Annotated in this window: 43 protein-coding genes and 2 pseudogenes; 28 read left to right on the top strand and 17 right to left on the bottom strand. The window is 45.9% G+C overall.

Going from position 1 to position 55,913, the window contains the following annotated elements; all coding sequences use genetic code 11:
* The first annotated feature begins 143 nt into the window (after positions 1-143).
* Positions 144-995, top strand: coding sequence for a M48 family metallopeptidase (locus QZW47_RS16835; protein ID WP_293128833.1), 852 nt, complete (start codon positions 144-146; stop codon positions 993-995).
* 238 nt (positions 996-1,233) lie between these two features.
* Here QZW47_RS16835 and QZW47_RS16830 read toward each other — a convergent pair whose 3' ends face one another.
* From QZW47_RS16830 to rfbF, 5 genes are all read right to left on the bottom strand, one after another.
* Positions 1,234-2,007, bottom strand: a complete 774-nt coding sequence (locus QZW47_RS16830) for a metallophosphoesterase family protein (RefSeq protein WP_293128831.1) — start codon at positions 2,005-2,007, stop codon at positions 1,234-1,236.
* 248 nt (positions 2,008-2,255) lie between these two features.
* Positions 2,256-3,002 carry a DUF1995 family protein gene (locus QZW47_RS16825; protein WP_293128829.1) on the bottom strand — a complete coding sequence of 249 codons (747 nt, stop codon included), beginning with the start codon at positions 3,000-3,002 and terminating at the stop codon, positions 2,256-2,258.
* Positions 3,003-3,151: 149 nt separating this feature from the next.
* Positions 3,152-3,883 carry a cyclase family protein gene (locus QZW47_RS16820; protein WP_293128827.1) on the bottom strand — a complete coding sequence of 244 codons (732 nt, stop codon included), beginning with the start codon at positions 3,881-3,883 and terminating at the stop codon, positions 3,152-3,154.
* Between the two features lie 643 nt (positions 3,884-4,526).
* Positions 4,527-5,702: an acyl-CoA dehydrogenase family protein gene (locus QZW47_RS16815; protein WP_293128825.1), complete on the bottom strand. Its 1,176-nt coding sequence runs from the start codon at positions 5,700-5,702 to the stop codon at positions 4,527-4,529.
* A gap of 204 nt (positions 5,703-5,906) precedes the next feature.
* Positions 5,907-6,683, bottom strand: coding sequence for a glucose-1-phosphate cytidylyltransferase (rfbF, locus tag QZW47_RS16810; RefSeq protein ID WP_293128823.1), 777 nt, complete (start codon positions 6,681-6,683; stop codon positions 5,907-5,909).
* 247 nt (positions 6,684-6,930) lie between these two features.
* Between rfbF and QZW47_RS16805 the strand changes: the two genes are divergently transcribed.
* Positions 6,931-7,467: an RNase A-like domain-containing protein gene (locus QZW47_RS16805; protein ID WP_293128821.1), complete on the top strand. Its 537-nt coding sequence runs from the start codon at positions 6,931-6,933 to the stop codon at positions 7,465-7,467.
* A complete protein-coding gene (locus QZW47_RS16800) occupies positions 7,464-7,763 on the top strand; it encodes a contact-dependent growth inhibition system immunity protein (protein WP_293128819.1) in 300 nt (99 codons plus the stop codon). Before QZW47_RS16805 ends, QZW47_RS16800 begins: the two co-directional genes overlap by 4 nt.
* Before the next feature lie 234 nt (positions 7,764-7,997).
* Here the strand turns inward: QZW47_RS16800 and QZW47_RS16795 are convergent, their stop codons facing one another.
* Positions 7,998-9,326, bottom strand: a complete 1,329-nt coding sequence (locus tag QZW47_RS16795) for a beta-xylosidase (RefSeq protein ID WP_293128817.1) — start codon at positions 9,324-9,326, stop codon at positions 7,998-8,000.
* 370 nt (positions 9,327-9,696) lie between these two features.
* Positions 9,697-13,203 (bottom strand): glycosyltransferase, encoded by a 3,507-nt coding sequence (locus tag QZW47_RS16790; RefSeq protein ID WP_293128815.1) that lies wholly within the window; start codon positions 13,201-13,203, stop codon positions 9,697-9,699.
* Here QZW47_RS16790 and QZW47_RS16785 point away from each other — a divergent pair.
* From QZW47_RS16785 to QZW47_RS16770, 4 genes are all read left to right on the top strand, one after another.
* Entirely contained in the window at positions 13,179-13,346 is a 168-nt protein-coding gene (locus QZW47_RS16785; protein ID WP_293128813.1) for a hypothetical protein, read from the top strand. The genes QZW47_RS16790 and QZW47_RS16785 overlap by 25 nt on opposite strands.
* 290 nt (positions 13,347-13,636) lie before the next feature.
* Positions 13,637-15,955 carry a tetratricopeptide repeat protein gene (locus QZW47_RS16780; RefSeq protein WP_293128811.1) on the top strand — a complete coding sequence of 773 codons (2,319 nt, stop codon included), beginning with the start codon at positions 13,637-13,639 and terminating at the stop codon, positions 15,953-15,955.
* Positions 15,956-16,215: 260 nt separating this feature from the next.
* Entirely contained in the window at positions 16,216-17,508 is a 1,293-nt protein-coding gene (locus QZW47_RS16775) for an ATP-binding protein (RefSeq protein WP_293128809.1), read from the top strand.
* Positions 17,509-18,075: 567 nt separating this feature from the next.
* Positions 18,076-23,271, top strand: coding sequence for a PAS domain S-box protein (locus QZW47_RS16770; RefSeq protein ID WP_293128807.1), 5,196 nt, complete (start codon positions 18,076-18,078; stop codon positions 23,269-23,271).
* A 112-nt stretch (positions 23,272-23,383) separates the two neighbouring features.
* Here QZW47_RS16770 and QZW47_RS16765 read toward each other — a convergent pair whose 3' ends face one another.
* Positions 23,384-24,070: a GUN4 domain-containing protein gene (locus tag QZW47_RS16765; RefSeq protein ID WP_293128805.1), complete on the bottom strand. Its 687-nt coding sequence runs from the start codon at positions 24,068-24,070 to the stop codon at positions 23,384-23,386.
* A 592-nt stretch (positions 24,071-24,662) separates the two neighbouring features.
* On the opposite strand from QZW47_RS16765, the gene QZW47_RS16760 reads away from it, so the two are divergent.
* Positions 24,663-26,027, top strand: a complete 1,365-nt coding sequence (locus tag QZW47_RS16760) for a lipid-A-disaccharide synthase-related protein (RefSeq protein WP_293128803.1) — start codon at positions 24,663-24,665, stop codon at positions 26,025-26,027.
* A gap of 867 nt (positions 26,028-26,894) precedes the next feature.
* Here QZW47_RS16760 and QZW47_RS16755 read toward each other — a convergent pair.
* The gene (locus QZW47_RS16755) at positions 26,895-27,644 is read right to left on the bottom strand and encodes a 2-phosphosulfolactate phosphatase family protein (RefSeq protein ID WP_293128801.1); all 750 of its coding nucleotides are present in this window, start codon (positions 27,642-27,644) and stop codon (positions 26,895-26,897) included.
* A 67-nt stretch (positions 27,645-27,711) separates the two neighbouring features.
* On the opposite strand from QZW47_RS16755, the gene QZW47_RS16750 reads away from it, so the two are divergent.
* Positions 27,712-28,605, top strand: a complete 894-nt coding sequence (locus QZW47_RS16750; protein WP_293128799.1) for an EI24 domain-containing protein — start codon at positions 27,712-27,714, stop codon at positions 28,603-28,605.
* 3 nt (positions 28,606-28,608) lie between these two features.
* Here QZW47_RS16750 and QZW47_RS16745 read toward each other — a convergent pair whose 3' ends face one another.
* Positions 28,609-28,884 carry a hypothetical protein gene (locus tag QZW47_RS16745; RefSeq protein ID WP_293128797.1) on the bottom strand — a complete coding sequence of 92 codons (276 nt, stop codon included), beginning with the start codon at positions 28,882-28,884 and terminating at the stop codon, positions 28,609-28,611.
* A 400-nt stretch (positions 28,885-29,284) separates the two neighbouring features.
* Here QZW47_RS16745 and QZW47_RS16740 point away from each other — a divergent pair, with 400 nt between their 5' ends.
* The gene (locus tag QZW47_RS16740; RefSeq protein WP_293128795.1) at positions 29,285-30,016 is read left to right on the top strand and encodes a hypothetical protein; all 732 of its coding nucleotides are present in this window, start codon (positions 29,285-29,287) and stop codon (positions 30,014-30,016) included.
* Between the two features lie 640 nt (positions 30,017-30,656).
* A complete protein-coding gene (locus QZW47_RS16735) occupies positions 30,657-31,574 on the top strand; it encodes a serine/threonine-protein kinase (RefSeq protein ID WP_293128793.1) in 918 nt (305 codons plus the stop codon).
* 64 nt (positions 31,575-31,638) lie between these two features.
* Here the strand turns inward: QZW47_RS16735 and QZW47_RS16730 are convergent, their stop codons facing one another.
* The 3 genes from QZW47_RS16730 to QZW47_RS16720 form a co-directional block, all read right to left on the bottom strand.
* A complete protein-coding gene (locus tag QZW47_RS16730) occupies positions 31,639-32,265 on the bottom strand; it encodes a J domain-containing protein (protein WP_293128791.1) in 627 nt (208 codons plus the stop codon).
* A gap of 247 nt (positions 32,266-32,512) precedes the next feature.
* Entirely contained in the window at positions 32,513-33,106 is a 594-nt protein-coding gene (locus QZW47_RS16725; protein WP_193971784.1) for an ATP-dependent Clp protease proteolytic subunit, read from the bottom strand.
* A 240-nt stretch (positions 33,107-33,346) separates the two neighbouring features.
* Positions 33,347-34,006 carry an ATP-dependent Clp protease proteolytic subunit gene (locus tag QZW47_RS16720; RefSeq protein WP_293128787.1) on the bottom strand — a complete coding sequence of 220 codons (660 nt, stop codon included), beginning with the start codon at positions 34,004-34,006 and terminating at the stop codon, positions 33,347-33,349.
* Between the two features lie 519 nt (positions 34,007-34,525).
* Between QZW47_RS16720 and QZW47_RS16715 the strand changes: the two genes are divergently transcribed.
* Positions 34,526-35,761, top strand: coding sequence for a VWA domain-containing protein (locus tag QZW47_RS16715; RefSeq protein WP_293128785.1), 1,236 nt, complete (start codon positions 34,526-34,528; stop codon positions 35,759-35,761).
* Positions 35,762-35,961: 200 nt separating this feature from the next.
* Here QZW47_RS16715 and QZW47_RS16710 read toward each other — a convergent pair.
* The 3 genes and pseudogenes from QZW47_RS16710 to QZW47_RS16700 all read right to left on the bottom strand — a co-directional run.
* Positions 35,962-36,405 (bottom strand): annotated as a pseudogene (locus QZW47_RS16710) (transposase); the annotation flags it as partial.
* An 84-nt stretch (positions 36,406-36,489) separates the two neighbouring features.
* Positions 36,490-37,920 carry a reverse transcriptase domain-containing protein gene (locus QZW47_RS16705; protein WP_366930891.1) on the bottom strand — a complete coding sequence of 477 codons (1,431 nt, stop codon included), beginning with the start codon at positions 37,918-37,920 and terminating at the stop codon, positions 36,490-36,492.
* Positions 37,921-38,563: 643 nt separating this feature from the next.
* Positions 38,564-39,310 (bottom strand): annotated as a pseudogene (locus QZW47_RS16700) (transposase); the annotation flags it as partial.
* Between the two features lie 58 nt (positions 39,311-39,368).
* Here QZW47_RS16700 and QZW47_RS16695 point away from each other — a divergent pair.
* The 16 genes from QZW47_RS16695 (at position 39,369) to QZW47_RS16620 (ending at position 55,471) form a co-directional block, all read left to right on the top strand.
* Positions 39,369-39,977 (top strand): Uma2 family endonuclease, encoded by a 609-nt coding sequence (locus tag QZW47_RS16695; protein WP_293128849.1) that lies wholly within the window; start codon positions 39,369-39,371, stop codon positions 39,975-39,977.
* Positions 39,978-39,981: 4 nt separating this feature from the next.
* Positions 39,982-40,458 (top strand): tetratricopeptide repeat protein, encoded by a 477-nt coding sequence (locus QZW47_RS16690; protein WP_293128781.1) that lies wholly within the window; start codon positions 39,982-39,984, stop codon positions 40,456-40,458.
* Positions 40,459-40,557: 99 nt separating this feature from the next.
* A complete protein-coding gene (thrB, locus tag QZW47_RS16685) occupies positions 40,558-41,535 on the top strand; it encodes a homoserine kinase (RefSeq protein WP_293128779.1) in 978 nt (325 codons plus the stop codon).
* Between the two features lie 278 nt (positions 41,536-41,813).
* Positions 41,814-42,887, top strand: a complete 1,074-nt coding sequence (fbp, locus tag QZW47_RS16680; RefSeq protein ID WP_293128777.1) for a class 1 fructose-bisphosphatase — start codon at positions 41,814-41,816, stop codon at positions 42,885-42,887.
* A 158-nt stretch (positions 42,888-43,045) separates the two neighbouring features.
* A complete protein-coding gene (gene tal / locus QZW47_RS16675) occupies positions 43,046-44,200 on the top strand; it encodes a transaldolase (RefSeq protein ID WP_293128775.1) in 1,155 nt (384 codons plus the stop codon).
* Between the two features lie 209 nt (positions 44,201-44,409).
* Positions 44,410-45,219, top strand: a complete 810-nt coding sequence (locus QZW47_RS16670) for a hypothetical protein (RefSeq protein WP_293128773.1) — start codon at positions 44,410-44,412, stop codon at positions 45,217-45,219.
* Positions 45,220-46,749 (top strand): glucose-6-phosphate dehydrogenase, encoded by a 1,530-nt coding sequence (gene zwf, locus QZW47_RS16665; RefSeq protein WP_293128771.1) that lies wholly within the window; start codon positions 45,220-45,222, stop codon positions 46,747-46,749. It begins immediately after the preceding gene.
* Between the two features lie 352 nt (positions 46,750-47,101).
* A complete protein-coding gene (gene opcA / locus QZW47_RS16660; RefSeq protein ID WP_293128769.1) occupies positions 47,102-48,466 on the top strand; it encodes a glucose-6-phosphate dehydrogenase assembly protein OpcA in 1,365 nt (454 codons plus the stop codon).
* 243 nt (positions 48,467-48,709) lie between these two features.
* The gene (locus tag QZW47_RS16655; RefSeq protein ID WP_293128767.1) at positions 48,710-50,215 is read left to right on the top strand and encodes a cobyrinate a,c-diamide synthase; all 1,506 of its coding nucleotides are present in this window, start codon (positions 48,710-48,712) and stop codon (positions 50,213-50,215) included.
* 135 nt (positions 50,216-50,350) lie between these two features.
* Entirely contained in the window at positions 50,351-50,842 is a 492-nt protein-coding gene (locus tag QZW47_RS16650) for an ureidoglycolate lyase (protein ID WP_293128765.1), read from the top strand.
* A gap of 107 nt (positions 50,843-50,949) precedes the next feature.
* A complete protein-coding gene (gene codA, locus QZW47_RS16645; RefSeq protein WP_366930890.1) occupies positions 50,950-52,239 on the top strand; it encodes a cytosine deaminase in 1,290 nt (429 codons plus the stop codon).
* 26 nt (positions 52,240-52,265) lie between these two features.
* The gene (locus QZW47_RS16640) at positions 52,266-52,574 is read left to right on the top strand and encodes a hypothetical protein (RefSeq protein WP_293128763.1); all 309 of its coding nucleotides are present in this window, start codon (positions 52,266-52,268) and stop codon (positions 52,572-52,574) included.
* Positions 52,575-52,585: 11 nt separating this feature from the next.
* Positions 52,586-53,038: a hypothetical protein gene (locus QZW47_RS16635; protein WP_293128761.1), complete on the top strand. Its 453-nt coding sequence runs from the start codon at positions 52,586-52,588 to the stop codon at positions 53,036-53,038.
* A 167-nt stretch (positions 53,039-53,205) separates the two neighbouring features.
* Positions 53,206-53,694, top strand: coding sequence for a KGK domain-containing protein (locus QZW47_RS16630; protein ID WP_293128759.1), 489 nt, complete (start codon positions 53,206-53,208; stop codon positions 53,692-53,694).
* A gap of 122 nt (positions 53,695-53,816) precedes the next feature.
* Positions 53,817-53,993 carry a DUF4089 domain-containing protein gene (locus tag QZW47_RS16625; protein ID WP_293128845.1) on the top strand — a complete coding sequence of 59 codons (177 nt, stop codon included), beginning with the start codon at positions 53,817-53,819 and terminating at the stop codon, positions 53,991-53,993.
* Positions 53,994-54,007: 14 nt separating this feature from the next.
* Positions 54,008-55,471 (top strand): AtzE family amidohydrolase, encoded by a 1,464-nt coding sequence (locus tag QZW47_RS16620; protein ID WP_293128757.1) that lies wholly within the window; start codon positions 54,008-54,010, stop codon positions 55,469-55,471.
* 8 nt (positions 55,472-55,479) lie between these two features.
* Here the strand turns inward: QZW47_RS16620 and rpsU are convergent, their stop codons facing one another.
* Positions 55,480-55,674, bottom strand: coding sequence for a 30S ribosomal protein S21 (rpsU, locus tag QZW47_RS16615; protein ID WP_006632476.1), 195 nt, complete (start codon positions 55,672-55,674; stop codon positions 55,480-55,482).
* Between the last annotated feature and the right edge of the window lie 239 nt (positions 55,675-55,913).

The following is a 55,913-nucleotide window of genomic DNA, read 5'->3' as shown; positions in this document are numbered from 1 at the left end:
TCCTTCTTCCTTCTTCCTTCTTCCTTCTTCCTTCTTCCTTCTTCCTTCTTCCTTCTTCCTTCTTCCTTCTTCCTTCTTCCTTCTTCCTTCTTCCTTCTTCCTTCTTCCTTCTTCCTTCTTCCTTCTTTTAGCACATATCAATCATGTTAAAAAAAATCTGGTTAACTTGTCGGCGCAGTTGTGGCCGGGGGATTTATTTGTTGCTGTCGGTGATTGTGGCTGCGGGTATCTGCGTGATTTCGCCAGAACCTACTCAAGCATTTTCGTTACCGGAATTGATTTTTCGGGGGATTCAAGTTATTCAACTGTCGAATTTGTCCGATCGCCAAGAGGTGACAGTTGGCCGACAAATCAACCAGCAGTTGACACGCCAGGAAGTGAAAATTTACGGCGATCGCGCTGCTACAGTATATATCAACCGCATCGGTCAGCGGCTGGCCGGGGAAAGCGATCGCCCGAATATTCCTTATACTTTTCAGGTGATTGACAACGACGATATTAATGCTTTTGCGACGATGGGCGGTTTTGTTTATGTAAATAAGGGTTTGATGGCGGCGGCGGATAACGAGGCGCAATTAGCAAGCGTCATCGCCCACGAAATCGGACATATTAGCGCCCGCCACTCGATTAAACAAATGCGTCAAATGGCGATCGCCTCTGGTGTAGCTTCAGCGGCTGGGCTCGATGGTTCTCGGGCGGTGCAGATTGGGGTGGAATTGGCTTTGCGCCGCCCCCACAGCCGCCAAGCTGAATATGAGGCCGATCAGTTGGGTTTGCAAACAATGGGGCGATCGGGCTACGCTCAATCTGGGATGGTTGATTTTATGAAAAAGTTGCTGAGTCAGCCTTCAGTGCCGAGCATTTTGAGCACTCACCCAGCTACTAGCGATCGAATTGCTGCGATTTCCCAGGCTGTAGATCCGGATCTAGCAAGCGGCGAAGGTTTGAACGATCGCGATTATCAGCTAGAAATGCGCCGGCTGTTGCGATCGTAACTCCGGCGGTTAGCCGCTATTCTCTTCTCTTTTCTTACTTCGCGCATGAAAGCGTCTTCGCGGTTCATTTAAAAATAAATCAGGTTGATAGGGTGCGTTAGCGGTGGTTGAGTTGCATTCAAGGGCGAACTCAAGCTGACGCATCCCCAACCCGTAAAGCAGTCGATCGATATGAAGCATACCCCGCCTAGGACGCGGCAATGCCGTTTCCTTGCAGTATTTCATCGATTTAAAACTGCTACATAGAAGCTTCCTGTTGAACAACAGAGCCGATCTGAGGTTTCGGAGGAGGAATTTGCGGCTTCACTTGTCTGACAACTTCATCAAACGGCAAAATTCGCACTTGATTGTTAAACACATTTACTTGATAAACTCTGCGATAACTGAGGTCAAATCCAGTCAGCCAGCCGCTTTTTGGATGATAAGCGCCCGTGTCAATATCCAACCACCCTTGGCCCCTGACTAATTCACCAGGCCTCACGCCCTCAAAGGTAAAGGTGATCGTGTGGCCGGTGATAATTAATTTATTGGGAAAATACGGTTTTGGTATTGTGTGAAATTCCTTGCGAATCCAGCACAATTGTTCGATCGACTGTTCGTTAATTGGCATTGTGGGATGGACGCCCGCGTGCACCAGCCAGATATCCCCTAAGTCTAAGTACGTAGGGAGCGATCGCAGCCAATCTAAGTGTTTGTACGGCATCATCCCTGTATCCCTGTAGCTGGCGACAGTCGCATCCCCACCGCTGTACAGCCAAGATTGCCACGCCCGCATATCCACCTGCGGCCCCGACAAAGCTTCTAACATCAGTTGTTCGTGGTTTCCCAGCAAAGTTTGGTAGGGGCTTTGCTGCACAAAATCTAATACCTGGGCGCTTTTGGGCCCGCGATCGATTAAATCTCCCAAAAAATAGACGCGATCGTCCGAGCTCGGGGCTAGTGCCTCTAGCAAAAGCATTAACCCGTCGTAATGTCCGTGTACGTCCCCGATAACAATGCGCCGGTGATCCACTGTATTTATCCGCTTCCCTGGCTCAAAACTTTAATTACTAGCTGAGAGCATATGATTTTCCTGCTATTCTCTCCCTTCTTTTGCAGAGGAGGGGTGTCACCCATTATACTGCTTTAGATAAAGATTCAGTAAAGCTCGCCAATATCTATTTGCCTAGCTACAGATAGCAACACAGGCAAGCTGTTAAGCGAGATTCTGCAACTGCTGTTACTGATGCACCCTAAAGTACGATCGCGCCTTAACTGCTGTCACTGAGTCAAAGCTTTCAAGAATGTCTGGAGCTCTGCCAAAAAACCTTTCTTTTTTAGCGGTTTTGTAGGTGCGGTGGAGTCTGGATCTGCGCTTCCCATAGCTTTAGCTAAAATCCGCTCTAAATCGTCTCCGACGGGTTTTTGGGCAGTTTCCGAAATCAATTCGTATTCGTCGTTTGTTTCCAGCCAGACTTGCCACGGTTGCGGGTAGCAGCGGAATAAAGCAGCACTGTCTAGGGGTCTGATGTAGTAGCAGGATTCGATTTTGCTCAGGAATCGATCGCGCAATTGACGACCTGCATAACCTATACCTATGGTAGCAACATCTTCGAGGCGCGGGTTGAGCAGGATCACAGGGCGGCCTGCCGCAGCTATGTAAAGTTTTTCAACTTGCGCCACTTCTACGGCTGCGGGATTGATCAGCAAAAACAGGTTATCTTCCGGTGCTATTTTATCTTCAACAGGAGTGCGGCTGCTGCCCAAATCAGTCACTTTAAACGGTGTTTCTCCCCAGTCGCGGCGGGCGAGGGCGGCCGCACCGGTATCTGGAAAAAAGACTTTAATTCCCGAAAAGTTTGCCTCTAATTCTGGGATAAACTGTTGGGTAATCGACTGTGCTTGCAGTGCGATTTCGGGAAATACTAATTCGACTTGCAGCAGATTTTTGCCATCCGAGAGGGCGGCGGCGGTTGCAATGCGAGATTGGGCGATCGCATCGTTGATATCCTTGGGCAGTTGTGTCATTATTATGATTATTTTACTCGACTTCTCTCAATCGAATTTTACCGTAATAAGCTCGATCGGCACTGACATTATCTGTTAAGAAATAATCAAATTATGATTTGGGTGATGCTCAGGGTTCGCCCCAAAATCCAATTTAAATGTGCCGCCGCTTAAGTTACAAAAGCTAACACAGACACGGGTGAGCCGGAACCTCCCAAAAGGCGCAATATGCCGATCGCCAAAGTGAAGTCAGCCGCAGGTAACAAATGCAGATTTGCCAGATTTTCCAGCACAATTCGCTGCTGTTGCAATATTAGTTTGTTAACGGCAAAACTTTCATCTTGTCCCGGATCGACTCCGTGGGTGTCGGTTCCAATTCCGCCAATCGAGCGCTCTTCTAGCAAAAATTGAGTTGCTGCTCTGCCAAATCCGGGAAAGTGGCAAATCCCGCGTTCGTCGGGATTGAAGAATGCTTGTGGGTCATCCCATTTTGCTTGCCAGCCAGTATACAATAAAACGAGATTTCCGGGTTCTATAAGTTGGTGCTGCTGTTCCCAATTTAATATATCATCTATAGTTAAACTGTAGTCGGGATTGGCAAGAGATTGCGATCGAATGTCGATCGCAATTGCGGGCGAAACTAGCGACTGTGGCGCACGAGAGTCAACACTCGCCCCTGCGGGATCGAAGCTGTTGGGTGCGTTGATGTGAGTGCCGCTGTGTTCTCCCATTGAGAATTTTCGCAGGAAATAGCCGTTTTTTTCTATTTGAGATACGGTTTCAAATTCTGGGGCTGGATCTCCGGGCCAGATGGGAATGTTTGGATGAATTGCATGGCTTAAGTCTATAATGTCGCGGTAGGCGATCGTTTTTAAATTGTTTGATTTGAAGTTGTTGGTCATCGACACAAAAATTCATGTTATTTTAATGATACGGTGCGTCAGCGATTAGTCGATCGCTCGACTCGAAAATTATTCGAGCTGACGCACCCTACAATAGTCGCGTTGTTTTAATAATGATACGGTGCGTCAGCCATTAGTCTAGCGCTCGACTCGAAAATTATTCGAGCTGAGGCACCCTACAATAGTCGCGTTGTTTTAATAATGATACGGTGCGTCAGCCATTAGTCTAGCGCTCGTATCGAAAATTATTCGAGCTGAGGCACCCTACAATAGTCGCGTTGTTTTAATAATGATACGGTGCGTCAGCCATTAGTCTAGCGCTCGTATCGAAAATTATTCGAGCTGACGCACCCTACAATAGTCGCGTTGTTTTAATAATGATACGGTGCGTCAGCCATTAGTCTAGCGCTCGTATCGAAAATTATTCGAGCTGACGCACCCTACAATAGTCGCGTTGTTTTAATGGTAGGGTGCGTCAGCCATTAGTCTAGCGCTCGTATCGAAAATTATTCGAGCTGACGCACCCTACAATAGTCGCGTTGTTTTAATAATGATACGGTGCGTCAGCCATTAGTCTAGCGCTCGACTCGAAAATTATTCGAGCTGACGCACCCTACAATCTACAATCCGAGCAATCTAAAATCTAAAATCTAAAATCTAAAATCGATTCATTGGTAATCCGATCGAGCGTAGAGAGCATCACGTCCTTTGTTTGCCCGGAAACACTATACACCAAAGCCTCTCGATAAACTCTGCCGGCCGGGTGCAGGGTACCGTTAGCCGCACCGCTGGAAACTACAACAGCAGCGTGCCCGCAGCGCACTGCTAAATCAATAGCTTCGGCTCTGAGGGCTAATTGTTCGGCTTTTGAGCTATGTTGAGATTGTAGGAAGTGCTGTTTTAGCCGATCGAGCTTTTGTTCTAATTTTTGGCAAGCCGCCGCAATCACAGGCGAGTTTTTAGCAGCCACCGTTGCTGCGATTGCATCCAATCCCGCTCGAATACAACCAAAAGTAGCCGGCACAAAGTTTAAGATATTTTTGCTATCATTTTCAGCTATCCATCCAACAGGTTTAATCGAAATTATTTCCGATTCCTGCAACAACCAATTATCGAGAGTTGCTGTCACAGTATTAGTCGAGTTCATTGCGATTAATTGCATAACTTCGCTAACAGCTATTTTGCCGGATAGCAACTCTAAATCAGTTGTGGGATGGGCATCTTGCCCGTCCTCTATTCTAGCCTGAACCACATTCATAACTGATTTATTGTCACCGTATTCTTGTTGAATATTGCTCAAAGGTAACAAACCAAAAACAGCGCGATTGTCGGGAAGTACAGCAGCGACAACAAACTTTTCAAACAAGCCAAAACCTGTGATCCAAGGAACATTACCCGACAGTAAATAGCCATCTTTTGCCGGAGTTGCGGTGACAGCCGGATTGCCCGATCGCCTTAAATGCGAAAACCCAACACCCAAGCGTAACTCTTTTTGGGCGATCGCGCGCAGGTATCTGGTTTTTAGCATTTCATTGTCGCTGCTAGCCAGCATCGCTGTTGCGCTGTGGTGCTGAGTTTGCAGGAAACACAAAGCGCCGGAATATCGCGCCGTCAATTCCTGATATTCGTGATAAAACTGCGGTGGAATGTCGGCGCCGCCCCAGTTTTGGGGAACTCGCAGCGCTAAGAGCGATCGATTTTCCAATCCTGTAAGTGCTATTTTCAGCGCTTCCGAGTCGCTATCAATAATTTCCGCGCGGGGTGCGACGCACTCTTTTAGATAAGTTTCTGTGCTCTCCAAAACATCTTGAAAACTCATTTTTTATGATGATTTTATAGAATACTGGGCGGTTGAAACCGCGTCTATACAAACACTCACGCACCTCCGTGGGTTGAAGACAAGACGATTAAAATTACTTTATTTTATTCAGTCTGCGGAGGCAGACTTCGTTTTTGTAGACGCGGTTTCAACCGCCGTCTTGTCTTTGGGAATGCGGGCAGAAAAACCCGCCCCAAAACCAACTTATTCCCAGACTTTCCAAGGAGCCTTTCCTTCATCCCAAAGTTCGTTTAAATACTTATATTCCCGATAAGTATCCATCGCAAAAAAGAAGCCATCATGACGGTAAGCCATCAACTGTCCGTCTGCTGCCAAACGCTGCATCGGCTCCTGTTCTAAAACACAGTCATCTCCATCCAAATACTCAAATATCTTGCGGTTGAATATGATATATCCAACACTAATCCAGCCGTCTATTTGAGGTTTTTCGGCAAATTCTCGTACTTGACCCTCGTTGTCTACATCCAAAATTCCAAAACGAGAAATCGGGCGAAAAGTAGTAACAGTTGCCAGCTTACCGTGGGACTTGTGAAACTCGATCAATTCCTGAATATTGACATCAGCTACTCCATCGCCGTAAGTGACCATGAAATTATCGTTATCGATATATTTTTCGATGCGTTTTACCCGCCCTCCCGTCAAGCTTTCGGCGCCAGTTTCAGCCAAAGTTACATGAAAATCTTGCTCGCGATGTTCCTGGTGATAGGTAATGCTATTTTTGCGCCCCAGACAGATAGTAAAGTCATTGTTCATGGCTTCATAATTCAGGAAATACTCTTTGATCATGTTGCCGCGATAGCCCAAGCACACAATGAAGTTTGAGAAGCCATAGTGGGCATAGGTTTTCATGATGTGCCAAAGAATCGGACGCCCGCCGACATCAACTAGAGGTTTGGGGCGAAATTCTGTTTCTTCTCTGAGACGAGTACCAAGACCGCCAGCCAGGATAACTACTTGCATTTTTTCAAATTTCTCAAGATTATCAATTAATCTATCATCAATTCTCGGGAATTTGTTCAAAGAATTATTAACTAAATTTAATATTAAGTGAAGCTTTGTAAAGTGTCAAACTCGTAGATTTTTATCAATAAATATGACCTGGCACTGTGCGTCGCATAGGGGAAACCGCGCAATTCTTAAATAACTAATGCTAAAGTAGGAAACAGACAAAAATAGCAGACAACTATACTGAAGACAAGAAATAGCAATGAAAACTCAAGTCGATCGCCTAAAAAAATTTTTAGCCGTCCTGTGCGCGATCGCCTCAATAACAATCTTATTCCACTCCGCAATACCGGGTGTTTACGCTGTTGTTGCGGGCAAATCGTCAAATATACCACAAAGCACAGTAGCTTTTGTGCCTAGGATACCGGGCGGCGGATTGGACGTTCACGAAGCCGCAGGAGGGCACACTTTAGAAAGACACGTTGGTAAAACAGAAGCAGAACTAGCACAGCGACTCGCCAAGGACAAGAGAATTTCTGCCGCATCTTCGTTTACTGACCGTTCCCTGGCTGAAGCGGCGATTTCCGAAGCCATGAGTCAAAAACAAAGTGCGATCGACTCCTGGGTTAAAAGAGGAGGCAATCGTTATACGATCGACTACAACACCAACCGCACAATTGGGATTAGTCTGCGCCGCCGCGAATCCAAAGCAACTTCAGCATCTCGGCTGAAAATTATCCTCCAGCGCAGCCCCAAATTACCTCCCGGATACTTTATTCTCACCGCTTATCCCCAATGATCGATCGATTTCCTCATTTAACCCAATTTTTGGGCTCTTACTTTCACCAAGATTGGCCGCTAGAAGCTGACACTCCCAGCGATGCAGTCAACAACTACCTCAACAGCGAACCACCCGAAAGTATTGAAGCTGCATCGCAAGAACTTCGCAAATTGCTAGAAATGCCGATCGCCCCAGCCGACTTAGAAACATTCGTCCTCGATGAATTAGGCTGTTACTATGACCCAACATCGGACAATCAAACCGTCAGAGAGTGGCTGGAATCAGTACAACAATCTTTGAATAATCCCAGCTAAACTTTCAGGACTTACGCAAAGAAACCGGGTTTCTCTGAAAAATATTGGTTGATCAACTAGAAATCTACGAGAAACCCGGTTTCTGGCCTTGGTGTGCGTAAGTCCTGACTTTGTAGATTTTTACACAATAGAGAAATCTCGCTTTTGAGCGAAACACGATCAGGGGATCGTCGTGGATTAGCGGTTGACTTCTAGCGGTATTGTCCCCCTTTTTTTTAGGGTACTAAGGGAAATCTACGGCTTAATCGTCAGCAAATAACCTTCATGAACTTTGAAATTAGGAATAACATAAGTCAAATTATTTCCCACAACCGAAATACTTTCTTCTTTCACCACAACCAGCTTTTGCACGGGGGCTTCTAGATTGTTGGGAATCTTCTCTAATTTCAGAGTAACTTTTTGACCGCTTGGAATACCTAGGTACTGCAAATTTGCCAGATTCAAAGTAACTGTTGTTGCTGAGGAATAATTGCTATCGAAATAACCCAGCAGCACCTGTGCTTTACCTTCAGGATTTGACTTGCTGGCTAAAGCAACTAGGCGATCGTTATCCGATCGGCTCAGCACCCGCGAATTTACTCCGTCAGCATAAGCCTTGTAAGCCCACCAAGCAGCCCTCGGCTCAAAAGTATTAGGCGCAACCATCCCTGTCAGCGTGTTGTTGAAGCAATTGGTAACTTTTGGAGCTGCTGTTGTATCCCAACAAGCTCTGCAAGCACCATCAGCTTTTGCATACTCCAAGTTAGACAAATAACCTAAAATTTCCCCCGGCTGGTACTGTGCTAATTCCCCAACAATTTCGTTGACATAAATTTTTTGCAGTTTCAGTTCCCGATAAAAAGGACTTTGCTGAAAATTGCGTTTTGCATCGATTACGTGGTCGTCAATAAATAATATTATTGTATCATTGAGTTCGTGCCAAGCTAGGAAATTTACTTCTAGTTTGTTCGCTTTGCAGTAATCCAAAAATTCCGTAAGGTATTCTTTGTTGTAAGTGCTGATACTCGGCCCGCCAATCATGGCTGACGGCCCCAATTCTTCCCGCAAGATTCTGTAAGCTCTTTTGTAGGTTTCAAAGAATTGTTGTCTGCTTCCCTTCCAAAACGGATTTTTTAAATCTGGTTCGTTCCAGATATCCCAAATAATTTTTTTGCCTTTGTTTTGCTGGGCTAATTGTCGGATGAAGGCTTCCCACTCGGGATAATTTTGATAGGGCCAGCCTTTGGGATTGCTGCCGTAGCCCCACAAGTCGCTAACTAATAGTTGAAATTCGGCTCCGCTGGCGATTACTCGATCGTAAACATCGAGTCTTCCCGCGCGCCACAGCTTCGGCTGCAAGGGTTTGATCGAGCTATCCGGGGGCTTTGTGGGGTCGATGCCGTGCAAGATGCCGCTCATGGACGTGACAGCGGTGGCTGGCTGTCGAAAATCGACTATCACGTTCGATCGCAATTGGGCGATCGCCCTTGGCTGCCCAAAATACGCGATTAACAGCACAGTTACCGCAGCCAAGCAAATTGGCAGCAGCTTATGAATAGGTTTGAACTTGAATGTGAATTGCATATTGTATTTCTTGGCTAAGGTTTGTAGTGAGGACTTCAGTCCGCTCCCAAATATTTATTGCAGATTGTATTTCTGGCTAAGGTTCGTAGTGAGGACTTCAGTCCGCTCCCAAATATTTATTGTAGATTGTATTTCTGGGCTAAGGTTCGTAGTGAGGACTTCAGTCCGCTTCCAAATATTAGACAAGATTGCAAAAATAGCTAGGAACAGGCTCTCCGGCCTGTTCCACAATTTTTTTTATGTGAAACAGGCCGGAGAGCCTGTTCCAAAATTTGATTAAAAGGACTTTTGCAATCTTGTCTATTGTAGGAAATCCGGACTAAAGTCCGCAGGATCAAACCGATTTGTAGGAAGCTAAAATCCAATAAATCTAACAAACAGACAAAGCAAATTCCAAACCCTGAATCGAGGCGATTAATTCTTGCCACTCGGCGGAATGAGTGAGCGAGTAAGTATCAAGTTTAACGCCCTTTTCTGATGATAGCATCACAAAATTTGTGACCCAACTCAAAATAGTTTCCGTTGTAAACAGCGGCGTGCATTTCCAAGATAACTGCAACTTATCCACCATCCCAGCCATATCTCCGCGATCGAAAGCTTGCCACGCCTGCCATACTAGATAGTAGTAGTAGAGCATACTGTCAACTTGCTGGAGCAGCTTTTGGGCTTTCGGGGCGATCGCAAATTTATCTCGATTGCTGCTCACAGATAACACTTGTGCGATGACTTCTGCATATTCCCCAAGCATCCGTTCTTCCTTGAACATTTCTGCCGCCCGCTGTTTGCAAGCTTGTCCTGCAAGTCTCCGCAATTCTGGATTTTGCGCCCACAGCTCCACAGTTTCTGCTAACTCCCGTGCTGTTTGTTGGGGGTAAACTTTGGGATCGGCGATTAACTTTCCGGTGTCTCCCAACTCCTCGGGAATGCCGCTGACTGCTGTAGCAATTACGGGCAATTCTTTCGCCATTGCTTCCATGATTGCGAGCGGCATTCCTTCTGCTTCGGAACATAAAATAAAGATGTCGCTGGCGTCCAACCAATCGGCAATATCCCACCGCTGGCCCAAGAATTTAACTTGTTCGGCGACTCCCAATTGACTGACGGTCGATCGCAATTCCGGCTCCATGTTATCGTGAGTAGTGGCACCCGGGCCGGCCCAAACAAAGTATAGCTGCGGCCAAATGGAAGTATTTTTCAGTTGGGCGATCGCCTGCAATTGATACTGATATCCTTTAATTGGAGTCAGTCTCGCCGCCGTGAAACAAACCACAGCATCTTCGGGGATGCCTTGTTCTTGGCGTAGGCGCTGGCGGTTTGACAGATTGGGCGGCTCAAAATAACTGTCTGGCCTGCCGTAATAAATCACCTTTCCCCGTTCCAGAGGTGTTTTAAACAAAGTCTTGAACAAGTTTAAGTTCTCGTGGGAAACAGCGATCGCAGCCTTAGCTAAACCGTACTGGTAGGACACTGCATCGAAGTAGGGAATCTGATCGCCGCGGTTGAAAGTTTGATAAGTGCGATCGATATAACCGAGAGTGATTACATAAGGTATGTTTTGTTTGATCGCAACTTGTTTCGCTGCAAAATTCGCCAGCGGCCAGCCGTCACTAAATATAATTAAATCAGGTTTAGCTTGCGCGTATATTTTTTCAGCATCCGTACAATTGTAAGCAATTCGCAAAAACTCTTTCATTGTATCGAACTCCAGCCAAATATGCTCGATACCTAGCTGCTGCTGTTCGGCAATTAAAGGATTAGAAGTTCTAGTTTGCACGCTAGTAACGCGGTAGCCGTCAGTTGCTAACTTGCACAGCAGCGAGTGGTTGAACTGCGCTAAACCGCCGATTCCGTGGTCTTCTGCGTACAGCAGTACGTGTCCTGCAAGCTTGCGGTAATTTGAACTAGGCGCAGATTTAAATTGATAGATATTGTTGGCAGCCTCTACCACTATGTTTTGCCATTCTGGTAAATTGGTTAAGGCATAAGCATCAAAGTTACTGCCGTATTCTTCCGAAGCCACTCGAAAATTTTCCAACCATTTAAATACTGTTTCCGTGCCAGTAAAAGGAGTATAGTACAGAGATTTTTGCAAGCACTCGACCATCTCGGCTAAATATCCGTCGCGGTACATCCGCCACGCTATCCACACTAAGCATTTGTAGCGTTCTGCCTTTTTTAGTCTGCGAATGCGATCGGGCAAATCTGGTCTAGCGAAAAACTGCTCCATCACAGTTTCCATACTTTTCATCACTTTTTGCCCGCCGGACATCAAATTTCGATCGTGCTGCCGGTAGCAGGTTAATATCTCTTTCAACCAAACACATTTGCACCCTTTCAAACCCAAACGCAAAGCAAAATCTAAATCTTCGGTGGGCGGAAAGCGAGGGTCAAAACCGCCCAGACGTTCCCACCACTCGCGCCGCAGCATCATGGCGCTGGGCCGCACAGTTTTGTAGACAACAAATGTTTCTAAATCTAAGTTGGGTGTGGCTTCCCAAGGCATCGCTGCACAGATATCTCTGCCATGTTCATCAACCATCAACCAGCCGTTTTGCACCATCCCTAAAGAGGGGAATTCTTCAAAACAAGCAATTTGTTTGGCGAGTTTTTCTGGCAGGAAAAAGTCGTCAGCATCGAGAAAAGCTATAAATTCGCCTTTGGCCAGTTCGCACCCGCGATTTCTAGCTATTGCAGCTCCTTTGTTTTCTTGATATACATAGTTAATTACATCGCGGTAAGGCTCTAAAAATTGTCTCGTATTGTCTGTAGAACCGTCGTCTACGACAATAACTTCCCAGTCTTGGTAAGTTTGGTTGACAACGCTATCCACGGCTCTGCTAATGTAGCGATCGCAGTTGTACGCCGGGATAACTACGCTGACTCGCGGTGTTTTTGAGGGAAGTATGTTAGTCATTATTTTTTTCCATTGTGATAAGTTTCGTAAGGATTCAAAGTCGATTGTGATTCCGTAAGTTTCAGCAATAGCAGTCAGACGTTTTAGCCAATCGGTGATTGTTTGTCTAGCAGGATAAGGACTGTAAGAGAAAGATTTCTGGTAAAATTCAACCGCCTCAACTGGATAGTTACTATAGTACAATTGCCACGCCATCCACGTCAATGCTTCGTAAAAAGCTGGCTTTTCTAATTCGCGGATGTGCTGCGGCAAATCTGGTTTTGCGAAAAATTGCTGTTTTAAGGCAATAAAAAGATTTGCTTGTTTCAAGGCTTTTTTTATAGATACATTTTGGTCGTGCTGGCGGTAGGATACTGTGATTTGAGGCAGCCAAGCTGCTTCGCAACCCAACACTGCCAAACGCAGCATTAAATCTGAATCGTCTACTGAATCAAACTCTGAATTAAATCCGCCTGCTATTTCTAGCCACTGGCGCGCAAACATCATGGCGCTGGGAAGTACGGGCATTTGTACTACCCAAGTTTCTAAATCTAATTTCGGGAAATACTCCCAAGGTTTTATATTTGAAATTATCTCGCCTTGCTGGTTGACTATGCGCCAGCCGCTGTTGACAATTCCTAAGGATGGTTGCTGGCGAAATAGGGCTATTTGTGCTGCTAGTTTATCTGGAAAAAAGAAGTCGTCTTGATCTAAAAAAGCTATGAATTCGCCTTTGGCTTCCTGAATTCCTCGGTTGCGCGCGGCCGCGACTCCTCGATTTTCCTGATGTATGTAGCGAATTTTGTCAAGATAAGGCTGCAATACTTGGTGGGTGCTATCTGTCGAACCGTCGTCTACAACGATAATTTCGCAATCTGTAAAGGTTTGCCCTAGAGCGCTTTCTACGGCTTGTACAATGTAGCGAGATCCGTTGTATGCTGGTATAATTACGCTGACTTGTGGTATCTGATTCGCTGCTGACATTATTTACCTCGCTGTTAAGAAGAAGGAAGAAGGAAGAAGGAAGAAGGAAGAAGGAAGAGGGAAGAGGGAAGAAGGAAGAGGGAAGAGGGAAGAAGGAAGAGGGAAGAAGGAAGAGGGAAGAGGGAAGAAGGAAGAAGGCATGACAGAGTTCGCGATCGGGTAAAAATAAGGAAGAAGATATACACAGCAAGCTCGATCGCGAGCTGCATTTTGCGTTTTTTTACGTGGATTTATTTAACTGATTGCTATCTTAGTTTATTCTAAATTGGTTGGTGCTGAAATTCTGTTAAATTAACTTAAAGTTCGATCGCACAAATCTAGTGCAGGCGATCGGGTATTCACAGCTACGGAGATGTCTGTGTGCGAGGCCAGGAGCGGACAAGTTTTGTTCTCAAGTTATACTGAAAATTATTACTAAACAGGAACGCGAAAAGTGAGCTCAGAAACAGCAGCCGTTGATTTACAGAAACAAGCAGAAATTTATTTGGCAACAGGAAAATTGGATGAGGCGATCGCCCTAGGTACCGATTTTTTGGCATCCCACCCGGATTCGGCCGAGACGTGCAAAACTTTGGGAAAGGCGCTGCAAGCTCAGGGTAAGCTAGAAGACGCGCGCTACTGGTATAAAGTTGCGATCGCCCAGAAACCAGATTTTGCTGAAGCTTATGCTAACCTCGGCACGCTCTGCGCTAGTTTGCAACAATGGCAAGAGGCGATCGCCTGTTACCAAAAAGCTATCTCCCTACAACCAGACTTTGCAGGATTTTACCGCAATTTGAGCCGGATATTTACCGAAGTCGGTCAAGCCGAGGAAGCCACAGATTGCTGGTATCAAGCACTGATGGTGGAACCGAGCGAAATAGCGGAAGAATATCTCGATCTTGGCAATAAGTTGCTGGCACAAAACAAGCCAGAAAAAGCGATGGTTTGTTACCACCGCACGATTTATTTAAACTCCAGCTTTTGCGAGGCTTATTGCCAATTAGCGGCCGCAGCTAGCGAGTTAAAACAGTGGGATGAAGCTATTGTCAACTACCGCAAAGCTATTAAACTCCAGCCGGATATCTCCGAGTTCTATTACAAATTAGGCAATGTTTTGCAAGCGCAGGAACTCTGGCGCGAAGCCGAGGCAGCTTACCGCGAAAGTATTGAATTAAATCCGAATTCTTTTTGGTCTTATTCAAATTTAGGCGCAGTTTTGCTGAAGTTAGAGCAATGGCACGAAGCTCTGATCGTCTACCGCACTGCTGTTGAAATTAACCCGGAATTTTCTTGGTCTTACTACAGCATCGGCGAAGCTTGCAGTCAACTAAAACAATGGGGAGAAGCTGCGGCAGCCTACCAGCAGGCTGTTGACTTAGATCCCAATTGTTCTGGCTCTTTTCATAAGTTGGGAGATGCACTTTTTCAACTACAAAAATTCCCGGAAGCTGCCACAGCCTACCAGCGAGCGATCGAACTCAATCCTGATTTTTTTTGGTCTCACTATAATTTAGCTTTAACTCAAGTTAAAATTGAGGATTGGTTGGCAGCAACCTTCGCCTACCAGCGGGCGATCGAACTCAATCCTGATTTTTCTTGGACTTACCACAACTTAGGAGAAGCACTGTTAAAAACCCAGCAGTGGAAAGCCGCAGCTACCGCTTATCAGCGTGCTATTGAACTCAACCCCAATCTTTCTTGGTCTTATTACAATTTAGGCGATGCTTTGACTCAGATACACGACTGGAACGAGGCTGTTTCTGCTTACCTTTGCGCGCTGCAAATTCAGCCGGATCTCCCCAATATCTACACCAAGTTAGGCGATGCTCTGATCAAAAGAGTTCCAGCAGGTTTAAACGCTGCCACCAGCTACTATCACCACGCATTGCAGCCGCTGCAAGCCCCTGAATTTTACTGCGAAATTGGTCAAAAATTTGCCGAGAGCGATCGGCTCGATGCAGCCAGTGTTTTGTACTTGATGGCTTTAGAAATTCGCCCCGAAGATGCAGCAATATCCGGGAAATTGGCGGATATTTTGGAGAAAAAGCACTCATCGGGCGATCTCCGTATATTATTAGAGCTGGAGGCTGAGGATATTCGCGATCGCTACCTGGCTCGAGTCGTCAAAAATCGCACTTTTGCAGAAGTCGGTGGATTGTGGGGAACAGTCAACGAAAAAGTATCCGTGGCCAACAAATACGGTGCCGTTTCTCTAACAATGATTGATGTTACACCCGCAGCAGCAGAATTTTGGCAAGATTTTCGCGCACGTATGGCAAGTTTAAATATTGCTAATTATAATTGTATCAGTCGCGATCTAACTGAGATTCAGCTTTCCGAAATTGGCGAGCCTTACGGTGTCGTCCACTGTGCAGGAGTTTTGTACCATCATCCCCACCCTTTGCAAATCTTAACTAGCTTGCGTCAAATCACTGGGGAGTATTTAATCTTAACTTCAGCTATTACCCAAGAACTTATAGAAAACGAGCGGGGACGTTATCAAATTCCAGCTTCTGGGGTAATATTCATTCCCGCTTTGGGCGAAGCAGAACGAGCTATCTTAACAGCTTACTGGCAGCAATACACCCACGGCACACCAATTTTTGGACTGCTTCAGAAAGCAGTTTTTGACATCAATGACTTTGGGCCGTGGTGGTGGCTGCCTACAGCTTCTGCTTTAGAATCTATGTGCAAAGTAGCTGGATTTAAGGTTTTAGATAAAGGATTGACTTGGCACAATAATGCTCTGACTCTCCTATTGCAGGTTTGAATACTTGCCAACAAAAAACAACAGCACTTCCCAAAAACTAACGGCGGGCGAACAGGTTTATGAGCTAAACAATATTTTTTTTTCGCCCAAATTACAGTATTTTTTTGTGTTAGCCCACAATAAAATATAGCAACCTCAAAAAATACTGCATAAGTTATTAATTACTGAAACTGCCTAAGAATTCATTCTTCCATCGATTACATCTACTTGCATCATTGGCAATCCTTACTCTAACTAATTTTGAAATCGGCAAATAATCAATGAAGACTCAACCAGAAGAGACACCCTTAGGAAACATTTTAGTAGTAGATGATACTCCAGAAAACCTGCGTCTGTTGTCTACGATGTTGACTCATCGGGGGTATGCACCCCGCTGCGTTATTAACGGTCAAATGGCTCTGAGAGCTTGCAATTCTAATCCGCCTGATTTGATTTTGCTCGATATCATGATGCCGGAAATGAACGGCTACGAAGTCTGCCAACACCTGAAATCGGAACCTAAAACTCGCGAAATTCCGGTAATTTTTATCAGCGCTAAAGATGAATTATTCGATAAAGTAAACGCCTTTGCTGTGGGAGCAGTTGACTACATCAGCAAGCCATTTCAGTTTGAAGAAGTTCTCGCCCGCATCGAAAGTCACCTCACCCTGCGGAAGTTACAAAAGCAGCTAAAAGAACAAAATGTGCTGCTTCAAGAAGAAATTACCAGCCGCTTGGCTGTTGAAAAAACTCTTCATGAAAAAAACCAAATTCTGGAACTAGAAATCAGCAACCGCCTCGCCGTTGAAAAAGCCCTCCAAGAACAAAATTTGCTCCTCCAACAAGAGATATCGCACCGCCAGCGCGCCGAATCTGCTCTCTTAAAATCTAACCAAGAATTGGCGCGTTCTAATGCGGAGCTAGAACAATTTGCTTATGTGGCTTCTCACGACTTGCAAGCGCCTTTAGCAACCATTGCTAGCTACGCTCAACTTTTAGAAAAACGCTACAAAGACCAACTGGACAGCCAAGCTATTAAGTTTATTAGCAATATCGTTCTCGGCTGCACCAGAATGCAAACTTTAATTGACGATTTGCTCGAATATTCGCGACTTGGCCGCAGCCGGCAACCTTTTCAACTGACAAATTGCAATCATGTAGTGCAGCAAGCAATCGCTAACCTGCAAGGGGCAATCGGCGGCACTCAAGCAGTTATTATTTACAGCGAACTGCCAGCGGTAATGGGAGATGTTTCTCAGCTCGTGCAGCTCTTTCAAAATTTACTCGGTAATGCAATTAAATATCGCCAAGATGCACCGCCGGAAGTGCATATTATAGCTTGCAAACAGGAAGAAAATTGGTTATTTTCTGTCTCTGACAATGGCATTGGCATTGCTCCGCAGCATCAAGAACGCATCTTTCAAATTTTCCAGCGCTTGCACACTCAAAGAGAATATTCTGGGACAGGCATTGGTTTAGCAATTTGTCAAAAGATTGTGGAACGTCACGGTGGAAGTATTTGGGTAGAATCGGAATCGGGTCGAGGTTCAACTTTTTATTTTACTCTCCCTTAATTGATACATTATGCAGGCACTTATCTAGAAAGCTGAAGGCAGCGTAAGCTGAATTAAATTATATATATAAAGCTATAATCTGGAAATTAGAAGGTAGAAGTTAATCCGATTTTATATTGGCGATTTTTAATTAAACAATTAAAGAGTTGGACATTACCCGCCCAAAAACTGATGCTTGCTTTCCAACAGCAAGCGCAACCAGTCCGATTTTGATAATCCTGTTCAAACCCCGACATATATCTGTGCAGTAAATCTCTGATCGTTCAATTTTTGAATCTAAAATCGACTGAGTTATGGCGCTTGGGGTTGAGAGCTTGCGTGCTGTTGCATTCTTTTTTTGAAATTGTAGAAATTACCAGTTAGAATAAAAAAAACATCGCGTTGACAGCGGAGTTGGTTTGTGATATAGTCATAAGTCTTAAACAAAGCTTTTGTAGCAAGCGCTCGCACCGCAATCTCACCGCCGACGTATGTGGCCGACGTAGGTGTATGTGCAATTTAATAACTGCCTCGGAAATCTCAGGTAAAATCCAAGTTAGTTTGATAAAAAATTGATTAATAACTATTATGAAAGCAGTTTTTAACTTAGCTGTGCCTCCTACCTGCTTTAAAGTTCTGTTAGTAGAAGACAACTCTCAAGAAGCTGAGCTGATTGAAGATTTGCTCTCAGGAATTAGCGGCCAACAACGTATATTGGTGACGAAGGCAGAGCGGCTTAGCGAAGCGCAGCAGCGATTGAATCTAGAAACTTTTGACATAATTTTATTAGACCTTTCACTGCCAGATAGTCTGGGAATCGAGACGGTGGCTCGGGTACAAGAGTACGCGCTCAATGTGCCGATCGTAGTTTTGACCGCCCAAAACGACCAAGAGCTTGCCCTGCGGTTGATTTCGGTGGGCGTACAGGATTATTTAGTTAAAAGAAAAATCGACGGCGAACTGTTAGTTCGATCGCTCCGTTACGCCATAGAACGGCAGAACAGTCAAGATGCTTTGCGTAAAAGCGAAGAAAAATATCGCTCGGTGGTGGAAAATTCCCTGATCGGAATTGCCATCGTCGCTCCAATTATTGACCCCGGTATTCCGGAAAACTGCAATTGGATAGAAGTTAACGATGCGCTGTGCGATTTGCTAGGTTACGATCGCAACGAACTCGTACAAAAGCATTGGCTGGAGTTGACTCATCCAGAGGATTTTGATGCCAATTTTGAACAAATTTCTGAAATTTTAGCAGGTAAGACCGACGGTTACATCTGTGATAAAAGGTGGGTCAAAAAAGACGGTGAAATAGTTTACACGCGAGTTTCGCTGCGCTGCATCCGCGGTATGGACGGGTCGATCGACCGGATGATTGAAGTAGTGTTAGATGTGAGCGATCGCTACCGCTACGAAGCGCAGCTCAAAGCCTCAGAAGAATTTTTAAACCACACCATAAATTCTACTCCAGACCCGATTTTTGTTAAAGACGAGCAGCACCGCTGGATCGTATTAAATGACGCTTTTTGTGAGTTTATCGGTCACTCGCGAGCCGAACTAATCGGCAAATCTGATTATGACTTTTTTCCGAAATCAGAAGCGGCTGTTTTTTGGCTCAAAGATGAAGAAGTATTGAGAAATGGTATCAGCTTAGAAACCGAAGAAAATTTCACAAACAAGGCGGGGAAAGAACACATTATTTCTACCAAAAAAAGCGGATTTCCAAGAGCAGATGGCAGTAAAGTAATAGTAGGCACAATTAGAGATATTACCGAATACAGGCGGCAGCAAAGAGCCTTGGAACAAAGCGAAGCTCGCTTTCAAAAATTGGTAGCTAACTTGCCGGGAATAATTTATCAATTTCAAATGTCAGCAACTGGACAAATGTCTTTCCCCTACGTCTCTTCAGGCAGCCGCCAACTCTACGAATTAGAGCCGGAAGCAATAGAGCAAAATGCGGAACTACTTTTCGGCGGAATTCACCCAGACGATCGCTTAGATTTAGAAGCCTCGATCGCAATTTCCGCCACTACTCTGGAACCTTGGCAGCAGCAGTGGCGCCAGATTTTGCGATCGGGAAAAGTTAAGTGGTTGCAAGGATCGTCGAGACCGGAAAGGCTCAATGATTCGAGTAAATCAGGGAGCGCAGGCGATATTATCTGGGACGGTTTAGTGATGGATATCACTGAGTTGAAGCAGGCACAAACAGAGCGCGATCGCTTTTTTACGATTTCCTTAGACTTGCTTTGTATTGTCGGTTTCGACGGCTATTTTAAACGTTTAAACCAGGCTTGGTCAAATACCCTAGGTTACAGCAGCGCCGAACTGCTCGCCAAACCAATAATCGAATTTATTCATCCCGACGACCGACCAGCCACCGCAGCCGAACTCGAAAAACTAATCGCCGGTACGTCCAGTATCTGCTTTGAAAACCGCTATATTTGCAAAGATGGTTCTTACAAATGGTTGCTGTGGACGGCATCGCCCTTTAGCGAAGAAGGTTTAATTTATGCGGTTGGTCACGATATTACTTCTCGCAAACAAGCAGAGTCGGAACTTCAGCGACAAGCAGTCGCTATGGCTGCTGCTTATGACGGCATCGCTATTTTTAACGATGCTCAAGAATGTATTTATTCAAACGAGGCTTATCAAAAAATGTACGGCTTGGCTAGTGCTAGCGAACTGCATGGCAATCAATGGCACATGCTCTACCGCGATGCAGAAAATCAATATATTGAACGAGAAGTAATGCCGCTAGTCCAGGAAAAAGGGTACTGCAATATAGAAGTGACTGGCCTGCGCCGCGACGGTACTGTGTTCCCTCAAGAATTATCGCTGACAATGCTTGCCGGCGGTGAGATTATTTCGATCGTCCGCGATATCACCAAAAGAAAACAAGCGGAATCGGCACTGCAATTGAGCCAGCGACGGTATCAAACTTTGGCAGAAGCATCGCCGGTTTGCATATTTCACAGCGATGCGTTTGGTAATTGTCTTTATGTCAATCAGCGGTGGAGCGAAATCACCGGATTAAATTCAGATTTGGCAGTCGAAACAGGCTGGATGAATGCCATACATCCCGATGATGCGGAGCGGGTAAAAAATGAATGGTATCGAGCAATTATTGACCGAATTCCTTTTAAATCAGAATACCGCTTTCTGCGTCCAGACGATCGCGTAATTTGGGTCATCGGTCAGGCGATCGCGGAAATTGGAGATAAGCAGGAAATTAAAGGCTATATCGGCAGTATTACTGATATTAGCGATCGCAAAAAAGCCGAATTAGATTTACTGCGGGTGACTCAAGCCGTAGAAAGCACCAGCGACGCGATCGGCATTGCTGACTTGACAGGGCGATCGATCTACCACAATCAAGCGTTTGTTCAGCGGTACGGCTACACAGCAGAACAACTGAATACAGCAGGCGGAGCAGCGACGATTTACCCGCAAACCCAAGTGCTGTTAGAAATGTTTAAGACGATCCGAAAAGGCAAATCTTGGCAAGGCGAACTCAAAATCAAAACTCTAAGCAACGAACTGGTAACAACTTTATTTCGTGCCGACTGCATTAAAGATGAAACTGGTAATTTAATCGGGCTAGTAGGAGTAATTACCGATATCACAGATCGCAAACAAGCCGAGATGGCGCTGCTGCAACAATTAAGGCGAGAACGCCTGGTAGTTGCCATGCTCGATCGCATTCGCTCCTCCCTCAACTTAGAAGAAGTCCTCACCGCTGCTGTCGAACAAGTGCGGCTATTCTTGCAAACAGACCGCACAGTTATTTACCGCTTTAATCCCGATTGGAGCGGCCTTGTAGTTGTAGAATCAGTCGCAAAAAATCTAACTTCCCTGCAAAATCTTAACAATTTCGATCCCTGTTTTAGAGATGGATTTGTAGAGATTTACCAGCAAGGGTGTATTCGAGCTATAGAAGATATTTACTGTGAAGGGCTGAGCGAATGCCACATTAAATTTCTCGAACAATTACAAGTGAAAGCTAACTTAGTAGTGCCGATTCTCAAAGCACGAGAAAGCATTTCCTATGACCGACCCACCGTAGAAAATCAGCTCTGGGGACTGCTGATCGCCCACGATTGCAGCGGCCCCCGTTCCTGGGATTCCTCAGAAATAGAATCCCTGCGTCAATTGTGCGTCCAATTGGCGATCGCGATCCAGCAATCGACCCTATTTCAACAAGCACAAACCGAAATTGCCGATCGCAAACAAGCAGAAGCCGCCCTACAATTAGCCGCATTAGCAGCAGAAACTGCCAACCGCGCCAAAAGCGAATTTCTCGCCAACATGAGCCACGAACTGCGTACACCTTTAAACGGCGTTTTAGGTTACGCTCAAATCATTAAAATCGACAAACACTTAAACTCTGAACACCAAGAAAGTCTCAGCAACATTCAACAGTGTGGCGAACACCTGCTGATGTTAATTGACGATGTTTTAGACCTTTCCAAAATCGAAGCCAGGAAAATGGAACTCTACCCGGAAGAGTTAAATTTTCAAAATTTCACGAAAAACATTGCCAACCTCTTTCAGATGCGGGCAGATCAAAAAGGAATTTATTTCAAGTACGAAGAAGTATCTCCCCTGCCTAGCTGCGTCAGTTTAGATCAAAAAAGATTGCGCCAAATTTTGATAAATTTACTCAGCAATGCCGTTAAATTTACTAACAGCGGCGGAGTTACTTTCAAAGTCGGCTACGTCGGCACAGAAGCCTGGAGTCGAAGCCGAGGAGAACATTATGAATTCTCGCTTTTAAGTGCGGAAATGAAAGAAAATTATCTGCGATTTTCTCATAACAAGCTGACCGAAAAAAATACTTTAAAAATTCGCTTTCAGGTAGAAGATAGTGGCATAGGAATAGATCAAAGCAAGTTAGATGAAATATTTTTACCATTCCATCAAGTAGGAGGCAATACATTTGTTGAAGGTACGGGTTTAGGACTATCAATCAGTCAGAAATTAGCGAAACTGATGGGCAGCGAAATTCGCGTTAGCAGCACTTTTGGTAAAGGCAGCACTTTCTGGGTGGATTTAGAATTGCCCGCAGCGAAACGGTACTTAGAGGTGTCTACTTTGCGGGAAAAACGCTGGATTGTCGGTTTTGTAGGCAACAAGCGGAAAGTGCTAATAGTGGACGACAATCCACTAAATCGCGATTTGTTGTGCAGGCTACTAAAACGTTTGGGCTTTGAAATTTCCGAGGCTCAAAACGGTCAAGAATGCCTCTCCAAAGCAGTAGAGTTTCAACCGGATGTAATTATAATGGACTTGCGGATGCCTGTAATGGATGGCTTAGAAACTGCAAGGAGATTGCGGAAGTTGTCGGCATTAAAAGATGTGGTGTTAATCGCTCTGTCAGCTAGCGTTTTTGAGGCTACGCAGCAAGAGAGCCTCCTTGCAGGATGTAATGATTTTCTTCCCAAGCCGATCGAAGCCAATCACTTTTTGGAACAGTTGCGCGTGCATTTGGGACTAGAATGGATTTATGAGGAATCTTCGGACAGCACACAGCGGACAACTCAAAGTTTGTCACCAGCATCTAATTTTCCTGCTTATTCTTCTCTGTTACCTGCGGCCGCTGAATCGATAGCTAAACTTTTGAAACTCGCAGCTATGGGCGATATTGAAGAAATTTTTGAGGAAAGTACAAAACTGGAGATTTTGGAGCAAAAATTAGTGCCGTTTATCTATCGGCTGCGCCAACTTGCTAAGGGATTTCAGCTCAAACAAATTCGGAATATTTTAAAGCAATATATTGAGGGGAACTAATATCATGTCCGAACAGGGAAATGCTAATAATATTGGTTTGTAGTGAGGACTTTAGTCCTCAGATGGAAGGACTAAAGTCCTCACTACAAACCCGATCGGTTATTTTAACTGCTCAGAATTTGCATCTTTTGAGCGCAGCGTCTAGCGAAGCATCAAAATTATAGCCCCGTTCCACTGTAGGGAAATGGCCGGCTGGAGGTTTGGTAAAGTTTGGTTCTTTTCCCGGTTTGTAATCCATGCGTTTGATTTGCGGGTTATATGTCCATTCGATCGCCCATTCGCCCGATCGACTTTGCCATCCCACCTCATCGTACATTTTGCGGTAATCCCCGAGAGCTCTGAGCACGCCCTGCTGCGCGGTAAAGCCAAATAAGCCGTTGCTGGCGCTACTCCACAGTCGATCGACCGTTTGCAAATCTTTACAAGGCAGCAACTCCATTTCTTCTTTAGGAATCATCCCCACCGCTCGGGCTTTCGGGCCCGCCGCCTCTAACAAGCGCTCGTAAGTTTCTCTATCCGCGGCTCTCCAGTTTTTCTGCGCCAAATTATCCCGGAGTTTCCTATAGTCTACACCGCGATCGCTCTCCAGCGGAACTTGATTTAATTCTTGGGTCGTCTCCCCCGATTGCTGCGGTATTTCTGCACTTCCCCCACTGCTGGAAGAAACCGGCGCTACAGAAGCTGCTGGGTTATTTGACTGCATTCTCATACCCAGCCAAACTACTGCTCCAGCAAGGCTAAATAGCCCCAAAACGATGAATAAAGTTAGGATCAAAGCTGGTCTGTTATTCTTTGCCATAGTTTTCTGTGTTTCGTTCCCATCCCTTATACCCGTTTTTTATAACTGTATGTGCTGTAACAACTCGCCTGATAAAACAATATTTTTCACGGGCAATCTCAATTTAGCACCGTCCAACTGAAAAATGGAGCCGATGTTGTAATTCTTTAACAATCACACCGCTAAGGCTGTTGCTAGCATTTGTGGAAAATGTGACTTCAATCTAACAACCAACCAAATAAATCTCCAACAGTCACCCCCCAATGCAACGGCTGTTAAATGCCAGATATCTTTGGGACAGCAGAGATTTTGAGCAGCGCCTGCTGTGGGTCAATCTCACCAGAAAGAATTGGTTTAAAGCCAGAACCCCTGAAGGCGAGAAATTAAAATCAGACTATTCATTACTCCAATCCTCTTCCTTCTAGGTAGAGGTAGAGGTAGCTGTCAACTGTCAACTGTCAACTGTCAACTGTCAACTGAATGAAGGTGTTTTGTACTATTTAAAACAAGAATTTTATGGTAAACTCAAGTAAAAAGTAGCCTTCGATCCGCAGACTCAAGTCCCAGGGTTTCTGGCTATTTTTTGACAATAGAGTTTTTGAGAGAGTTGGGATTGAAATTACTTTGCCTCAGTAACGGCCACGGAGAAGACGCGATCGCCCTTCGCATCTTGCGGGAACTGCAACAGCACCCGCATCCCCCAGAAATAGCCGTATTTCCGCTAGTGGGCGAAGGGCAAGCTTTCGCTCAACTAGAAAACGCCCGCATCATCGGCCCGGTGCAGCGGATGCCTTCGGGCGGCTTTATTTACATGGACGGAAAGGAATTTTTGCGCGATGTCAAAGGTGGCCTGCTTCAGTTGACCCTAGCTCAGTTTAAAGCCATCCGCGCTTGGGTGCGATCGCCACAACAATCTGAAAATCAAGACGCGGTAATCTTAGCCTGCGGGGATATCGTACCCCTGCTGTTTGCTTGGCTGGGCGGCGCGCCCTATGCCTTTCTGGGTACAGCCAAGTCGGAGTATCACCTCCGCGATGAGGAGGGGCTTCTAGCTCGCAAATCCCGCCCCTGGGCTTGGAAGATTTGGTCGCGATCGGTTTATTTCCCTTGGGAGCGCTGGTTGATGACGAGAAAAGCCTGTAAAGCCGTTTTTGTCCGGGACGCCCTCACCGCCGAGACTCTACAAAAGCTGGGAATTCCCGCCTACAATCTCGGAAATCCCATGATGGACGGACTCGAACCGGAAAACCCCGCCCGTTTTTACGGCCCTGATGCAGAGTTTCGGGAAAGGTCGCGATCGCTCGTTATCACCTTACTGCCGGGTTCGCGAGCGCCGGAAGCCTATGCTAATTGGCTGCTAATAGTAGAGGCTGTCGCCGGAATCTTGTCGCTGTTTGCCGATCGCAAACTGTTATTTTTCGGAGCGATTTCCCCTCAGTTAAACTTAGAAGCTTTGCGACCTAGTTTAGAATTTTTCGGCTGGCGTCAAGACGGCGAAACTAGAACGCAGCGGCGAGAAGGAAGTATTTTGCGACCTGCTGTTTCTAGCGCTCAAGAAATTCAAAAAGCATCTCCTAATTTATTATTGCCCTTGACTTTTGTGCAGAGAAAAGCCACAATGATTTTAACTCAGCAAAGTTTTAACGATTGTTTGTCCGAAGCCGATTTAGCGATCGCCACGGCCGGAACCGCTACAGAACAATTTGTTGGTTTAGGAAAACCCGCGATCGCCATTCCCGGAAACGGCCCGCAATTTACTCCCACTTTTGCCCAAGCTCAAAGTCGTCTCTTAGGCCCGTCATTAATTTTAGTCAAACATCCCGCCGAAGTTGCCGGCACTATCCAGTCTTTGCTCCGCGATCCCGACAGGTTGCAGCTAATCGCTGAAAATGGCTGGCGCCGCATGGGAGCAAGCGGTGCATCAGCCCGAATAGCCGAGTGTTTAATTCAACTGTTCGGCGAATCCAACGATTCTTAATTGTCTCCAATACATTCAGGACGCAACAATATTATGTTGCTACCCAATTATTTTTAATTCTGTTTTCTTTAAAAAAAATCTGGTTAGCTAATTACTAACTTTCGTTGTTCGATCTTTCGGAATGCGTATCCTTTGATTGGGAATGCGGACTAAAGTCCTCACTACAAACCTATTTTCTTGGGTTTGTAGTGAGGACTTTAGTCCTTTGATTGGGAATGCGGACTAAAGTCCTCACTACAAACCTATTTTCTTGGGTTTGTAGTGAGGACTTTAGTCCTTTGATTGGGAATGCGGACTAAAGTCCTCACTATAAACCTATTTTCTTGGGTTTGTAGTGAGGACTTCAGTCCTTTGATTGGAGATGCGGACTAAAGTCCTCACTACAAACCTATTTTCTTGGGTTTGTAGTGAGGACTTCAGTCCTTTGATTGGAGATGCGGACTAAAGTCCTCACTACAAACCTATTTTCTTGGGTTTATAGTGAGGACTTCAGTCCTTTGATTGGAGATGCGGACTAAAGTCCTCACTACAAACCTATTTTCTTGGGTTTGTAGTGAGGACTTCAGTCCTTTGATTGGGGATGCGGACTAAAGTCCTCACTACAAACCTATTTTCTTGGGTTTGTAGTGAGGACTTCAGTCCTTTGATTGGAGATGCGGACTAAAGTCCTCACTACAAACCTATTTTCTTGGGTTTGTAGTGAGGACTTCAGTCCTTTGATTGGGGATGCGGACTAAAGTCCTCACTACAAACCTATGTTATCTTTGTTGTTAGATTAGGCTACTATCAAAGTTAACCTTACTAATACTGCACTTGCAGACAATTTCAATTCGCCTTTTTTTCCGAATATTTAACCCAGAAATTAGCCTAAGAAATTTTAAAATCTGATTTCACCAAAACACCCGGTTCTCGCTGCATCGGGAGCACATCTAAACTATCCAATTGCGCGCAATATTTTAAATCTTCAATCACGCCCAAACCGAGGAGGCGCTGGCCGTGACTCGCTTTTTCCAACAATTCATGCAGCCGATCTTGCCAGTGCAAATAAAGAGCGATCGCCCCAAACACTTCATCGTTACCAGCAAAATCGATCGCCGGAATACCGCTTTCTGCTAACAGACTTTGGGCGATCGCACCAGCACACACCGTATCCTCCAACGAATAACTTCCTTCCCAACCAGAACCCACAATCCAAATACTTTCCGGCTTTTTGCTTAACAAAAACTGCACCACAGACTTGCGGTTGTTCAAAGCCGCCGTCAACACCGTTGCAGCATCTTGCACTCTCTGCAAAGCCCGAGTACCGTTAGTTGTGCTAATAAAAATTCGCTTCCCAGTCACCTTTTCTGGCGCGCAGTCCAGCGGCGAATTCCCCATGTCAAAACCGTCAACTTTCGCGCCGCCCCGCTCTCCGGCGCGAATCCGTTTGTCAGCAGGCCATTTTTCGCTCAGGGCCATCAGCTTATCTAAGTCGCTGAAAACTTGCACGGCTTCCGCACCATTATTCAGGGCCGTCGCCATTGTCGTAGTCGCCCGCAGCACATCAACTGCGATCGCGCAAGCCGGCATCTTGTCTGCTGGCGTAAGTTCCGGGGTATGGTAAATAAAAAGCTTCACTTTTGGGGCTACCTGCAATAAATCCTCATACGCAATAATAATAGAAAGTGACGCTCTCACCGCTAATATGTCAAAACAGCTCAATTCAAATCCCGCCCGCGCAGCTCTTAGCGCACCACTTGGACTCCTCGCAGGTTTCACCTATCCTTTGCGAGCTTTCACGCTGATTTGGCAAACTCCCAAGCTGTGGACTTATGTATTAATTCCCGTCGTCCTAAATTTTCTAATTGGTATCGGTCTTTATTTAAGCTTGCTATTTCCTAGTTTGGCAGGCATAGACGTTTTAGTTGCAGATTTGTCCGTCCGATTTAATTCTTTAATTGCCAGCTTACCAGATTGGCTGAGCTTTCTCGGCGGCTTGACACTCGCTTTCGGTTGGCTGCTGCGCGTACTTTTAGTCTCAGGACTTTTGCTAGTAATCGGGTTTTTGTTAGTTCAGTTTGGCGTAATTCTAGGTTCGCCTTGGTACGGCAAACTTTCCGAACAACTGGAACTACTGCGGAACGGTCAATTGCCCGCAGAAGCACCAATGAATTTGGCAAGTATTTTGGGGGATATTCAAAGGGCGATCGCCTTTGAATTCCAAAAATTACGTATTTTGTTGAGTTTCGGTATACCGTTGTTGCTGCTAAATTTTGTTCCAGGATTTGGCTCTATTCTTAGCAGTTTGGGAGGCGTAGCTTTGGGTGCGACTATTGTCTGTTTAGATTTTTTAGATGCACCTTTGGAGCGGCGGAGGCGGCCTTTTCAGGAGAAGCTGGAGATAATTCGAGCGACTTTGCCGGCTAGCGGGACTTTTGGTTTGGTTTGTTTGGGTTTGGTGAGCATTCCCCTGCTGAATCTGTTGGCGATTCCACTGTGCGTCACGGCGGGAACTTTGTTTTTTTGCGATCGCATTTGGCCCGCCCGCTTTGCACCACAAGAAACAAACAGCGCTCCAGAAACTAAGATTACAACTTAAAAACTACGGAGATGCTTCTACTTTCTGCTGAATGCCTTCTACTTTCCGCTGACTCTGGGAGTTCAAGCTCAGAAACGGGCTTAAAAATATCCAACTAACGAAAAAGAAAGAAGCTGTAAATAGCTGGACAATATCGATCGCCGACAAATATCCGTCAGACAATAGTGCAATGCTTCTATCTGTCAGCCCGAAGATCCAAGACAGAATCCCAAACAACCAAATGCCTTTTTGAAACATTGGCAAAAATGCTGAGACTTCGGAGTTTTGCTGCTTGTTCATTGATTTAGCCCTTGTTTGCGAAGAATCTAATTAGCCGGGGCACCCCAAGGGCTTAAGGATTTTTGGTCTCTCCTCGGATTCCCTTTGTTACCTCTATGTTAAGAAATGTTTCCCGATATTGCAACTGGCCCCTGGAGATATTCGCGCATCTATCTCAAGAGGTAGTAAAACGGTGAAAAACAAGTAAACTTTGCTACACTTTGCCAAAAAAAAGCTGCATGGGCACCCAGCCACCCAGCCTCCAGCAAAAGCTTGTCATTTGTATTGAAGTATGCCATGCTACATAAAAGTTCGATCGTTCCCAGTTCAGTCCTCAAAGCCACAAAACCCCCACCACAAACAATTTGAAGATCCGTACCAACCAAACTTCAGATAAGTTCAGCATCAATAACATCAAACAATGGCACGCTTAAATCAGATTATCGCGATCGAGAAAGGCATCAAAAGCCGATCGATCCAAGAACTAACAGAAGCCCAAAAAGCTCTCCAGAAGCCCGCCGTGCTTTCGGGAATCTCCCGCACGTACCGCCCCAAAGACGAAGAAGGCGAACAACTCCCGCCCGAATCCAAAAAAGTCGAAATCAAAGCCGAAGATATCATCCGCAAAACCACAGAAGTTTTGACCAAACTCTTCGACGCCACCGCCACCAAAGACTGGACAAATTGCCGCGCCCGCGCCGACGTAACCGTAGACGGAAACGTGCTGTTGAGCCAAGTTCCCGTCAGCTATTTGCTATTCCTTGAAAAGCAATTAGCAGACTTACAAGCATTCATCAAAAAACTTCCAGTTTTAGATGCCTCCGAAACTTGGACTTTCGATGCTTCAGCCGACTGTTGGGCGACAGAACCGGTGCAAACTCTCAAGACTTTTAAAACTCCGCGCAATCACGTTAAAGCTGAAGCTACCGAACATCATCCGGCTCAAGTCGATGTTTATTACGAAGATATTACGATCGGCTACTGGCGGACTGTCAAGTTTTCTGGATCTCTGCCAGCGCGACGGATTAACGAGTTGCTGCAAAGGGTGGAAACCTTGCAGCAAGCTGTGATGTTCGCCCGCGAAGAAGCTAACAATTCTGATGTTGAGGAACAGAAAGTAGGAGAGCGAATTTTTCAATTTATTTTCCGCTAATTGCTTGCTTTTTTGATGGTTATGGTTTAAGATATAAACAGAGTACAAGTTCAATCTAAAACTTCAACTTAAACCGTACAAATGTGACAGTACAGGTTCGACTCCTGTCCCTTCTATCACACATAAGACTTAGGCAGAAACCGGGTTTTTCCCCAAAAATACTGCATCAAAGCCTTTAATATCGGTAAAAAACCAGGTTTCTTTGATATTCATGCGTAAGTTCTGAAACACAGAGGGGTAGCCCAATTGGCAGAGGCAACATTACGTACAAATTCAATAGCAAGTTATCACTCTAAACTCAGCATTCTCCGCCGATCGCTAAAACGAATGTCAGGAAAAATAAGATCGTCGAGGTTGCTGGCTCATATCCAGCCCCCTCAACCAACAATGAGGGGTAGCTCAATGGTAGAGCGCGATGATATTAATCTTAAATCCTTGACTTAAATGTGATAGCGTGCGAAATGGGCGGTAAATAAAAACCCAGTAGTAAGGTCAGAACTACTGGGTTTTATGCTAATTTATCGATCGTATCATGTCCGGTCTAATTACCATAATAAAAACGGTTCGTAGTGTGGACTTTAGTCCGCAAAATCATGCGGTCTAATTACCACACTACGAACCTGCGAAAATCGAAACTGGTATGAGTTACTGCATAAATCCTCAGTGCGAACAACGCGAAAACCCTGCTGCTGCTCAAAATTGTCAGGCTTGCGGCACGGCTTTACTAATTGCCGATCGCTACCGCATCCTTAAACCAGTGCGATCGCCCAATCCCGCACGCCCCACAGACATCTTGGAAGTCGAAGATTTGGGAACCGGGGACAACGAATGGGGAACTGTCAAAGTCTTAAAAGTCTTGAAACACAGCCACAATCCCGATTTACTGCGTTTGTTTCAGCAAGCAGCACGAGTGTTAATTTGGCTGGCGGGACAAGCTAGAGTTCCCCAAGTCGAACCCGACGGTTATTTTCAAATCAAACTCCCGAATAACTCCCAGAAATTGTGTTGTTTGGTAATGGAAAAAATCGACGGCGAAAACTTGACCGAATTTTTAACTAAAAACCAGCACGTTTCTCAAACCCTAGTTATCGATTGGCTGCAACAAATGCTCCATATTTTGCAGCAAATCCACAAATATCATCTCGTACATCGGGATATTAAGCCATCCAACCTGATGCTTACCGCCGATGGTAAATTGCGATTAATTGACTTCGGCTGCGCCACAGAAGCAGGCACGGATACCGCACCCATCGGTACTGCTGGATACTCCGCGCCGGAACAAATCGCAGGGAAACCAGAAGTGCGATCGGACTTTTTCTCCCTGGGGCGTACTTTTGTACATTTATTGACAGGCATACCAGCGATCGACTTTCCCGTAAATCCCACAACTGGTAAGATTAATTGGAGGAACCAAGCTTTAGATGTTGACCAGTCATTCGTAGAGGCGATCGACCAATTAATGGAACCACTACCGGAAAACAGACCAGAAAACACCCAAGTTATCTTAGAAACACTCAAAAATATAGACCTTTTGATTACCTCCACAGAATCGAACTAATAATTTCCAATCCTCTATGCCCAATGCCCTGTTTTGCCAATGCCCTGTTTGGCCAATTCCCCAATTAATAAATCTCTTCCAACCTGCGAAAATCCCGCTCAACTTCCGCCCACAAAGCCCGATTGTGAGGATCGGTTTTTACCGCCTTTTTCAAATAAATTCTCGCTTTGTCAACCTGTTTTTCCCCGATCAAATGCCGTCCCCAGCGCTGATAGGCGATCGCCTGCCATTGTCGCACTTCCCGATCTTCGGGCACGCGCTGGGCTAAACCCTCAATTAGGGCGATCGCCCGGGGAAACCTCTGATATTTCAGCAACTGTTGCAATTCACCATAAGCATCTTTCTTTAACTTTTCTTCCGCCGCCGAGAGATCCGGGCTATCTGTCGTGGGTTCCTGTTTCCGAGTCACCTTAACTGTCGGCGGTTGAGCTTTCACCCCCTCCGCTGGGGGTGTGGGAGTCGGCGGTACAGTGGAACTGACAGCTTTCGAGTCCCCAACATCCGCCGGCGCAATATTAACCAGAAACTTATAAGCCTCAGTAATAGCAATAAACTTATTCTTAGCCTGTTCGTTTCCCGGATTGACATCGGGGTGATACTGTCTGGCTAACTGGCGGTAAGAGGCCTTAACTTGCGATAAGCTCGCACCAGACCTGAGTCCTAACTGTCGATAATAATCTGCAATATCCATCTAGCATGAATGAGCGTTGATAGTACCATTAAATATGGCAGAATCCTTAAATGCAAAGATTCTGCCATAATTTACTGCGAACTAGGTTCTAGCGCGAGGGTTGTCCGCACTACTGAAGCGGAAAAATAACTCACCTAAAGCACAGGGAATTTAAGCCCCCACCTTGAGGTGGATTGTTTTTAGGCTGGGGATTTAAGCCCCGGCCTAAAAACTTTACTGTCAATTGTCAACTGTCAATTGTCAACTGTTAAGGACGATCTTCGACCACTTTGTCGATTAAGCCGTATTCCTTAGCTTCCTCAGCGGACATGAAATAGTCGCGATCCATGTCTTTCTCGATTTTCTCGATCGGCTTGCCGGTATTGCTAGCATAGATACCGTTGAGTTGGTGGCGCAGGCGCAGAATCTCCTTCGCTTCAATCTGAATATCCGTGGCTTGTCCCCGCGTACCCCCAGAAGGCTGGTGAATCATGATCCGCGAGTGAGGCAAAGCTAACCGTTTGCCCTTCGTACCCGCAGCCAGCAGGAAAGAACCCATCGAAGCAGCCAAGCCCACACAAATCGTCACCACGTCCGATTTGATATGCTGCATCGTATCAAAAATAGCCATGCCTGCCGACACCATCCCGCCGGGGGAATTGATGTACAAAATAATATCCTTACCCGAATCTTCCGAATCCAGATACAGCATCACAGCGATGATTTGATTGGCAATTTCATCGTCAATGTCCTTACCCAAGAAAATAATCCGTTCCCGGTAGAGGCGATCGTAGATATTAATCCACTGAGTATCATAACCACCCGGCATTTTGTAGGGAACTTTTGGCACACCTATAGGCATAATTCGGAACTCCGTTTAGTTGTTAATTTGTAATCTGGCATTGGCCAAACAGGGCATTGGGGATCGGGCATTGGGCATCGAAAATTGCTAATTTGGAATCAGTAATTGGGAATTGTTAGTTGTTAAAAGACTATTGCATAACTAATCAGAGTAGAAACTCTTAGCTATTAACCCTTAATTACTACTAATCATCCCAATTCCCAATTCCCAATTCCCAATTCCCAACTCCCAATTCCCAAATTAGATAGCTGCCGCCGCCAGTGCTTTCGGCAATTCTTCCGAACTTTCAAGAACGCGATCGATCAAACCGTATTCTTTAGCTTCATGGGGCGTCATGTACAGTAACCGATCCATATCTTTAGTAATCTTGTCGATCGGTTGGCCAGTACAGCTTGCAAAAATATCGAGCATTGTCGCCTTATTTGCCAGCACTTCCTTAGCCCGAATTTGAATGTCGCTGGCTTGACCCCGCGTGTAAGCCTTGGGTTGGTGCAATACAATCGAAGCGTGGGGCAAACTCGCCCGAAAGCCCTTTGTACCAGCCGCTAACAGCATCGCAGCCATACCCATTGCCGAACCGAGGCAAATAGTCTGCACGGGCGGCTTAATGTACCTGATCGTGTCGCAGATAGCGAAGGCTTCGGTTTCAAAGCCCACGGGTTCCCCGCTGTAACCAGAAGTGCCGGTTGAGTTGATGTAGATTTTGATCGGCTTATCCGGATCTTCGTACTGCAAGAACAACAGTTCAGCAATAATCAGTTCTGTTACCGCAGGCACCAGAGGCATACCCAGATAAACGATCCGCTCCTTCAGCAACAGGGATGGCAAATCGGGAGGTGGCGTCCGAGAGTTGCCTTCCCCGTAGTATTGCGATTGCACAGCTTTAATTGGTGTGTTCATAAAACCTCGCGGTATGTGGGAAACTCAGAGACTTTAGTCCTGAGAGGGAAACTCTAAGGGCGAATTCATTCGCGTTGAATCTTTTGATACCATTACCGCCTTGGGGTTGTTTGATCCGGTGTACTTTTGTGATGCACTTTCAACGGGACAGTTACCATTTCAGATTTCTCAACCCTGTACGCATAATGGTTTGGCTCGCTCTTGGCCTCCCTTTCGGGGTAATGTTAGCTTCGACCTGTTATCAGAGCTTTTTAGACTTGCAACACTGTTTCAGTGACTTTAAAACTGTTTAATTGCAAATGACAGAGCAAGGGACTAGCTTCGCATCCCGGGGTGTCGTGACTCAAATAACGTTTACCCTTCGACTGCGCTCAGGGTGGTCTGGTCAGAATAGCTTGCGAGAGATTTCTCTTACAAGCTCAGTGTCTTTAGACCTGAGTTCCTGACAAACCGAAATGTTGCCTGAACTGATGGAGCTATTCTTATAAGAAATAGTAACGCAATCTTTAGGTATCCCGCATGAAAGTTAATTTGCTCCCGGTGTTAAACGACCCCAACCTTGACGCTACCGCAGCCTCAACCCAGCGCCAGCTAGCGATTTCGGTGTCGGCGACGGCAAGCGCGATCGACTCCAGCGTACCTTTAAACCTGTGCCTGATTCTCGACCACAGCGGCTCGATGGGCGGACGCCCCTTGGAAACCGTCAAACAAGCCGCCGGACGCTTGCTGGACAGGTTGAAGCCTGGGGATCGCTTTTGTGCGGTGGCTTTTGACCATAAAGCCAAAGTTCTCGTCCCCAATCAAGTTGTCGGAGATCCGGCTAGCATTAAACGGCAAATTGAGCAATTGCGTCCCGCTGGCGGCACAGCTATTGATGAGGGGATTAAGTTAGGCATTGAAGAGTTGGGGAAAGGTAAAAAAGAAGCTATTTCTCAGGCGTTTCTGCTCACAGACGGCGAAAACGAACACGGCGACGACAGCCGCTGTTTGAAGTTGGCGAAACTGGCTGCTGAGTACAACATGACGTTAAATTCTCTGGGATTTGGCGATAACTGGAACCAAGATATTTTGGAAAAGATTGCTGATGCTGGCGGCGGTGCTCTGGCTCACATTCAGCGTCCCGAAGATGCGGTTGATGAGTTTGGCAAGCTGTTTACTCGCATCCAAGGTGTAGGTTTGACTAATGCTTATTTGCTATTTTCGCTAATGCCAAAAGTGCGGTTAGCCGAACTTAAACCGATCGCCCAAGTTGCCCCAGACACGATCGAATTACCGGTACAGCAGGAGGGCGATCGCTTTATGGTGCGTCTGGGAGATTTAATGAAGGATGTTGAGCGAGTAGTTTTGGCTAATATTTATATTGGACAGTTGTCAGAAGGTACCCAGGCGATCGGGCAATTGCAAATTCGCTACGATGATCCGACTATCGGTGCAGGTTTACTTTCCGATCCTGTGGCAATTTCTACTAATGTTCTGAAAGTTTATCAGCCGGCACTTAACCCGATGGTGCAGCAACATATTTTAGCTTTGGCTAAGTACCGCCAAACTCAATTAGCAGAAACCAGATTGCAACAGGGCGATCGTGCTGGTGCCGCCACGATGCTGCAAACAGCGGCTAAAACTGCTCTGCAAATGGGCGATAAAAGTGGCGCAACTGTGCTGCAAACCTCTGCGACTCGCTTGCAGTCTGGTGAACAATTGACGGAAGCCGATCGCAAGAAAACTCGCATTGCTTCCAAAACTGTTCTTAAGTAGTGTGATCTGCCGTTAATTGCGATCGGCAAAATTGTTCGTAGTAAGGACTTTCGTCCTGATTGACTAAAATCCCGATCGGAGGACTGAAGTCCTTACTACAAACCAGTTTATAATGTTTGTACCACCTATCAAGAGTGCTTGTATGAGCCAGACAATATCTGTTGACACTCCCCGGCGTAAACGCGCGGGGATTATTGATTCTATGAATCAACTTGCCGATGCAGAATTACTTCAACATCAGTAGCGGTCAATTCTCCACAAGCGTTCGGGGTATTGCTACCCCAAGTTCCGGTATGCCCTACCGTACTCAATCCCCGACTTAGGATATTTCTAGCTGCGTTCCAATCTCTATCCATCACACATCCACAACTACAGACGTGGGTTCTTGTTGATAGACTTTTTTTCACAATTGTTCCGCAGCTAGAGCATTCCTGGCTTGTTCCGTTGGGCGAAACGGCAATCGTAATTCTTCCGAATACTTTGCCGAAATACTCCATCCAAACTCGAAACATATACCAAGAAGCATCGTTAATGGATTTAGCTAAACAGTGATTCTTCACCATGTTCTTAATCCTCAAATCTTCGTAAGCTACACAGTCGTTAGACTGGATTACGCATCTTGCTAATTTCACAGCAAAATCCTGGTTGAGTCGAGGGGGACTATTACGTCCCGCCCCTCTCAGTTAGATCTGGACCTGCCCGTTTCCGTGCATCCAGCTCCCGATATTCTAGGCTATTGCCTTGCTTTTGTTTTCCATGTGGATGTAGTCATGGCAGCTCTCATGGATAGCAATTAGATTGTTATGCCTCCAGTTTGAGTGGTTTCCATCTACATGATGTAGGTGGATTCGTTCTTCGCCAATGAATTTAAGCCCGCATTTTATACATTTATGGTTTTGCCTTTTGAGGGCTTTAGAGGTGTACCCATCATAGAGCTTGCTATTTCGTTCGCTCCAATATGGTATATCCCCGTCGTAGGGCGATTTATTCCCTTTGACGTTGATATGTCTATTTTCGGAGAAGGATACGGCTGGAAACGCTTTGTCTAGCAATGTTTTACTAGAGTATCGATTCTGTTTGGTTTCCTTGTTGAATACCTTATATGTTCTGTCTTCTAGGAAGTATAGAGAGTGTCTCGAACCATCCATTCTACAGAACTTGTGGTAGTTTCTCCATCCTCTAACTATGGGTGCTAATTTCTCAGCTTTGACCCTAGAACCATAATTACTGTTGTTAACGATGTTTTTAATCTTCTTGTAGAATGTTTTGAAATTATCCACAGAGGGAATACTTCTAAACTTACCATTTTTCTGGACTCTCAAGTGCCAGCCGAGGAAGTCAAATCCATCTTTCGTAGCGGTTACCTTCGTTTTACGTTCGCTAGTCTTCATACCTCTTTCCGCTAAGAAGACGTTGATTCTTTCAAGTATCTTGGATTCATCTTCTTCAGGTTTTAAAATAATCACCATATCATCCGCATAGCGAACGCTTTGGTGTATATCTTCTATTCCATTTAGAGCGATGTTTGCCAGCAGTGGACTAACCACTCCCCCTTGGGGTGTTCCTTGGTCAGGGAATCCTACATTTGTTCCAGCTTTCAGGCATCTAAAGATGCCCAGCTTTAGCCCTGATGGGGCAATTAGGTTATTCATGATTGTGGAATGGTTAATTCTGTCGAAGCATTTTTCAATATCGAGTTCGATTACTCGTTTATTAATTCCGTCGTTACGGCTGTTGAGTCTTAGGAAGAGGATTTTCTGTGCATCATGTGCTGAGCGTCCAGTTCTAAACCCGTAGCTATTGGCGTGGAATGTTGCTTCGTGGGCTGGTTCCAAGGCGTATTTTGCTAGGCATTGCCATGCTCTATCTGCCATTGTAGGCACTTTTAACATCCGTATACTTCCGTCCTTTTTTGGGATGGGAATCTCTCTGAGTTTTTGGTGCTTCCATATGTTGACGTACTTCCTGAGTTCATCACTCAAGATTATTCGTTCCTCGAAAGTGAGGGACGCTTTTCCGTCAATTCCAGCCGTTTTTTTGCCTGCGTTAAGTTGAGTTACTTGACGAACTGCTAGTAATCTGGCGGATTGAGATTTGAGAATCAGCTTCTGCAATCCTCTGGCTTTTCGCTTGTTTCCAACGGTAATAGCTTTGTACAATCGACGTTGTAATCGGAATAGTATCTTTGAGAATTTCTTCCACTTGATACACTTCCATAGTTCACTAGCATTGCTGCTGTGTCTAACCATGATTTACTCCATGTTATGTACTCTGAACACCTTGAAGCAATTACGCTTCATCCTACCCGCTGTTAAAGGATTCCGTATCTTGTCTTACCTACTTATAAGGGCGACCCCTTTAAAGACCTTAACTGCGTTTTTCTTCGTTCCCTCGGTTAGATTGATAGTCCCCTTAGATGTAGCCAATTCACCCACTGGAACCCCTGGACTCTTGCCGCTACTAACGCAATGTGCGGCGGGGTTTTAACTCCAGTAAAGTCAGGGTTTGTTTGTTGTGCCCTGCTTGCAGATAGGATGCTTTTCTAGGCTCTGTTTCATCATAGGAACGCCCTATTAACGCCAGTGTTAGCTCACAACAGCTATCTGATTGCGTCCTGTTCCCAGCTTCACCCTCTAGAAATCGAGTCTAGTCAGTGTGGGCAGGTAAGGAGTCATTCATGAGTCTTGAGGGAAGGGTTTACACCTTCATCCAACCGAGAGTTTAGCCAGTCTTGGGAGACTTTTGGCTAGTTAGGATATTTACGGACTGGATACTGAGATTCTCCTAACAACGAATCGCACTGCGTTGCCTACTTATTTTGAGGTGGCGTTTCCCTAAAATTACTCTAGCTTTACCTCTATTTTTGGAGCCTTTGACGCGCTTGGAAACACACCTTTGAGACTTCTTTAGTCTGCATTCTCCCTTGCGGAGAAATCGTGGGTTCTCTACTGCAACACCGTTGGAGTCGGTGTAGAATTCTTTCAACCCTACGTCTAATCCAATGGAATTTCCAGTTATTTCTATATTCTCAGAGCGGTCAACCTGAATGCAGAATTGGACGTAATACCCATCTGCACGTTTTACCAATCTGACTCGTTTGATTTGAGTGATTTGGTAGAAGTGCAAGTCGCGCGTCCCTTTTAACTTCAGTCTCCCGATTAAGAGTTTGTCGGTAAATGTGATGGATTTCCGGTCTTTTGCCAGTTTCCAGCCGCTGGTTTTATATTCAACTGAGCGGTTATCTTTCTGGAATTGTGGAAATCCCTTTTTACCAGGAACCTTCTTTTTACAATTATCGTAGAATCGGGCAATCGCTGACCAGGCTCTTTCGGCACTTGACTGTCGAGCCATACTATTGAGTTCATCGCAAAACGGGAATTCTTTTGCTAGAACAGCGCTATACTTGTTTAAGTCGAATTTTGTGACTTTTTCGTTGTCTATCCAAAAGCGCAATGCTTTATTGCGGATGAACTGCACTGTTCTAATTGCTTCGCTAACAGCGTTAAATTGCTGTTGCTTCCCGTATGCTTTATACTCAAAAACTAGCATGACTTCGACCTCATCACGATATTCTTAGTTTAATCTGTGCTGAGTAAAATTGCCTTTTCTGTCGCAAATCTTTACACTAAGCCGTCTTGAAAGACGGGGTTTTAAACCCATTTTCTTTGATAAAGTACGCTGGACTACCGCCGATTTAGAACTATTGCCTGATAACGGCGATCGTTACGAACTTATTCATGGAGAGTTATTTGTCAGATGGGCCGCACACTGGAATCATCAACAAGTTTGTGGTAACATCTACATAGAATTAAATAATTGGTCACAAAAAACAGGATTAGGAGAATCAGTAATTAGTCCAGGGGTTATTCTTACAGATGTTGATTGTGTCATTCATGATGTGGTTTGGATTAGCAATGAACGCTTGGCTATCTTGCTAGACGAAGCCGGGCATTTAACCGCTGCACCTGAGTTAGTTGTTGAAGTATTATCTGCTGGTACAGACAATGAAAGACGGGATAGAGATTTGAAACTCAGACTTTATTCAGTGCGGGGCGTACAGGAATACTGGATTGTGAATTGGCGGTTGCAGCAAATTGAGGTTTATCGCAGGGAACAAGCAAGTTTAAGGCTAGTTGCTACACTGTTGAGGAATGATGAATTGACATCGCCTTTGTTACCTGGTTTTAGTTGCTCTGTAGCTCGAATTTTTGCTTAGATTTATGAAATACTATTACAGGGCGATCGCCCTTTGCGGATTTATTAGCCTCTTGAGCAGCATATCTCCTGCCATTTCTATTCAACCCTCACCAATACTCATCGTTCAAAATGCGGCTGAAGACTTATTTAACAGCGGTTTAGCCAAGTCAGAGGCTGGAGACATCCCAGGGGCGATCGCAGATTACACCGCAGCCATTGCCATCAACCCCAACTACGCCAAAGCCTACAACAAACGTGGCATCATTCACGGCCGCTATCTCAAAGACTATCCAGCAGCCCAAGCCGACTTCGATCGCGCGATCGAAATTAACCCGAAGTATGCCGATGCTTACTACAACCGCGCCAAAGTCCGCTATTTATTAAAAGACAAACCGGGCGCAATTAACGACTACCAAAAAGCTGCCGAATTTTATCAAAAAGACGGCAAAACTGAAGATTATCAAGATGCAATGAAACACCTAAAAAGGCTGGAACAATAAAATGTTTTGACACAACATGGTATAATAAACACTAAAAAAAAATCAGCGTTCATCAGCGTTCATCAGCGGTTGAACACTCCAAATTCACCCAGTCAAAAAATGCCTGCAACCTCAACCGTCACCGTCACCGTACCCGCCACAACCGCCAACCTCGGCCCCGGATTCGACTGCATCGGCGCCGCTTTAAGCCTCTACAATCACTTCCAATTCTCCCTCCTCGAAGCGCCAGCAACCGAGAAATTGCAAATTACTGTTACGGGCGCGGAAGCAGCCAAAGTCAAGACAGACGATAGCAATCTCGCTTATCAAGCATTTGTCAAATTATACGAATACCTCCGCCAACCACCGCCGCCAGTCGCAATACACATAGATATGCAAGTACCGCTGGCGAGGGGTTTGGGAAGTTCCGCTACTGCTATTGTCGGCGGATTGGTGGCGGCTAATTGTTTAGCGGGTAAGCCTTTGAGTCAGGTGGATGTGATGCAGTTGGCGATCGAACTTGAAGGACATCCCGACAACGTTGTCCCCGCTTTATTGGGGGGTTGTCGCCTCGCTGCGTCAAGTTTGAAAAATCAACCCCAAAGGCGCACAGAAGGTTCAGATGACGATCTAGAGGGCTTTGGGTGGGAGATTTGCGATATTCCCTGGCATTCTAGTATTGTGCCGGTGGTAGCTATTCCCGATTTTGAACTTTCTACCGCCGAAGCGCGCAAGGTTTTGCCGACAGATTACAGTAAGGCTGACGCGATTTTCAATGCCGCCCATGTTGGTTTGCTGGTGCGGGCTTTGGAAACTGGCAATGAAAACTGGCTGCGCGCCGCCCTGCAAGATAAAATTCACCAGCCTTACCGCCAATCTTTGATTCAGGGATATGAAGCTGTGCAACAAGCTGCCGTCGCTGCTGGCGCTTACGGTACGGTAATTAGCGGTGCGGGGCCGACGATTTTGGCTCTAACGGATGTTACTAATGTTGATGCGGTTGTCAGAGAAATGGCGGCTGCTTGGCGGGAATTTGGGGTGAAGGCTGATGTAAGGGCGATCGCCCCCGACACCCAAGGAGCCATAATTTCTGCTTAACTCGTAACGCTCGCCCTCTCTTCCTCTGCGCCCTCTGCGCCCTCTGTGGTTAAAACAAAATTAGTTACTTGGAATACAACTACTTGCTCAAAGCTCGATCGCACTCCTCAATTTTCGATGGGGATCTAAAGTTACCCTAAAGTTCGACCCCCTTTTCCCAAAGCCTTCCTAAGATAGAAGTTAGGGGACGATCGACCTCAAAGCCGATCGAGGGGCGAACGCCAAGCACCTGAAAATCCCCAACTAGCCAGCCGCAAGACAGGGAGAACATCAACATCATGGTAAACGCGCCAACAGGGGAAACCCGTCTGGGCCAGACCGAGCAGGTGCAAGCCTTAGACCGCGATTGCACGACTCTATCCCGTCACGTACTCCAGCAACTCCACAGCTTTTCAGCAGATGCTCAGGATCTCAGCGCTCTGATGAATCGCATCGGGCTGGCTGCTAAGCTGATCGCGCGACGACTCAGCAGAGCCGGGTTAATGGAAGATGCTTTAGGGTTTACTGGGGCTGTGAACGTGCAGGGAGAATCTGTCAAAAAGATGGATATCTATGCTAATGAAGTGTTTATCTCGGTATTCCAACAAAGCGGACTTGTTTGCCGCTTGGCTTCCGAGGAAATGGAAAAACCCTACTACATTCCTGAAAACTGTCCGATCGGACGCTACAGTCTGCTCTACGATCCCATAGATGGTTCTTCCAATCTTGATATCAATCTTGATGTTGGCTCAATATTCAGTATTCGCAAGCAAGAAGGGGATGATGCAGACGGTTCTGCTTCCGACTTGCTGCAACACGGACACAAACAAATTGCCGCGGGCTACGTACTTTACGGCCCCAGTACCATACTGGTTTATTCGATCGGTCAAGGCGTTCATTCCTTTACCCTCGATCCCAGTTTGGGCGAATTTATTCTAGCAACCGAAAATATACAGATTCCCTCGCGCGGCCCGATTTACAGCGTTAATGAAGGCAACTTCTGGCAGTGGGACGAATCTTTGAGAGACTATATTCGCTATGTGCACCGCAGCGAAGGCTACACCGCCCGGTATGGGGGGGCTTTGGTGGGAGATTTCCACCGGATTTTATCCCAGGGAGGCGTGTTTTTGTACCCCGGAACGGTGAAACAACCAGAGGGTAAATTGCGTTTGCTCTACGAATCGGCTCCTTTGGCGTTTTTGATGGAGCAAGCCGGCGGCCGGGCAAGTACGGGTACTCAAGACATCTTAGATGTTGTGCCGACTAAACTGCATGAGCGATCGCCCTTGATTATCGGCAGTAAAGAAAATGTAGCGATGGTTGAATCTTTTATTCAAGATCGATCGCGCAATTCTCGCACACTCCAAGAGTGAAAGAAGTTCGGCAACGGATTGTGTAACGGATGTAACGGATGAATGGATGCAGGAATGTTTTAATTCCTAATTACCGATTGCAAATTACAGATTGCAAATTATCAATTTCTAATTTCTAATTCCCAATTATCAACTATCAAATTGTAGGAGTTACATTCATGACGGAAACCACAACGAATCACCTGTTAGAAATAAAAGAAATTGGCCAAAGTATCTGGATGGACAATTTGACTCGCAATCTAATCGAGTCGGGTGAACTCAAACAGATGATTGAAAGTCGGGGACTGCGCGGGATTACATCTAATCCAGCGATTTTTGAGAAAGCGATCGCGGGTAATGTTATTTACGACGCGGATATCGAAGCGGGCATCCGGGCGGGCAAGTCTGTCATGGAGATTTACGAATCTCTGGTATTTGAGGATATCCGCAACGCTTGCGATATTTTTGCCCCGGTTTATGTAGAGTCGAAGGGTTTGGACGGTTACATCAGCATAGAAGTGCCACCAACGATCGCCAATGATACAGAAAGCACGATTAGCGAAGCCTTCCGCTATTACCCTGCGATCGGCAAACAAAACGTGATGATTAAGATTCCCGGAACCGCTCAAGGTTTGCCCGCAGTTGAGCGAGTCATCAGTGAAGGGATTAACGTTAACGTGACTTTGCTGTTCTCGGTTGACAGCTATGTCGAAACCTTCTGGGCTTACATTCGCGGTTTGGAAGCGCGGGCTGCTAAAGGTTTGGATGTGAGCAACATTGCTTCTGTTGCCAGTTTCTTCTTGAGCCGGATAGACATCAATATCGACGGGAAGATTGATGAGAAACTCAAAGGCGTTACAGATATTTCCACAAAAGCCAAACTGGAAGCAGTGAAGGGAAAAGTGGCGATCGCCAATGCTAAGGTAGCTTACCAGAAGTATAAAGAGATCGTCGCGAGCGATCGCTGGCAAGCTTTAGCCGCCAAAGGAGCGAAAGTCCAGCGCTTGCTGTGGGCTTCCACCAGCACCAAAAACCCCAACTACAGCGATGTGATGTACGTCGATGAACTAATCGGCCCCGACACGGTTAACACTTTGCCACCAAATACCGTGGAAGCTTGTTTCGATCACTGCGATGTCGCGCCCCGGATTGAGAACAATGTTGCAGAAGCTTACAGTCTGATCGAAAGTCTCAAAGATCCCGATATCGACATCAACTTGGACAAAGTGATGGAAGACTTGCTCCTGGACGGGATCGAGAAATTTGTCAGCCCCTTCCAATCCCTGATGGATTCCTTGGAAGAGAAAGTGCAGAAGCTCGCACCCGTGTCGTGAGCAGGTTTGTATCGATAAGGGCAGAAAGTCTCAGGAGTCTGAATACATAATAATTTTGTCTGCTGACTGCTGAGTTTAAATTCTGTCTCGGAATTTTGTGCGCAATTGCGCACAAAATTCCCAAACAAAAAAATCTATTCTATGATCTAGCAGGAATCTCTCCAGATATACAACTCGAATTCTCCATCTCCAACCGCTGAGGCCTGACTATGCAGACTACCAATACTCTAATAGAAAGCCAGTGTGCAATCGACCAACTTGATGTCGCCGAACGGGCGCGGATTCAAGAACTGGAATCCATTGTAGAACATGGACTTCAGACATTTTATGAAGTTGGCAAAGCCCTTAACGAAATTCTGGCACAGAGACTCTACCGGGAAACCCACAAGACCTTTGAGGCTTATTGCTTAGAAAAGTGGAACATAGCAAGGCGGACAGCTTATCAATTTATTGAGGCCGCCCAAGTGATGGAAAATTTGTGCGCAATTGCGCACATTTTGCCTAGAAAAGAAAATCAAGTTCGTCCTTTGACAAAACTCTCCCCAGAATTACAAATCCAAATCTGGCAAGAAGCAGTAGAGTCATCACCCAACGGAATTCCTACTGGTGCTGCGATTAAGCGGTTGGTTGAGGAGCGATTTCCTTCAGACGGAAGCGATCGAACTCCGAAGGATAGTGCTTCAGAATTGGAGAAATTGCGATCGGACAATCAGCGTCTGAGACAGCAAATCCGAGATCAAAACAAAGAAAGGGATCGGCGTGCTGCTGCGGTGGCGCTGGAGTTGGAGCAGTTGAGGGCTGAAAATCGGCAGTTAAAAGCTGAATTGCGGCAACGGGATAAAGATTGGGAAGTCCGACTGGCTGCTGAAAGAGTTAAAATTCGGGCGGAAGTTAGGAAGGAAATGAAAGCGGAGTATGAAGGACAGATTAACTCTCTAACCCAGCAATTAGCAGAAATGACCGCAAATTATCACGCGGTATTGGCAAGACTAACAGCACTAGAAGCAAAAGGAACATAAATGGTAACGATTCTTGAAAATCCACTGCGGGTAGGTTTGCGAAAAGAACGGATGCCGGAACCGCAAATTCTGGTGATATTTGGAGCTTCGGGAGACCTCACCCAGCGCAAACTGGTACCAGCAATTTATCAGATGAGGCGCGATCGACGTTTGCCACCAGAAGTTACAGTGGTAGGTGTGGCCCGCCGTCCTTGGAGTCACGATTACTTCCGAGAACAAATGCGGGAAGGCATCGAAGAATTTGGCGGCGGTATTGGTAATGAGGAATTGTGGCAAGATTTCGCCAAAGGTTTGTACTACTGTCCTGGTGACATTGACAATCCCGAAAGCTATCAAAAACTCAAAGCTTTTTTAGCAGAACTTGACGAAGAAAGGAGAACTCGCGGCAACCACATTTTTTATCTATCGGTTTCCCCGAACTTTTTCCCAGAAGCGATTCGACAACTGGGCGGGGCCGGACTCCTGGCAGATCCAGTCAAACACCGCTTGGTAATTGAAAAACCTTTCGGCCGCGATTTGAGTTCAGCAAAAGCTCTCAACCGTGTGGTGCAGCAGGTTTGCCAAGAACAGCAAGTTTACCGGATCGACCATTATTTAGGTAAAGAAACTGTTCAGAATTTGATGGTGTTCCGGTTTGCTAACGCGATTTTTGAACCGTTGTGGAACCGGCAATTTGTCGATCACGTACAAATTACTGTTGCTGAAACTGTGGGCGTAGAAGACCGGGCTGGTTACTACGAATCCTCTGGGGCATTGCGGGATATGCTGCAAAACCACTTGATGCAGATTTTCTGTCTGACGGCGATGGAACCGCCGAATTCCCTGGATGCTGATAGTATCCGCACGGAAAAGATGAAAGTTCTGCAAGCAACTCGCTTGGCAGATTTGAATAACTTGGAGTTCTCCGCTATTCGCGGTCAATATTCCGCAGGATGGATGAAAGGCAAACCCGTGCCGGGTTATCACGATGAAGCGGGGGTTGCTCCCAATTCGACAACGCCAACTTTTGTGGCGATGAAGTTTCTGATTGACAACTGGCGCTGGCAGGGAGTGCCTTTTTACCTGCGTACCGGTAAACGGTTGCCGAAAAAAGTGAGCGAAATTGCGATTCAGTTTCGGGAAGTGCCGCTGTTAATTTTTCAGTCGGCGGCCCAACAAACTACCCCTAACGTTTTGACGATGCGCGTGCATCCCAATGAGGGGATTTCGCTGAGGTTTGAGGCAAAAATGCCGGGGCCGGATTTGCGGACGCGGACGGTGGATATGGATTTTAGTTACGGTTCTTCGTTTGGGGTGACATCTTCGGATGCTTATGATCGCCTGTTAATTGATTGTATGCTGGGCGACCAAACTTTGTTTACCCGTTCTGATGAAGTGGAAGAAGCTTGGCGGGTGGTAACTCCGGCGCTGATGGCTTGGGAATCATCGAACGAACAGGAACTGGTTCCTAAATACGAAGCTGGTACTTGGGAACCGGCGGAAGCAGAACTGCTGATTAACAGAGACGGCCGCAAGTGGCGCAGACTTTAAGAGTCAGTAGTCAGTGGTCAGTGGTCAGTGGTCAGTGGTCAGTGGTCAGTAGTCAGTAGTCAGTGGTCAGTGGTCAGTAGTCAGTAGTCAGTAGTCAGTGGTCAGTAGCCAGTGGTCAGTAGCCAGTGGTCATTAACTAGGAGTAATTAGCTAGGAGTAATTGGTTATTGATAATGCTCAATTACTAACAAATGACTAAGGACAAATGACTAAGGACAAATGACTAAGGACAAATGACTAAGGACAAATGACTAAGGACAAATGACTAAGGACAAATGACCAATGACTAAGGACAAATGACCAATGACCAATGACTAATGACTAATAATTAATTAGAAAGGAGACAAGATTTATGACGATGACACCGATGAAAGCTCCACCTTTAGTTTCGCTGCAAACTCCTAAAGATGTGTCGCTCGACCAGATAGAGGCAGAACTGAGTCAAATCTGGGAAAGTTACAAAGAATCAGGGTCTAAGGGCGATTTTCCGATCGCAACTAGGGCAACAACTTTTACTTTTGTAGTCTACGAACCGGAAGAAACTCAGCAGTTATTGGCAGATATGGGGTTTTACGACGGGCCGATCGATGGTATTAGCGGGCCGATGACGGCATCTAGTATCAGGGCGGCTCAAAAAGCTTACGGAATGCCGAGAACTGGCAAATCTAGCGCTGAATTGCTGGCGATGTTGCGGGAAGAAGTGGCTCGCAAAAATTCCCAGGGAGAGCTTTTGGGTTCGAGTGGCTTGGGTTCGGGAGGTTCGGGGGTGGCTGATGCGATCGTGGCTGCCAATCCCTGCCGGATTATTGCTCTGTGTCCGACGGCTGGGGAAGATATGGGCGTGCAGGCTCAAGTGGCTGCTTATTGTCCGGTTCACAAACGCAGCAGCGGTAATCTGATCTGCTGCGAGTACATTACGCTCCGGGGTACGGAGGCTGCTTTGGAACGGGTGAGCGCGATTGTGACGGCGCTGACGATTCCGGATTTACCGACGCTGGTGTGGTGGAAAGCGAATCCAGATGCCGATCGAAGTTTGTTCCAGCGGCTGGCGGAAACTAGCAGTTCTGTGATTATCGACTCTAGCAGTTTTACCGAGTCTGAAGCGGAATTGCTGTTGATGCAAAGTCTGATCGAGGAAGGAATTCCGATCGCAGATTTGAATTGGCGCAGGTTGGCGGCGTGGCAGGAATTGGCTGCTGAGGCCTTCGATCCGCCGGAACGTCGGGTAGCAATTCGGGAGATCGATCGAGTGACGATCGATTACGAACACGGCAATTCTACTCAAGCACTGATGTATTTGGGCTGGCTGGCGAGCCGGCTTCAGTGGCGTCCGGTGGCTTTCAAGCAAGAGGAGGGAGATTACCAAATCATGCGAATTAAATTTGCTGGTGCAGATGAACGGGTTGTAGAAGCCGAGTTAGCTGCTATTCCTACTGCGGATACAGGCGATGTCCCCGGCGATTTGATTGCTCTGCGTTTGAATTCTACGAACGAGAAAGCTTACTGCGGTACGGTTCTGTGTTCGGAAACGGGCGGCTGTATGCGGATGGAAATGAAGGGAGGCGCTCAAACCGATCGATTTAACCAGGTGACTCCTCTGTTCGATCAGGTGACGGAACAGTTGCTGGGCCAGCACTTGCAAAGTTGGGGTCGAGATATGCTGTACGAGGAAAGTTTGGCGGTGACGGCTCAAATCCTGAAGTTGGCTAAGCGGTAAAGAGAAGTTCGGCAACGGATTGTGTAGCGGATGTAACGGATGTAACGGATAGAAGAAAGAGGGAAGAAGGAAGGATTAAGTGAGCAGGCAATGTGTGCCCTACTTTTGTTCTTCTCTTTTCTTCCTTCGCGCCCTTCGCGTCTTCGCGGTTCGTTCAATAGGCATTATTTGAGAGGTTCGAGAGCAATACTTATAACTTGATCAACTGTTTATTTTCAGTATTTATTCTAACTAACTAGAACTATGACTTTAGTAATTGCTGGCGAACGTAGCGGTGTGGGAAAGACTACTGTAACGATCGCCCTTTTAGCTTATTTAATCCGTCGGGGCTTGAACGTGCAATCTTTTAAAGTCGGCCCTGACTACATTGACCCGATGTTTCATACTTTTGTGACTGGTCGTCCTTGTCGGAATTTAGACCCGGTTTTAACGTCTGAATCTTATGTGAAAAAGTGTTTTTCCCGTCATATTCAAGATGTTGATTGTGCCTTGGTTGAAGGGGTAATGGGTTTATTTGATGGGGTTTCTCAAAAGAAGGAAGAAGGAAGAAGGAAGAAGGAAGAAGGAAGAGGGAATAAGGAAGAGGGAATAAGGAAGAGGGAAGAAGAACAAAATTATTCTATTTCTTTTGCTTCTACGGCTCATGTTGCTTATTTGTTGAATTTGCCGGTATTATTTGTAATAGATTGCAGCCGGCTTTCTGGTTCTGTGGCTGCGATCGCCCACGGTTTTCGTTCTTTTAACCCAAATCTTAATTTCGCGGGTTTGGTGCTGAATAGGGTGGCGAGCGATCGACATTTGGAGTTGCTTACCGATGCTCTCAAACAGCTCAATTTACCGATTTTGGGAGTTTTGCGTAGGGATGAGGCCGTGAGTATTCCCGATCGACATTTGGGTTTGATTCCGGCCCAGGAGTTGCCGCATCTTCAAGGTGCGATCGATAAGTTAGCTGATTTGGCTGCTGTTAGTTTTGAGTGGGAGCAACTTTTGCCTTTGTTAGCTGTTACTGCCGATGGGGGGGGTGAGGGGTCTGAGCAACTTTTGAGTAGATACAGTCTCCCTCACGAGATTGTATCTGAAAAAGAGGATGTTGTCAACAGTTTGGAAAGAAAGTTTGCGGTGCGGATTGCAGTTGCGCGCGATCGGGCTTTTAATTTTTACTATCAGGACAATCTTGATTTATTGGAAGAGTTGGGTGCCCAGTTGGTATTTTGGAGTCCGTTGGATGACTCGGTGTTTCCTGAGAATGTGCAGGGGTTATATTTTGGCGGTGGTTTTCCCGAAGTGTTTGCTGAGGAATTGAGCAATAATATTTTAATTCGGGATGCAGTCAGATGTGCGATTTTTTCGGGAATGCCGACTTATGCGGAGTGCGGCGGTTTGATGTACTTGTGCGATTCGATTGTAGACTTTGATGGGAATTCTTGGGAAGGGGTGGGAGTGTTGCCGGCTGCTGCTGCGATGGGAAAGCGCTTGACTTTGGGATATCGAGAGGCGGTGGCGGTGGAGGATGGTTTGATGTTAGCTGCGGGGGATGCGGTTTGGGGGCATGAGTTTCATCGATCGCATTTAACTGTGGAACCGACTAATCCAATTTATCACAGTTGGAGGTATGGTTCGAGGGGGGAAGTTGAGGCTGTGGCGGAAGGTTGGGGGGTTTGTCGGGTGCACGCTGCTTATTTGCATTTACACTGGGGTGCTCGCCCTGATATTCCGGCTCGTTTTTTGCAGCAGTGTGCTGATGCGTGATTGTAAGGGTGTTTTGGGCGAGAAAGCGAATTAGATTTTTTTTAACCACAGAGAGCGCAGAGGGCGCAGAGAATAGAGATAGGGGAGTATTTGTATTATGTTTTTGATGAGATGATCGAGGAGATGTTGAGATTTATGAGTACATTCGTTTCAGTTAAGCAATTGCCGACACAATGGATAACATCGGAGAATTTTCGGAGTTATGGTCAAGTTATTTCTGCGAGTTTTGATGGTAAGTCTTTTGATGCTGAGGATGCTAGGTTAAATTTGGAAAATGGTATTCCTAGATTTTACATTATGCGGCTGCGCGCGAAGGGTCGCAAGTTTGGTAAAATAACGCGGCACGTTGAATGTACTCAGTGTTTGGGCTCTCTAGATGGGAAGGATTGGTTGATGGCGGTTGCGCCTCCTGGGGATGGGGATAAACCGAGTTTGGACGATATTGCGGCTTTTCGGATTCCGGGTAGTTGTTTTATTAAGTTAGATGTGGGGACTTGGCACGCTGGGCCTTATTTTGATGCGGATTTTGTGGATTTTTATAGTCTGGAATTGAGCGATACTAATGTGGTTGACCATTTTAGTTTCGATTTTGTGAAGCATTACAATCTGGAGTTTGAGATTGTCTGATTTTGGTGATTTGTAGTTGCGTTTTTTTCTCGGTGATGAGCGTTATAGGTGGGTTTTTTGAGTAAGATTTTTTAACCGCAGAGGGCGCAGAGGGCACAGAGGAAGAGATGGAAGATAAAGAAAGAAAGAGGATGTGTGAACAAAAGTATAGCATGGTTCTGCGGGAATGTCGTTTGTTGGGTGCGGGCGATCGCCAAATGGTAGATATTGCGATCGATGGTGATACAATAGTTGCTGTATCGCCGCGTATCTCGGGACTGGGCGATCGCGAAATCGATATTCAAGGCAATTTAGTTAGTCCTCCTTTTGTGGAGTCGCACATTCATCTCGATTCTGTCTTGACTGCGGGGGAACCGCGATGGAATGAAAGCGGCACTTTGTTTGAGGGAATTCAAATTTGGGGGGAACGCAAGCAAGGTTTAACTGTGGATGATGTCAAGAAACGGGCAGTTGAAACTTTAAGGTTGCAAGCGTCACAAGGGATTTTGTTTGTTAGGAGTCATGCTGATGTTAGCGAACCTACTCTGACTGCTTTGCAAGGACTTTTGGAGGTGCGGGAATCTGTCAAAGATTGGATGACTTTGCAAGTTGTGGCTTTTCCTCAAGACGGGATTTACGGGAGTCCGGGAAATGACAAACTTTTAGAGAAATCTCTCGATATGGGTGCGGATGCTGTGGGTGGAATTCCGCATTACGAGTTGACGCGGGAAGATGGGGTGAAGTCGGTGGAGAGAGTTTTTGAACTTGCGGAAAAATACAATAGATTAATAGATATCCACTCCGATGAAATAGATGACGAACAGTCGAGGTTTTTGGAGGTTGTGGCAGCTTTTGCCATTAGAACAGGTGCGGGTTCGCGGGTGACGGCTAGTCACACGACTGCTTTCGGTTCTTACAATAATGCCTATGCGTTTAAGTTGATGGGAATCTTGCAAAAATCGCAGATAAATTTCATCGCCAATCCTCTGATTAATATCACTTTACAAGGCCGCGCGGATACTTATCCGAAACGTCGTGGAGTGACGCGGGTTAAGGAGTTATGGCAGCATAATCTGAATGTGAGTTTAGGTCATGATTGCGTGCAAGATCCGTGGTACAGTTTGGGTACTGGAAATATGTTGGATGTGGCTCATATGGCGGTTCATGTTTGTCAGATGACGGGGATTTCTGAGATTGAAGCTTGTTTTAATATGGTCACTGTCAACGGTGCTAAAACTCTCAATCTGGGAGATGATAATTATGGGATAGATGCGGGGAAACCTGCAAATTTGATTGTGTTGGATGCTGAGGATTGTTATGATGCAATTAGAAGGCGCGCTGCGGTTCGGTATGTGATTTTGCGGGGAAAATTGCTTGCGGAAACTGCACCTGCTAAAATTAGTTTTTATGGTATTTGACAAACAATATTTGAAGCTGTTAAATTGTGAATCAAGGCGCTATCCCCGATGAGAGTCCGAGAAATTTGCAGGAGCAACTGCTACTGCAAGATGCTAAGGCTGGTAATTGCATAGTAATTCATTGCGGTACAGATAGATTGTTGGGGGATGCACCGAGACTTATTGCTGTTTATGGCGGGAATTCTGAAGATTGGGATAAAATGACAAGTATTGAGGCTTTTGAAATTAATGGAGCTTCCGTACAAGTCCATTGGTTTCGGAACAGTCAGACTCTTCAAGATGTGGAGTTTAAATTCAAGCGACAGTATCCCAAAACAGCCCGTAAAAATCTGTAGGTAATCAAGTTATGAAAATTCGTTGTATTGCTAATACGGGTGAATCTCTCCCTGAAAAATATATAGATCCGCCACGCGGTTATACTAGAAAAGTTGAGTTACCACTAACTATAGGCAAGGAATATGTTGTTTATGCTATCCGAGAATGGAAAGGGACTATTTGGTACTACATCTGCAATGATAATTACAGCTATTATCCTATCCATAATCCGGCACCGATGTTTGAAGTGGTTGACAGTAGAGTTTCTAAGTATTGGCGGTTTGAACTTTCGCCCAATGGCTTGTTAATGATAGCGTTTGAACACTGGTTTGCCGATCCTTATTTTTATGATAAGCTGACAGACCAGGAGGAGGCGGAGGTTGAGATTTTTGAGAAAGTTAAGGAATTGATGGATGCTGAAGATTTTGATTTGCCTCCGCTGGATGTCGCCGTTGAGAAATTGCGGGAAACTGTTAATGTTTGAGTTGAGGACAAACATCGAAGCGGGCTGAGTTCATGAAATCTGCTAAGCCAGCAGATCTAAAAAAGGTAAAGATAGTTGTCTTCCTAGGTGAACACTCCCACGGGAACATTTGTAACTCCTGCTTCTACACGCATGATCTTTAAAGATACATGACAGCATCAAATTTTATGAATGATAAATTTCAACCACTAGACCGCGATGATGATGTTTTGTTATTCGATGATAATACATTTACAGTTGGGAAAATTAAGGATTTAATTAGTAAACAATTTCAGGAAAAGTTTTTAAGTAGTTATCAAAAACAACCAAGTTATCGTGGTGATTTGTATGAAGACCGTACTGATATTAAATCCGACTTAAGCACTGTCTCGTTTGATTCTGGGAGTTTTCTATGCAGTGAAATTCAATGGAAATCTATCAAAGCAGTAAATTGTAAACTTCTCAAAGTGGGTTCTGGAGGATGGCAGGAAGGAAAATTGAGAATGCAGGCAAAAGTCGTAAATTCATATTACGAAAATGATGATTATAAAAATTATAATAAAGCTGTTCTTGATATATGTATAGAATTCAGTCCAAATCTACCGAATGAACCTATATCACCTTTAGATGATATCAGACAGTCAGAGGAATACAAAAAACTGAGCAATAACAACTGACAGCCCGATCGCGATTATAATACAATCATCATCGCACCTATATCTGAATCTTAGATTTTTAACCGCAGATGAGGGCAGATGTACGCGGATGAACGCTGATGTTTTTTTGGGAGGGACTAATGATCAATAATATAGAACAGTACGTCGATCGCACTTCCGAACTAATCAATTTACCCCTTAAACCCGAACATCGTCCCGGCGTTGTGGTAAACTTCGAGAGGATAGCTGCGATCGCCCGACTCGTTACAGAATTCCCCTTGCCACCGGAAATCGAAGCTGCACCAGTGTTTGAACCTTAGATTTTTAACCGCAGATGAACGCAGATGAAGCCCAATTTTTAGCAGGAGCGGATGCAGTCGCCACAGCATCGGCGGTTAAAAGTGGTAAGATTACAGCGACAGCGGTTGTGAATGCTGCTTTAGAACGAATTGCCGATCGAGATCAAAGCCTAAATTGCTTCACGGCTATCACCGCAGAAAGTGCGATCGCAGCAGCCGAAAAGATAGATAATTCGATCGCACGTCATGAAAACCCTGGGCCGCTAGCAGGCGTTCCCTTCGCCGTCAAAAACTTGTTCGATGTCGGTGGAATTACCACTCTAGCCGGGTCTAAAATCAACGCTGACAATCCTCCGGCTACCGAGGACGCGGCGGGGGTAGCCCGACTTAAGGAAGCTGGTGCTATCCTTATAGGCACGCTGAACATGGATGAGTACGCCTACGGTTTTGTCACGGAAAACAGTCACTACGGGCCAACTCGCAATCCGCGCGATACTGCGCGCATCGCCGGCGGTTCCAGTGGCGGTTCCGCCGCAGCCGTCGCCGCAGGTTTCGTTCCCTTCACCCTGGGTTCGGATACTAACGGTTCCATCCGCGTACCCGCTGCTTTGTGCGGTGTGTTTGGATTGAAGCCGACTTACGGCCGTTTGTCTAGGGCTGGCGCTTATTTATTTTCGAGTAGTTTGGATTGTGTGGGGCCGTTCGGGCGATCGATCAGAGATATGGCGCTGCTGTACGATATCATGCAAGGGCCGGACGATCGCGATCCAGTTTGCACTCAACGCCCGCCGGAACTTTGTTCGCCACAGTTAGATATGGGAATTGCAGGATTGCGAATTGCTGTTGCTGATGGCTATTTTGCTAGTAACGCTGAACCGGAAGCAATGGATGCTGTAGAAATAGTTGCGCGCAACTTGACAAATTTCACGAAATGTGATAGTGAGTCAGATAAAAAAACAATCAGTCCGCCAAAAATTGGAGGGGTGGCAACTGTTAGCATACCGGAATCCGATCGCGCGAGGGCGGCAGCGTTTATAATTACGGCTTGCGAGGGGGGAAACTTGCATTTGGAGAATTTGCGGGCGCGCCCTCAAGACTTCGATCCTGCCACGCGCGATCGTTTTTTGGCTGGAACCCTGATTCCTGCGACGTGGTACGTGCAAGCGCAGAGATTCAGACAGTGGTATCGATCTCGAATTCGCGAAATATTCCAACATACAGATATCATTCTCGCACCCGCAACTCCGATCGCGGCTCCTGAAATTGGTGTCGAGAAAATGGTCATCGCCGGAAAAGAAATTTTAGTGCGTCCCAATCTGGGACTGTTCACCCAACCCCTATCATTTATAGGCTTGCCAGTTCTTTGCGTGCCCGTACAGCGGCCCGGCGCTTTGCCATTGGGGGTACAAATTATCGGTGCTCCCTACAGCGAAGCGGTGATTCTCCGAGTCGCTGCGGTACTAGAATCGCAAGGCATTATATCTGCCGAATCAATTTAGCGTTAATTCTAGGGTTTGTTGTTGCGGTGGAAGCGTCTCTTAGTCCTTCTGGCAATAGCTTTGCGCTTCTGCTTTTCGAGGGGGGTTTCAAAGTGGCGGTGTTTTCTCATGTCGGGGAAAATTCCCGCTTTGGAAACTTGTCGCTTAAACCGTCGTAGGGCTGACTCGATCCCTTCATTTTCGCCGATTACAACTTGGGTCATTCTTTCTCCTTTGGTTCGTTAGATCAAGTTTTATCATATCAAGGTTTTTGGCGGCGCGACCTGTTGGATGTCGGGCGATCGACCAAAACCTCAAAATTATACCAGAAAATCGGTTTGTAGTGAGGACTTCAGTCCTTCTTTTTTGCGGACTGAAGTCCTCACTACGAACCTGTTTGTTTGTAGTGAGGACTTCAGTCCTTCTTTTTTGCGGACTGAAGTCCTCACTACGAACCTGTTTG

The organism is Microcoleus sp. bin38.metabat.b11b12b14.051, from assembly GCF_013299165.1.
Taxonomy (GTDB): domain Bacteria; phylum Cyanobacteriota; class Cyanobacteriia; order Cyanobacteriales; family Microcoleaceae; genus Microcoleus.
The sequence above is the reverse complement of the archived record's forward strand: the minus strand, read 5'-3'. Positions and strand labels throughout refer to the sequence as shown.

Coding starts and splice junctions, on each gene's coding strand:
- QZW47_RS16630 (WP_293128759.1), top strand. CDS start 53,206: ATGAATGATAAATTTCAACCACTAGACCGCGATGATGATGTTTTGTTA.
- QZW47_RS16790 (WP_293128815.1), bottom strand. CDS start 13,203: ATGTCAGCAGCGAATCAGATACCACAAGTCAGCGTAATTATACCAGCA.
- QZW47_RS16805 (WP_293128821.1), top strand. CDS start 6,931: ATGAAAACTCAAGTCGATCGCCTAAAAAAATTTTTAGCCGTCCTGTGC.
- QZW47_RS16765 (WP_293128805.1), bottom strand. CDS start 24,070: ATGGCAAAGAATAACAGACCAGCTTTGATCCTAACTTTATTCATCGTT.
- QZW47_RS16745 (WP_293128797.1), bottom strand. CDS start 28,884: ATGAACAAGCAGCAAAACTCCGAAGTCTCAGCATTTTTGCCAATGTTT.
- QZW47_RS16635 (WP_293128761.1), top strand. CDS start 52,586: ATGAAAATTCGTTGTATTGCTAATACGGGTGAATCTCTCCCTGAAAAA.
- QZW47_RS16795 (WP_293128817.1), bottom strand. CDS start 9,326: ATGCAATTCACATTCAAGTTCAAACCTATTCATAAGCTGCTGCCAATT.
- opcA (WP_293128769.1), top strand. CDS start 47,102: ATGACGATGACACCGATGAAAGCTCCACCTTTAGTTTCGCTGCAAACT.
- QZW47_RS16775 (WP_293128809.1), top strand. CDS start 16,216: ATGAAGACTCAACCAGAAGAGACACCCTTAGGAAACATTTTAGTAGTA.
- rpsU (WP_006632476.1), bottom strand. CDS start 55,674: ATGACCCAAGTTGTAATCGGCGAAAATGAAGGGATCGAGTCAGCCCTA.
- QZW47_RS16655 (WP_293128767.1), top strand. CDS start 48,710: ATGACTTTAGTAATTGCTGGCGAACGTAGCGGTGTGGGAAAGACTACT.
- QZW47_RS16690 (WP_293128781.1), top strand. CDS start 39,982: ATGAAATACTATTACAGGGCGATCGCCCTTTGCGGATTTATTAGCCTC.
- QZW47_RS16825 (WP_293128829.1), bottom strand. CDS start 3,002: ATGACACAACTGCCCAAGGATATCAACGATGCGATCGCCCAATCTCGC.
- QZW47_RS16720 (WP_293128787.1), bottom strand. CDS start 34,006: ATGAACACACCAATTAAAGCTGTGCAATCGCAATACTACGGGGAAGGC.
- zwf (WP_293128771.1), top strand. CDS start 45,220: ATGGTAACGATTCTTGAAAATCCACTGCGGGTAGGTTTGCGAAAAGAA.
- QZW47_RS16725 (WP_193971784.1), bottom strand. CDS start 33,106: ATGCCTATAGGTGTGCCAAAAGTTCCCTACAAAATGCCGGGTGGTTAT.
- QZW47_RS16715 (WP_293128785.1), top strand. CDS start 34,526: ATGAAAGTTAATTTGCTCCCGGTGTTAAACGACCCCAACCTTGACGCT.
- QZW47_RS16650 (WP_293128765.1), top strand. CDS start 50,351: ATGAGTACATTCGTTTCAGTTAAGCAATTGCCGACACAATGGATAACA.
- QZW47_RS16770 (WP_293128807.1), top strand. CDS start 18,076: ATGAAAGCAGTTTTTAACTTAGCTGTGCCTCCTACCTGCTTTAAAGTT.
- QZW47_RS16730 (WP_293128791.1), bottom strand. CDS start 32,265: ATGGATATTGCAGATTATTATCGACAGTTAGGACTCAGGTCTGGTGCG.
- thrB (WP_293128779.1), top strand. CDS start 40,558: ATGCCTGCAACCTCAACCGTCACCGTCACCGTACCCGCCACAACCGCC.
- tal (WP_293128775.1), top strand. CDS start 43,046: ATGACGGAAACCACAACGAATCACCTGTTAGAAATAAAAGAAATTGGC.
- rfbF (WP_293128823.1), bottom strand. CDS start 6,683: ATGCAAGTAGTTATCCTGGCTGGCGGTCTTGGTACTCGTCTCAGAGAA.
- QZW47_RS16670 (WP_293128773.1), top strand. CDS start 44,410: ATGCAGACTACCAATACTCTAATAGAAAGCCAGTGTGCAATCGACCAA.
- QZW47_RS16835 (WP_293128833.1), top strand. CDS start 144: ATGTTAAAAAAAATCTGGTTAACTTGTCGGCGCAGTTGTGGCCGGGGG.
- QZW47_RS16800 (WP_293128819.1), top strand. CDS start 7,464: ATGATCGATCGATTTCCTCATTTAACCCAATTTTTGGGCTCTTACTTT.
- codA (WP_366930890.1), top strand. CDS start 50,950: ATGGAAGATAAAGAAAGAAAGAGGATGTGTGAACAAAAGTATAGCATG.
- QZW47_RS16820 (WP_293128827.1), bottom strand. CDS start 3,883: ATGACCAACAACTTCAAATCAAACAATTTAAAAACGATCGCCTACCGC.
- QZW47_RS16735 (WP_293128793.1), top strand. CDS start 30,657: ATGAGTTACTGCATAAATCCTCAGTGCGAACAACGCGAAAACCCTGCT.
- fbp (WP_293128777.1), top strand. CDS start 41,814: ATGGTAAACGCGCCAACAGGGGAAACCCGTCTGGGCCAGACCGAGCAG.
- QZW47_RS16750 (WP_293128799.1), top strand. CDS start 27,712: ATGTCAAAACAGCTCAATTCAAATCCCGCCCGCGCAGCTCTTAGCGCA.
- QZW47_RS16740 (WP_293128795.1), top strand. CDS start 29,285: ATGGCACGCTTAAATCAGATTATCGCGATCGAGAAAGGCATCAAAAGC.
- QZW47_RS16815 (WP_293128825.1), bottom strand. CDS start 5,702: ATGAGTTTTCAAGATGTTTTGGAGAGCACAGAAACTTATCTAAAAGAG.
- QZW47_RS16620 (WP_293128757.1), top strand. CDS start 54,008: ATGAACGCAGATGAAGCCCAATTTTTAGCAGGAGCGGATGCAGTCGCC.